The following is a 57,671-nucleotide window of genomic DNA, read 5'->3' on the forward strand; positions in this document are numbered from 1 at the left end:
GCATGCCATCGACGTTGCTGTACAAGCCACGCACCTGGCGCACGGTCCGGGCCAGGTTGGCCTGGGCACTTTGCAGCGCGACTTCGGCGTCGTTCGGGTCGAACTGCACCAGCACCTGGCCTTCACGCACCAGGTCGCCATCATCTGCACCGATGCTCACCACAGTGCCGGTGACCAGCGGCGTGATCTCCACCACGTTGCCGTTCACATAGGCGTCGTCGGTGCTTTCGCTCCAGCGGCCATACAGTTCATGCCAGCCCCACACACCCAGGCCCGCGAGAATGACGATCAGCGCCAGTGCCACCAACATCACCTTGCGCTTGCGTGGGTTGCCGCTGTCTTGTGTATGTTCGGATTGAGTCGTTTCGGCAGTCGCCATGACAAGTACCTCGAATCAGTGGGTCGGCGTGGCAGGGGTCGGCGTGGCCGCCGCCAGGGTCTGGGCTTCGAAACCACCGCCCAGGGCCTGCATCAGTTGAATCGACAAATCGATCTGCTCGGCATTCAGGTTCGCCAGTTGGCGCTGGGCCTGGAGCAATTGCTGCTCAATGCTCAGCACGTCCAGGTAATTACCGATGCCCGAGCCGTAGCGCTGGACCACGGTGTCGTAAGAGTTCTGTGCGATGTCGGTGGCATGTTGCTGGGCACCGATCTGGCGAGCGATGTCGCGCAACTGGTTGATGGTGTCGCTGACATCGCCAAGGGCCGTGACCAGGCTCTTGTTGTACTGCGCCACCGCCAAGTCGTAATCGGCGTCCCGGGCATCCAGATCCGCCCGCAGGCGGCCACCGTCGAAGATCGGCAACGACACGGTTGGCGCCACATTGAAGAAGCGGCTGGGCGAACCGAACATCGCATCGCCGAGCAATGACTGCACCCCTGCCGCCGCGCTCAGGTTGAGGTTGGGATAGAAGTTGGTCTTGCCGGCCTCGATGTTCTTGCTGGCCGCCTCGACCCGCCAGCGCGCCGCGACCAGGTCCGGACGACGGCCCAGCAACTCGGCCGGGAGGTTCGACGGCAAGGCGACCGCGCTGGCTTGCAGCACGTTGGGCCGGGCGATTTCATTGCCGCGATCCGGCCCCTTGCCCAGCAACACCGCCAGGGCGATCTTGGCGCTTTGCAGGCGTTTTTCTGCGTCGATCAAGGTCGCATCGGCGCTGGCTTCCAGGCTTTCGGTCTGCTGGAACTGGTACTCGCTGTCGATCCCGGCGCTGAGGCGGCGCTTGCCCAGGTCGAGCATCTGCCGGGTGCGCTTGAGGTCTTCGGCGGCCAGGTCATGAATGATGTGTGCCTGGCCCAGGTCGCTGTAGGCCCGGGCCACATCGGCGGCCAGGGTCAGTTGCGCGGCCTGGCGATCGATCTCGGCGGCGCGGGCCTGACCCAGTGCGGCTTCCCAGGCGGCACGCTGACCACCCCAGAGGTCGAAGTTGTAGTTGAAGTCCACACTCAGCGAACGCAGGGTGCTGTACGCCCCGCCCTGCCCTTGCGGATCCTGGTCACGGGCCAGACGCGAACGGCTGACGCTGCCACTGGCATCCAGGGTCGGCAGGCGCGCCGCATTGGCGGCATAGGCCGCGGCACTGGCCTGGTGGACCCGGGCGCTGGCGACCTGCATGTCCGGGCTGTCGCGCAGGGCTTCACGGATCAGGCCGTCGAGCTGCGGATCACCGAGGCTTTTCCACCAATCGTTTTTCGGCCACGCGGCTGGCGACAGCGTGACCCCGGTCAGGGACTGTCCAGCCTGTAGGCTCTTGGCCTCGAGGCTGACACCTTCGGTCTTCAGGCCGCTGTAGCTGGCACAACCGGCGAGGCTCATGGCCAACAGCACCAGACTCAAGCGGGTACGCAAGGTTTGACGTTTCATTTGTCCCCCAATCGCAACACGGTGATGGGATCACCGGCAGCGAGCAGTATTTTCTTGAGGATGTCTTCGAGGGTTTGCAGCTCCTCGCGGCTGATGGCGCCGGCCAACTGATTCATGGCGTCGGCACCAATGAACGGCAGGCGATCAGCCAGTGCCTGGCCGGCTTCGGTCAGCACCAACTGCACCTGGCGCCGGTCCTCTGCCGAGCGCTGGCGGACCAGGAAACCTTTCTGCTCCAGGCGATCGAGCATCCGTGTCATCGACCCGCTGTCCAGGGACAGGTAGCGACACAGCTCCACCGGTGTGTCGATGCCGTGCTGGGCCATGATGATCAACACCTTGAACTGGGCGGCGGTAATGCCGACGGGCTCCATGTGGGTGTCGATGATCCGGTCCTTGAGCAGCGCGGCGCGGCCGAGCAGCATGCCGAGGTGGCAATTGTGAAATTCGTCTGGGGTGAAATGCTTCATCTGAGCACCGTTTGCTGCCTAGGCAGTGAATGTATGTCGAGATATTACTGCTTAGGCAGCAAATGTCAAACAAATAGTTAGCTTGCTACGTACAAGCAGACAAAATGCAGACAAAACTGTGGGAGCGGGCTTGCTCGCGAATGCGGTAGATCAGTCAACTTATCTGTTGAATGACACACCGCATTCGCGAGCAAGCCCGCTCCCACAATGATTGGAAAGGACTTCAGAAATCGCGCTTGTAGAAGATATCCAGCGAACTGGCGACGCCGCTGGCGGCTTCGAGGTAAACCTTCTTGCTGAGCTTGTAGCGCAGGGCGATGGTGTTGGCCGGTTCGAACACGCCGACGCCGTAGCGCAGGCTGAGTTTTTCCGAGAGGTTGCCGCTGGCGACCACGCTGGTGGTGTTGCCGCTGCCTTGGGTGTCGAGCTGGAAGTCATCGATGCCCAGGTTATTGGCCAGGCTGCTGGTCACGCCCGAGCTGCCCATCAACCCCAGGCCCAGCGCCGCCTGGGCGAGCATGTTGTTGTCCTCGCCCGTGGTGCTCAGCGGCCGGCCCAGTACCAGGTAGGACAACGCCTGCTCCTGGCTCATGGCCGGCTCCGAGAAGATTTGCGTGGTCGGTTGCTCGGCGCTGCCGCTCAAACGGATGCCGGCGATCACGTCGTCGGTCTGGCGAATCGCTTCGATGTCCAGGTAGGGCTGGTCGATGGGCCCGGCGAACAGCAGCCGGGCCCGGCGCACCGTCAGCCGTTGCCCGTAGGCCCGATAGCGGCCGTCGTTGAGCCACAGTTCACCGCGGGTGTCCATGTTGTCGCCGATGTGCACCTGCCCTTGGACGTTGGCCGTCAGGCCGAAACCCGAGAACGCGAGTTTGTCCTGGCCGACGATCACGTCGATGTCCATCGCCATGGCTATCGGTGCCTTGCCCTCCTCGGTCTGGTGGCCGACGATCACCGTGTCATCCGACACCTTGACGGTGGACGGCGGCAGTTCGCGGACGGTGATCTCGCCCTTGGGCACCAGGACCTTGCCGGCAATGGAAAGCTGCTCGCCCTGCATCGTGATGTTCAAGTCCGGGGCGACATCGAGCACTGCGTACGGTTCGACGGTGACCGGCAGTTGCGAGCCCTTGAGCGCCAGATTCAGGGTCAGGGCTTCGCCCCAGCCGATGTTTCCAGTCAGGCTGCCTTGCCCGCGCTTGCCGCTTTTCCAGGCGCCGTCGAGCCGTACCGTTTCGCCGGCAATCATCGCCCGCACCTGCAGGGCTTCGAGGCTGATCGGCAGTTCCGGGCCGGAGACTTCGCCGTCACTGAGCGCCAGGTTGCCGTTGACCTGGGGTGCGAGCAAACCACCCGACAACGTCCCGCTGCCGTTCAAGTGACCGGTGAGGGTTTCCACCATCGGCACGAACGGCCGGGCCACGGACAGATCCAGACCGGTCAGGCGGAACGAGCCGCTCAAGGGCTTGCTGGCCGGCAGCGGATTGATCTGCGCCTGGAGCACCAGCTCGCCGAGCTTGGCGCCGACGAAATTCAGGTCGGTGTCGATGCGCTTGGGGGTCAAGCGGCTATTGAGCGTCAAGGTTTGGTAGGGGAAGTCCAGCCATTGCGCCTTCTCCCCCGACTTGTCACGGATGCGCAACGTACCGCCACTGGCGTCCACCAGGAGCCGGCCATTGGGGCCGCTCGCCGGCAGGTCCAGCTGCAGGTCCGCATTGAGCCGGCCCTGCCAGGCAAAATCCTTGGGCATCCACTGGGCCAGGCTTTCGATGGGGAACTGTTTGAGGTGATAGCGCAGCTTCGGCTCCGGCATCAGCCGCTGGTCTTCACCGCACAGGCTGGCATCAGAGGAACGCCAGCAGTGAGCGCCGACGTTGAGCGTGCCATCAACCAGGCGTTCCAGTTTCGCCGGGGCTTGCAGGCGCCAGGCTTGACCGCCGGCCTGTACCTCGCCACTGGCCAGGCGTCCGCGCCAATTGCCTTGGTCGAGGGCGCCGTCGAGCGCCAGGGTCGTGTCGAGCTGCGGCCCTTGCAAGTCCAGGTTGAGTGTTTGCCGTTTGATGTCGCCCTGCCCGCTGACGGTCAACACGCCCAGGGACGTTTCGCCGGCGCGGATGCCGCTGGCCTTGAGGTCGAGCTTGCCGCGCTGGGCACTGTCGAGGGTCGCGTCCAGGGTCAGGCTTTGCAGGCGATTGTCCTGCAGCGCCAATTGCGTGCCTTGCAGACCGAGCTTGCCTTGAGGCGCCTTGAGCGTGCCGGCGACATCGACCCGGCCAACGACCTGGCCGCGCAATTGCGGCCAGAGCTGGGCCAGGCGGGCGAGCTTGATGTCGATCTGGCCGATGAGTTTCTGTTGCAGGCTGCCGGTGCCGTTGATGCGGTTGTCCCCCAGGCGGATGTCCAGCGCGCTGAGGTTCCACTGCTCGCCGGCACCACTGGCCTTGGCCTGGAACAGCGCCGGTTGCCCCCGCAGCTTGCCCTTGAGATCCAGGTCCGCGTCGAGCTCGAGGCGGTCGTTCTTCATCGCGCCTTTGCTGCGCAACGGCCCGGCCAGGGTGCCGGGCAGCTCGCCGAGCCAGTACGCCGGGTTGATGGCCGACAGTTGCAGCGCCGTGTCCCAGGCAATGCCGTCGGCAAATTGCAGGCTCAGGTGTCCTTCGGCCTTGCCCTGCCCCGCGGCGAGCTTGAGTTGCGGCAGATGGATTTGCGCCAGGTTGCCGCTGAACGGGCTGTCCAGGCTGAAAGCCCCGGCGGGGCCGTCCAGCGCGGCCTGGAAATTGCCCAGGTAGTTGCCATCGGTGTACGAGACTTCGCCATTGAAGCCGCGCAACGTCACCTGCGGCTCGTCGATCAGCGGATACAGGCGATGCCAGGGGAAATCCAGCCAAGCGACTTTCGCCTCGGCGCTCAAGCCGTCGCGCCAGTCCACTTGTCCGCTGAGTTTCAGGCTCTGCTGATTGCCGGCGTCCAGATCCAGGCCGGCGATCCGTGCGCCATTGGCGTCCACGGTGCCTTGCAGCAGCAATGCCACTGGCCCTTTTTCGGCGGGCAACGTCGCCTTGCCAAGCAATTGATAGCCACTTTTCAGATCGCCTTCGCCGGTCAATTCCAACTGATTGAGCAACAGCGTGTCCGGCAGATCGGCGCTGGCCTTGAAACCGTCGGCGGTGATGCGCACCTTGGCCGGCAGGTTGTCCGCCAGCGGTTGCAGCTCACCGGTCAACTGGCCTTGCAGGTAGCCGCTACTGTCGGCCTTGAGGTTGAGGGTCTTGAGCAGGTTGCCGTCGACTTTCAGGTCCAGGGCCCAAGGGGTGGCACCCGGCGCTGGCAAGGTCAATCGGCCTTCGGCATTCAACGGCCAGTCGCCGCCGGGCTTGAGCAAGCCGGACAGCTTCAGACCCAGCTCGTCGCGCTGCAATTGCACCGAGTCGATCTGCAGGCCCTCGGCGGTCCAATGGGCAACCAATTGCAGGCCTTTGAGTTGCTCGCTGCCGTTGAACGACAGGCTGCCGACTTGCACATCGCCCAGTTCGATCGCGAGCGGCAAGTCCAGGTCCGGCAGGCTGATCGGGCCGCTGCTCGGCGCATCGGCCGAGGCGGGCAACTGCAAGGCGACCTGGTCGGCCTTGAGCTGTTCGATGCACAGGGTCATGCGCGCCAGGCACGACGGCGACCAGGCGAATATCAATCGATCCATCGCCACCCGACTGTCGCCCTGCTGCCATAGCAGGTGATCGGCGCTCCACTGCCCGCCCAGCCGGCCCTGGAAATTCTCCACGGTCAGCCCCGGCACCAGGCCGAGGGCCCAGCGGCTGCCAAATGCCGTGCCCAGCACCGCGCCCAAGGCCAGCACGAGCGCCAGCAGCCCCCCAACGAGGGCCAGTAGCGTTATCTTCACACCACGCTTCACAGCTCAGGCCCCATGGAAAAGTGCAACCGAATGCCGCCTTCATCGTCCATCGCATGGGCCAGGTCGAGGCGGATCGGCCCCACCGGCGACACCCAACGCACACCGACACCCACGCCGGTCTTCAGGCTCGGCAGCTCAAGGCTGTTGAAGGAGTTGCCCTGGTCGATGAACGTCGCCACTCGCCATTTTTCCGCGATGGAATACTGATACTCAAGGCTGCCGGCGACCATGTAGCGACCACCGATACGGTCGCCCTCGGAGTTTTCCGGCGACAGGCTCTGATAGTCGTAACCCCGCACGCTCTGGTCGCCACCGGCGAAAAAGCGCAGGGACGGCGGAATGGATTTGTAGCCATTGGTGGCGCTGCCGCCGATTTGCGCCCGCGCCAGCAAGCGATGCTTGTCGAACACTGTGGTCAGGCCCTTGACCATGGCGGTGCCGTATACAAGGTTATTGTCCGAGCCCAGCCCTTCCTTGGCGACCTTGGTGTCGAACTGCAAACGGTAACCGTGGTGCGGGTCGATGCGGTTGTCGCTGCGCAAATAGGAATAGCTCACGCCCGGCATCAACAGCGTGCTCAGGCCCGCATCGTCGCCGAGGCGGTACTCCTCGCGCTGCCATTTGAGCGACACCACCCGCTGCCAGCCGCTGGGCAACTTGCTGTGCCATTCCGGGCCTACGGTGAGCAGTTTGCTGAGGCTGTCGGTACCGGCCAGTTCTTCATATTGATAACCGCCGGCGTAGCGCATCTTGTCGGTCAGCGGCGGGTCCAGCGGCACGTCGTACCACAGGCCGACGTTTTGCCGGGGCGCCGACACTTCCGCTTCCCAGCCATAGCTGTGGCCCTGGGGGTTGACCCAGTGGCGCGTCCAGTTGGCTTTGGCCCGGGGGCCGACATCGGTGGAAAAGCCCAGGCCAAGGCCCATGGTGCGCGGCTTGCGCGTATCGAGCTTGACCGCCACTGGAATGACATTGTTGGTGGCGGCGGTGGGGGCCGCATCCACCCGAACACCTTCGAAATAGCCGCTCGATTGCAAGGCCTGGTTGAGTTCGGCAATCAGCTCGGAGTCATACGCCGTTCCGGCCTTGAACGGCACCATGCGTTGCAGCAGGTCTTCGTCGAACGGCGTATCGCCCTCGAAGCTCACCGGGCCCAAGGCATAGCGCGGGCCGCTGTCGTAGACCAGCTCGATGTCGGCGATGCCCGCCTGGGGGTCCACCAGGAGTTTCTGCTGGGTGAAACGCCCGCTGAAATAACCATAGCGCGAGGCCTGGTTCTGGATCACCCGCTTGGCGTCTTCGTAGCGACCATGGTTGAGCACCGCGTCGGGCTTCAGCGCGGCGTTGTCGGGCACGCGAAAAGCCTTGAGCGAAGCCGCCGGCCCATCGATGCGCACGGTGACGTTGCGCAGGTGCACCGGCTCGCCGGGGTCGATGATCAGCACCAGCCGTGGATCCTTGCCGCCCTTGACCGCGCTGTCGATCTGCGGCTGGTAGTAGCCCAGCGCCTGGGCGGCCTTGCGCGCCTGTTCCTCGGCACCGCGACTGAAGCGCAGCAAGGCCTCCTCGTCACGATCCCCCACGCCACCGATGTAGCCTTCGACGTTGGCCTTGAGTTCATCATTGGACGGCTGGACGCGTACTTCCAATTCACTGTTTGCCAGCGCCGCGCAGCTGAGGGACAGCAAAAGCGCGCCACCGGTCATTCTTCCTGGGAGGTTCATGGCGCGGATGCTATCACGAGCGTAGGTGCCTGATAGAGCCGGACATTTCCTAAAAGTTCGCCCGACTATGCCCTTGCGCTTTGCAGAATCTGCGGGTTGGCGTGGAAGAACACATGCTCGCGGATAGGTCCTACCGCAACTTCACCGATTTCCTCGTATCCCTGGCGTTTATAGAACTCAAGGTAGCGCGGATTGCCGGTGTCCAGCACCACCCCTTGGGAATGCTCGTCCACCGCACACCAGTTATGGACCGCCTCGAGCAACTGCTCGCCGAAATGCTTGCCCTGGAATTGTGGGTGCACCCCCAGCAGCGGCAATACATGGACCGCATCCGACGGCAGGCAGGCCAGCACCGCCGCGTGGTACTCCAGATAGCGCCGGGTGCAGCGAAAACCGGTGCTCAAGACCATGCGCAGGCGCCAGGCCCAGCTTTCGGTGATGCCCAGGCGCCGCTGCGGCGGGGCGATCAGGGCGATGCCAATCAGGCGGTCATTGACCAGCAGGCCGATGGCCGGCAGGTCCTGGAAAAAATGCTGCTTGACCAGCTCACGCACCGTGGCCCGTACCCGCTGTTCATAACCGGGACGCTCGGATTCGAACAGGTAGCTGAAGGTAGGCTCGTGGCGATAGGCCTGGTACAGCAACGAACGGGCTTCACGGGAGTAACCACTGTCGAGCATATGGACGTCGGCGATGGCGGTTTCAGGCATGGTGTTGGATCTCCTGGGGCGAGGCTCGATGAGGCCCTGCTCTTATGAGTACGAACCCGATAGGGTCGTGATCGTTCCTACATGCAAAGGACATTAGCAGCGCATTTGTCCTACTGCCACGCTGGCTCCCTTCCCACATGTCAGCTAGCATCGCAGTTTTGCCAGGACAGCCGACCATGAAGATCGTCTCCTTCAACATCAACGGGCTGCGCGCCCGCCCCCATCAGCTGGCGGCGCTGATCGAGAAGCACCAGCCGGATGTGATCGGGCTGCAGGAAACCAAGGTACACGACGAACAATTCCCCCTGGCCGAGGTGCAGGCCCTGGGTTACCACGTGCATTACCACGGGCAAAAAGGCCACTACGGCGTCGCCCTGCTCTCCCGCCAGGCGCCGCTGAGCCTGTACAAAGGCTTCGAAAGTGACGACGAGGACGCCCAGCGTCGCTTCATCTGGGGCACCTTCGCCGATGCTAACGGCATGCCGGTGACCATCATGAACGGTTACTTCCCCCAGGGTGAAAGCCGTGACCACCCGACCAAATTCCCGGCCAAGGAGCGTTTCTACAACGATTTGCAGCAACTGTTGGAAAGCCGCTTCAGCAACGACCAGCCGGTGGTGGTGATGGGCGACGTGAACATTTCCCCGGAGGACTGCGACATCGGCATCGGCCCGGACAACATGAAGCGCTGGCTGAAAACCGGCAAATGCAGCTTCCTGCCGGAAGAACGCGAATGGATGGCCCGCCTGAAGAACTGGGGCCTGGTGGACAGCTTCCGCCACCTGAACCCGGACGTCACCGACCGTTTCAGCTGGTTCGACTACCGCAGCCGCGGTTTCGAGGACGAGCCCAAGCGCGGCCTGCGCATCGACCTGATCCTCACCTCCCACGGCCTGCTGCCGCGGGTCAAGGACGCTGGCGTGGACTATGAGCTGCGGGGCATGGAAAAACCGTCGGACCATGCGCCGATCTGGTTGCAGTTGAGCTGATCGAGTCACACCCCTCTGTGGGAGCGAGTTTGCTCGCGATAGCGATCCCAGCTGTCACAGTTGATCTTGAATGTGCCGCCGCCATCGCGAGCAAGCTCGCTCCCATATCGGATTTCGGTGCTCCGTCGCACCCCTGTCACCTTTCAGTAACCTGACTGACTTAATCTTCCGGCACTTCCTCGGGTTCAGAAGGTGCCGGCATGCGGCTGTGTGGTGTGGTTTTCATGGGCCTCTGGCTGCCGTTCGTGGCATGGGCCGGCCACTTGCCCATTCCCGAACAGGGCCCAGCCTTGCGCCTCCAGGGCTCCAATACCATCGGCGCGGCGCTGGGGCCGGCTCTGGTCAGAGGTTTGATGGAAGATCAGGGCCTGCTCAGGGTCAGCAGCGAAATCACCGGGCGCGACAACGAACAGCGCATCGTCGGCCAGACCGCCGATGGCCGACGGGTGGAAGTCGACATCGCGGCCCACGGCTCCAGCACCGGTTTCACCGCCCTCAAGCAAGCCAGCGCCGACCTGGCGGCCTCTTCCCGGCCGATCAAGGACAGTGAACTGAAGGAATTGTCGTCCCTGGGCGACCTGAAAAGTCCTGCCGCCGAGCAGGTCATCGCCATTGATGGCCTAGCGATCATCCTCCATTCCTCCAACCCGCTGCGCCAACTCGATACCGTGCAACTGGCGCGGATATTCAGCGGCGAGGCGAAAACCTGGGAGGCCGTCGGCGGAACGGGCGGGCCGATTCATTTGTATGCACGGGATGAACAGTCCGGCACCTACGACACTTTCAAGGAACTGGTCCTCAGCCGACAGGGGAAACGGCTGGATCCTGCCGCGCGACGCTTCGAGTCCAGCGAACAGTTGTCCGACGCGGTCAGCCAGGACCCGCAAGGCATCGGTTTCATCGGTTTGCCCTATGTGCGCCAGGCCAAGGCAGTGGCCATTGTCGACGGCGCTTCCCAACCCATGCTGCCGCTCAACCACCTGATCGCCACCGAGGACTACCCACTCTCCCGGCGCCTGTTCTTCTATTTGCCCCCCTGGGGCACCAACCCGTGGGCCGAGGCATTGGTGGCGTTTACCCAAAGCGACAAAGGCCAGGCCATCGTCGCGGCCAACGGGTTTATTGCCCAGACCGTCCAGGCCATGGCCGTCACGCCGAATGCACTGATGCCCGAGGGCTACCAGGCCCTGAGCCGCCACGCCCAACGCTTGACCGTGAATTTCCGCTTCGAAGAAGGCAGCGCCAGCCTGGACAACAAGGCCCACCAGGACCTGAGCCGCGTGCTCGACTATATAAAGCAGCACGGCAAAGCCGACCGACGCGTGACCCTGGTAGGTTTTGGCGACGCCAAGGACGACCCGGCGCGGGCCGACCTGCTGTCCAAACTGCGAGCCATGGCAGTGCGCCGTGAACTGGTCAAATACGGCGTGGCGTTGCGGGAAGTGCGAGGATTCGGCGCCTTGATGCCGGTGGCGGCCAATAGCGAGGATGAAGGCAGGGTTCGGAATCGGCGGGTGGAGGTCTGGGTGTACTGAACCCGCCAAGCGGCGCAACACACTGTGGCGAGGGAGCTTGCTCCCGCTCGACTGCGCAGCAGTCGTAAAACCGGCTGGCGCGATGTTGCTGGAAAACCGCGTCAACCGGTTATGGGGCGGCTTCGCCCCCCAGCGGGAGCAAGCTCCCTCGCCACAAAAGCTCAGCGTTTGTCGCGCTGGCTTCGGCGTAGGACCAAGCTCCGTCGCCTTGCGCCATTGCCTACAACTACGCCAGAATCCGCCGGCTTGTGCGCCTTAGGGCCGGGCTTTACTGTTCTCCGGTCGCTGAAAATCAGCGATCGGGTTTGGTAGCCCGGGTAAAACTAAGGCGCACAGCTCCGGCATTTATTATGGCGGCTCTGCGCGGGGCGCCCTTGTGGCGCGCTGGGTTTGCCTTGGTACCCGGTCTACCAACCTGCGTATAGCCGCCACCTAATGTTTGGTAGCAAAAGGTTGCGGCTCCAATTACCAAGGAGTTTCATCCATGTTCAAGCCAACACCGAATCCACCGGATACCGATCCCACATCAAAAGCATTCGACAAAGCCGCCGACCGCGCCCTCGACTACTACCTCAAGCCCAAGACCACCAAAGCCGAGGCTGATCCCGGCCAACTCTTCACTGTCATCAACGGTGTCGACACCGAATCCCTGCTCGCCAACCTCAGCGAAACCCTGGCGTCGGCCAACGCCATGCTCAGCGACCTGGCCTTCGACCTGGAAGGCTCGAGGCACCATATTGCCCTGGGCATTCAGCAGTTGATCGAATTGAGTGGACAGCTGGCAAACCGCGCGCTGGACAACGTCGACGCGCGTCCGTCGACATAGCGCATTTCCCTGTGGGAGCGAGCTTGCTCGCGAAGGCGGTTTGTCAGCCAACACTTGATCGTCAGACAGATCGCTTTCGCGAGCAAGCTCGTTCCCACAAGGTTTCGAGGCGTTCGACGTTACGGCATAGTGGGTTAGCGCCCCGCCAACTCCATGATCATCCTCGACAGCAGATAAATCCTCGGCACCACGCTCTCGACTTCGGCGTATTCCTCCGGCGTATGGATATTCCCGCCGACGATGCCAAAACCATCCAGCGTCGGCGTGCCGACACCCGCCGAGAGGCTGGCATCCGCCGCGCCACCGCTGCCTTCCTCGGTGAGTTTGCGCCCCAGTTCGCCATAGATGCCTTGGGCCATGGCCATCAACCGGTCCGACTCCGCCGTCTGGGGCATCGGTGGCAGGCCGCGCTTGAGGCTGGTAGTGACCTCGGTATCGGCGATCAGCTTGTCCTGCGAGACCCGGGCCAGGTCTTTTTCGATGCGGTCGAATTCTTCCGGCACCGCCGCGCGCACATCAGCCTTGGCGCTCGCCTGGTCGGGAATCACGTTGGTCCGGTCACCAGCGTTGATCACCGTGAAGTTGATGGTGGTTTTCTTTTCCGCGTCGCCGAGCTTGCCCAGTTGCAAGATCTGGTGTGCGGCCTCCATCGCCGCATTGCGCCCCAGTTCCGGCGCGACGCCGGCGTGGGACGCTTTGCCCTTGACCTCCACCAGCGCCGTGGCACTGCCCTTGCGCCACACCACCAGGCCGTCGGCCGGGCGACCCGGTTCGAGGTTGAGGGTCACGTCATGGGCCTTGGCGGTTTTCTTGATCAGGTCGGTGGCGGCGTCCGAGCCGGTTTCTTCGCTGGCGTCGAGCAGGAAAGTAATCTGCGCATAGTTCTTGAAGTCCAGGTTCTTGAGCACCTTCAAGGCGTAGATCCCCGCGACGATGCCGCCCTTGTCGTCCATCACTCCCGGCCCGTAGGCGCGGCCATCCTTGATATGGAACGGGCGTTCGGCGGCCGAGCCCTCCTTGAACACCGTGTCCATGTGGGCCATCAGCAGGATTTTCGCTTTACCGGTGCCCTTGAGGGTCGCCAGGATGTGCTGGGTACCGTCCGAGTTCGGCACCTTCTCGATGGTCGCGCCCAATTTTTTCAGTTCGTCGATGGCAATGTCGCCGACCTGGGTCAGCCCCGGCACATACCCGGAGCCGGAGTCGATATTCACCAGCCGCTCCAGCAACTTCAGGGCCTCGCCCTTGTACTGCTGCGCATCGGTCAGGATTTGTTGATGGGGTTGGGCAAAGGCCATGGGGGTAAAGGCGCCAAGGGCCAGGCTCAGGCCGAGGCTGACGGCCAGACGGGAGCGAACAGCGGTCATCGTCATGATTTCATCCTTGTTCCGTATCGAGAGAATGCCATGGGCACCCTACCCGACAATGAACCAAGGCTCTAGGCAGCAAGAGGCCATCTCAGACAGAAACGGTCGACGCTTCCAACAGTGGTCGATGGCGGTGGCAAATGACCCGGTTGCGCCCGCTGGTCTTGGCTTCGTACAGCGCCTGGTCGGCATCGTTGAGCCAGAGGGTCGCGTCGGCATAAGCCGGGTTGAAGACCGCGACGCCAATACTCAGGCTCACTTTCAGCGCCGGGTCCCGCTCGTAGCTGAGGGTCGCGAAGCGTTCACGCAAACCGTCCATGGCCTGCACCGCGTTGTGTTGGGTCAGGTCCGGCAAAATCACGCCAAACTCGTCGCCACCATAACGCCCGACAATGTCGGCGGCGCGCAGGTTCTGCCTGAGCAGCTTGCCAAGCTGACGCAGCACGATGTCGCCGGCCCCGTGGCCATAGGTGTCATTGATGAGCTTGAAATGGTCGATGTCGATCAAAGCAATCGCGCCACGGGGCGTCCCGTCTGCTGGTTGGCGCACGCAACGCTGGAATTCCTCGTTGAGGCGATCTTTCCAGGCGCCATGGTTCAGCAACCCGGTCAGGCTGTCGGTACGACTCAGGGCCAGCAGTTCACGCTTTTGCCGGCCCAGGGTGTGGGCCTGGCGAAAGCAGATCCAACCCAGTGCCATCGGATACAAGCACAGCAGTGGCAAACACGCGTAGATCTGCGCCGGGCTGGTCATGGGCACGCTGGTCAGCGGGAAGATCACCGTGCCCACGGCGATGCCTGCCACCTGAGCCATCCCCCCAACGAGCAGGAAACGCAGGCCACCGATGGCGACGTTGTTCATCGCCATCATCGCCAGCGTCACGGCCGTGGGCAGCGGGTTGAATTGCATCGCCACGACCCAGAAGCCGCCGAGAAAGGCATCGATCAGCAGATTGCGGTGTTCGGCGTGGTAAGGCACCGCGCTGCGGCGGGCCCACCAATAAGACAGGTGCGGCCAGAGCAGGCCATTGAACAGCATGAAGCCCCAGACCCAGGGTGCAGGATCGAGGGGATAAAGTGCGGCGCTGACCAGCAGCAACCCCAGCGTCAGGCCCAGGGTGCGCGATACATAGAGCCTCCTGGCCAACGACAGTCCCTTTTTTCCCGGTTTTTGCATGGACGCCTCTGCACCGCGGGTTCCCGAGTCATCGGGATGGGGTTGCCTGGAGTCTATCAGGGCAGCATCAAATAGCCACCATTGATGCAGGGGTATTTATTCACATTCAAATGCGAGACTCTGCTGGGATTTTGGCTATATATGACAAGGAATCCGTAAACCTTCGGAAAGGAGGCCCCTGGGTAACGATGTTCCGGCTTCAAGCTTCATTTATCACCGACTGATCCTTCGATCATTCTGTCGCAGCCCATGGAGGGCAAAACATGCTGGTGTTGTGGGTAATTCTTGCTGTACTTATCGCCTGGAGCTGGTTGACCTATCCCGGCATCGGCCATGTGATCTACGACATGAACATGGCCTTGGAGGCACGCCTTTACCGGTTGCGCAAAATCACCGTGCCCATCAGCGAGATGACCGTGTCGACCTGGCAGGGCGGGCCTTATGAAGCGTCCGCCAGCATCCTGATGCTGCACGGCTACAGCGGCGACAAGAACCTCTGGCTGCGTGTCGCCCGGCATTTTGTCGGTGATTACCGGGTGGTGATCCCTGACCTCCCCGGCCATGGCGAAACCGGCTTCAAGGCCGGCGGCGGCTACGACATCCCGACCCAGGCCCGGCGGATCATCGAGTTGCTCGACGCCTGCGGCCTGGACAAGGTCCATGTGATCGGCAATTCCATGGGGGGGCATCTCGCCGCGTGGCTGGCGGCCACTTCGCCTGACCGCGTGCTGACCCTGGCGCTGCTCAATCCGGCCGGCGTCACCTCCCCCCAGCCCAGCGACATGGACCGCCAACTGGCCGCCGGTCGTAACCCGTCCCTGGTGCATTCGCGGGAGGAGTTCATGCCGTTCTACGCCATGACCATGGCCTCGCCGCCCTGGGTACCGGGCATGGTGATGGCGGCCGTGGCCGAGCGTTATGTACAACACCGTGAAGAGCTGGCGGAGATCTACGCCGACTTTCGCGCCAGCCCGTCGATGGAGCCCCACCTGGCCGACATTCGTGCCCCATCATTGCTGCTCTGGGGCCGCCAGGACCGGGTGATCGATGTCAGCAGCGTGCCGGTGTGGAGCAAGGGCATCGCCGACTTGCGCGTGGAAATCTGGGACGGGATCGGCCACCTGCCGATGATCGAGCAACCGGGGAAGACCGCTGCGCTGTACCGTGGTTTTCTCAAGGGGTTGGGCCAGTGACGGCGATGCATAAAACAACATGAACCCAAGGTGGGAGCGAGCTTGCTCGCGATAGCCGCGACACCTAGGCAAGCTGACCCACCGCCATCGCGAGCAAGCTCGCTCCCACAAGGATTCGCGGCGACTGAGGGGTATCGATTTCATGAACATCCTCTACGACGAACATCTCGACGGCTCCTTGCCGAAGGTGGACAAACAGGCCCTGCTGCAAGCCTTCCAGGCACAGATTCCCGACCTGGACATCCTGCACCAGGAGGAAGACCTCAAGCCCTACGAGTGTGATGGTTTGTCGGCCTATCGCACCACGCCCCTGCTGGTGGTCTTGCCCAGGCGAGTCGAGCAGGTGCAAGCGCTGCTCAAGCTCTGCCATGAACAGAACGTACCGGTGGTCGCCAGGGGCGCCGGGACCGGTCTGTCCGGCGGTGCCCTGCCCCTGGCCAGTGGCGTGTTGCTGGTGATGGCGAGATTCAATCAGATTCTGCACATCGACCCCGACGCCCGTACCGCACGGCTTCAGCCGGGTGTGCGCAACCTGGCGATCTCCCAGGCCGCAGCGCCGTTCGGGCTGTATTACGCACCAGACCCTTCGTCCCAGATCGCCTGTTCCATTGGTGGCAATGTCGCGGAAAATGCCGGCGGCGTGCACTGCCTCAAGTACGGCCTGACGGTGCACAACCTGTTGAGGCTGGAAATCCTCACCGTCGAAGGCGAACGCCTGACCCTGGGCAGCGAAGCCCTGGATTCGCCGGGCCTGGACCTGCTGGCACTGTTCACCGGCTCCGAAGGCTTGCTCGGGGTGATCACCGAAGTGACGGTCAAGCTGTTGCCCCGGCCCCAGGTCGCCAAGGTGCTGCTGGCCAGTTTCGATTCGGTGGACAAGGCCGGGCGGGCGGTGGCCGACATCATCGCCGCCGGCATCATTCCCGGTGGCCTGGAAATGATGGACAACCTGGCGATCCGCGCCGCCGAGGACTTCATCCACGCCGGCTATCCGGTGGACGCCGAAGCGATCCTGCTGTGCGAACTGGACGGGGTCGAGGCCGATGTCCATGACGACTGCGAACGGGTCCGTCAGGTGTTGGAGCAGGCCGGGGCCACCGAGGTGCGCCAGGCGCGGGACGAGGCCGAGCGGCTGCGGTTCTGGGCCGGGCGCAAGAACGCCTTCCCGGCGGTGGGGCGCCTGGCGCCGGATTATTACTGCATGGACGGCACCATCCCACGACGCGCCCTGCCCGAGGTGCTGCAACGCATCGCCAGTCTGGGCGCCGAGTATGGCCTGCGAGTCGCCAATGTGTTTCACGCCGGCGACGGCAACATGCACCCACTGATCCTGTTCGATGCCAACCAACCCGGCGAACTGGAGCGCGCCGAAACCCTGGGTGGGAAAATCCTCGAACTGTGTGTCCAGGTAGGCGGCAGCATCACCGGCGAGCACGGAGTTGGCCGGGAAAAAATCAATCAGATGTGCACACAGTTCAACAGCGACGAACTGAACCTGTTCCACGCGGTAAAAGCGGCGTTCGATCCCCAGGGCCTGCTCAACCCCGGCAAGAACATCCCGACCTTGCACCGCTGCGCCGAGTTCGGTGCCATGCACATTCATGGCGGGCAGTTGCCGTTTCCCGAACTGGAGCGTTTCTGATGAGCCACGAAGCCGACCAGGACGCCAGCGACCTGTTGCTCGAACAGGTCAATCGCGCACGGGCCAACGCCACGCCGTTGCGCATCCAGGGTTCGAACAGCAAGGCGTTCCTGGGGCGGGAAGTGGCCGGCGAAGTGCTGGACACTCGCGTGCACCGTGGCATCGTCCATTACGACCCCACCGAGCTGGTCATCACGGCGCGGGCCGGCACGCCGCTGCGGGAACTGCTCGCCGCCCTGGAGGCCGCCGGGCAACGCCTGCCCTGCGAACCGCCGGCGTTCGGCGACGACGCCACGGTCGGCGGCATGGTCGCCGCCGGACTGTCGGGGCCACGTCGCCCCTGGGCGGGTTCGGTGCGTGACTTCGTCCTGGGTACGCGCCTGATCAGCGGCCACGGCACATTGCTGCGTTTCGGCGGCGAGGTGATGAAGAATGTCGCCGGCTATGATCTCTCGCGCCTGCTGGCCAGCAGTTTCGGCTGCCTGGGAGTGATCACCGAAGTGTCCTTGAAGGTCCTGCCCAAGCCCCGTCACAGCCTGAGCATCCGCCTGGAACTGGGCAGCGCCGAAGCCTTGGAGACGCTCGCCGAATGGGGCCGCCAGCCCCTGCCCATCAGCGCCGCCAGCCATGACGGCGACTGCCTGCACCTGCGCCTGGAGGGGGGCGAAGGCTCGGTCAGTGCCGCTCATCAACGTTTTGGTGGCGAGGTGATCGACGATCGATACTGGACGGCACTGAATGAACATCGGTTGGCATTTTTCGACGAAGGCTTGCCGTTGTGGCGCCTGTCATTGCCCCACCACACCGGCCCCCTCACCCTGCCCGGCGCTCAACTGATCGATTGGGGTGGCGCGCAGCGCTGGTTGAAAACCGAGGCCGGCACGGTGCAAACCCTGGCCCATGAAGTGGGCGGCCATGCCACCTGCTATCGTCAGGGTGCCAGCGACACACCGTTCCAGCCACTGGCCCCGACGCTGCTGCGCTACCACCGGCAACTCAAGGCCCAGCTCGATCCCCTGGGACTGTTCAACCCTGGTCGAATGTACCTGGAGCTCTAGCATGCAGACTCGGTTCAGTGAGGAAAGCAAAAACCTGCCCCGCGCCGAAGAAGCCGAACGGATCCTGCGCAGTTGCGTGCATTGCGGCTTCTGCAATGCCACCTGCCCCACCTACCAATTGCTCGGCGATGAACTGGACGGCCCGCGAGGCCGCATCTACCTGATCAAGCAAGTGCTCGAAGGCCAGCCGGCGACAGCCAGCACCCAGTTGCACCTGGATCGCTGCCTGTCGTGTCGTAACTGCGAGACCACCTGCCCGTCCGGCGTGGATTACCACAACCTGCTGGATATCGGCCGGGCGGTGGTCGACCAAGCCGTACCGCGCCCCACCGGCCAACGCGCACTGCGCCTGGGGTTGCGCAGCCTGGCCGTCAGTCCCGAACGGTTCAAGGCCCTGCTGCGCCTTGGGGCGGTCTTCCGTCCGTTGCTGCCGACGAACCTGAGCGCCAAGTTGCCCCGCCCCGCTCCATCCCACAGCGACCGCCCACCCCTGCGCCATGGGCGCAGGGTATTGATGCTCGAAGGCTGCGTGCAACCAGGCCTGTCGCCCAACACCAACACCTCGGCAGCGCGAGTGCTGGATCGACTCGGCATCAGCGTGATCCCTTGTGTGCAGGCCGGCTGCTGCGGTGCGCTGGATTATCACCTCGATGCCCAGGCCACCGGACTGGACCGCGCCCGACAGAACATCGACGCCTGGTGGCCGCACCTGGAGCACGGCGCCGAAGCCATTGTCCAGACCGCCAGCGGTTGCGGTGCCTTCATCAAGGACTACGGGCACCTGCTGGAGCATGACCCGGCCTATGCCGCCAAGGCCAAGCAGGTAAGCGAACGAGCGCTGGACCTGGTGCAAGTGCTCGGCAACGAACCGCTGGAGCAGATCTGCGCGGCCAGGAACCAGCGCATCGCCGTCCATTGCCCGTGCACCTTGCAGCACGCGCAGAAACTCGGCGGCCGCATCGAAGCGCTGTTGACGCGGCTGGGTTTCAACCTCACCGAGGTGCCCGACGGCCATTTGTGTTGCGGTTCGGCCGGCACCTATTCGCTGACCCAGCCGGCCTTGGCGCGGCAGTTGCGCGACAACCGCCTCAATGCCCTGGAAAGCGGCCAACCGGAGATGATCGTCACGGCCAACATCGGCTGCCAGAACCACCTCGACGGGGCCGGTCGCACGCCCGTGCGGCACTGGATCGAGCTGGTGGATCAGTCCCTGGCAGAATGAAGTCCTGAAGATTCTTCGTTTGCCGGGGCCGGCGAAGGCTGCGATCTTTCGTTCAACTTTCCCACAGCCCTCGCCAGGAACTCTCACGATGAGCTTCGTCAGCCCCGACCTGATCCGCCAACGCTTCTCCAGAGCGATGTCCGACATGTACCGCGACGAGGTACCGCTGTATGGCGCCCTGATGAACCTGGTGGAACACACCAACGCCCAGGTGCTGGCCGAACAGCCGCAGCTGGCTGCACACCTGCGCAGCACCGGCGAGTTCAAGCGCCTGGACCTGGAACGCCACGGTGCGATCCGCGTCGGTACCGCCGCCGAGCTGGCGACCCTGGGGCGTCTGTTCGCGGTCATGGGCATGCAGCCGGTGGGCTATTACGACCTCACGCCCGCCGGAGTGCCGGTGCATTCCACAGCGTTTCGCGCCGTGCATGAAAGCGCGTTGCAGGTGAGTCCGTTCCGAGTGTTTACCTCGCTGCTGCGACTGGAACTGATCGAGAATGCCGAACTGCGGGCCTTTGCCGAGTCGGTGTTGGCCCAACGGCAGATCTTCACCCCCGGCGCCCTGGAGCTCATTGACCTGGCCGAGCGCCAAGGTGGCCTGACGCAAGCCCAGGCCGAGGACTTTGTCCTGCAGGCCCTGGAAACTTTTCGCTGGCATCACAGCGCCACCGTCACCGCCGAACAGTACCGGCAGCTGAGCGCCCAGCATCGCCTGATCGCCGACGTGGTGGCGTTCAAGGGCCCGCATATCAATCACCTGACGCCGCGCACCCTGGACATCGACATCGTCCAGGCACGGATGCCCGTGCATGGCATTACTCCCAAGGCCGTGATCGAAGGTCCACCCCGTCGCCAATGCCCGATCCTGCTGCGCCAGACCAGTTTCAAGGCACTCGACGAACCCGTCGCCTTCACCGACCAACCACAGGCCCAAGGCAGCCACAGCGCCCGCTTCGGCGAAATCGAACAACGCGGCGCCGCGCTCACGCCCAAGGGCCGCGCGCTCTACGACCAATTGCTGAACGCCGCACGCGATGCGCTGGGAGCGTTTCCCAACGAAGCCAACGCCGAACGCTACAACACGTTGATGGCCGAACATTTTGTCGCATTCCCGGACAACCACGATGAGTTGCGCCAACAGGCATTGGCGTATTTCCGTTATTTCCCGACGCCCAAGGGCCTCGCCGCCAAGGGCACCCTTGAGCCAGCAGCGTCCCTGGAACACTTGCTCGAACAGCAATACCTGCGCGCCGAGCCCTTGGTGTACGAAGACTTCCTGCCGGTCAGCGCCGCCGGCATCTTCCAGTCGAACCTCGGCGATGCCGCCCAGAGCCATTATGCCGGGCAGTCCAACCGCCAGGCCTTCGAAGCGGCGCTGGGGCGAGCGACCATTGATGAGCTCGGGCTGTACGCCCAGACGCAACAGCGCTCTATCGACGAGTCCAGGGCTGCGTTGGGCGTGTAAGAACAAGCCGAAGGATAAAACGGCAAGAAGTTGCCTGACAGGCGCGCAGCGGCGCGCCTTCCTCGGTGATTCTGCCCGGGTGGAGCGACATCCGGGTGGCTCGCGAATATCTGCAATGCACCGAGCAAGCGTTAGTGCGCTTTGTTGCCCAACAGAAAGGAATATTCGCCTCAGCTAAAATCAACTTATTGATATTTATGGTTTTTTTGAATTTGGCATAGCGCTTGATAACCGTCAGGCCACCTCGGGACGATTTCCGTCCCAGGCCCTATCGTTATCCAGGAAGGAGAGCATTCCTTGGCTACCCCCGCGTACATGTCCGTTACAGGCACCAAACAAGGTCTGATCACTGCCGGTGCGTTTACCGCCGACTCAGTGGGCAACACCTACCAAGAAGGTCACGAAGACCAGGTCATGGTGCAGGCTTTCGAGCATCAAGTGACCATCCCTCGCGATCCTCAGTCCGGTCAACCCACCGGCCAGCGCATACACAAACCCCTGATCATCACCAAGGTGTTCGACAAAGCTTCGCCACTGATGCTGGCCGCCCTGACGAGCGGCGAACGCCTGACCGAAGTCAAGATCCAGTGGTACCGCACTTCGGCCGCCGGGACTCAGGAGCACTACTACACCACGACACTGGAGGACGCGATCATCGTCGATATCAAGGACTACATGCCCAACTGCCAGGACCCGGAGAACACACATTTCACCCATTTGGAAGACGTGCACTTCACGTATCGCAAGATCACCTGGACCCATGAAGTCAGCGGCACCTCGGGTTCCGATGACTGGCGTGCACCGGCCGCCGGTTGAAATCGGAGGCAGCCGTTCACGCATCGGCCAGCAGTGGGACGATGTGCACTCAAATAATTGAAAGTTATTGATTCCGGACGGTGTTCGCCCAGTGCGACGGCCTCGGCAATCCATGCACTGGTAAAGAGCCTGACACTGGGCGAACAGACACAATAATAATGGAACTTTCAGAGTATGTCCGCGAGGCTGTTTAAATAATTGTTTATTATTGAAACTATGCCGGTTGTGTAGGAGCTGAATAGGAGCTGTCGCGCGCAACGAGGCTGCGATCTTTCATCTTTCGCTTGGGACTCAAGTGTTTGGGGAAAGACCGCAGCCTCGTTGCGCTCGACAGCTCCTACACGCATAGCTGTACAAACAGTTATACAAAACATGGGCAGGCGTAAAAGCTATCCGCACAGAAAAATTTAAGTGGCATTACAAAACTATTTTTAATACCGGCGGGCGTTAAGTACTTCAGCCACGCCGTCCGGTTTTTTGCGCATCGGTGTCCCCCGCTTCAGGGTCACCGTGTTGCTGTTTGCGCTTGGCCGGGTCATTGGGTCGCAAGGCATCGTTATCGCGTTCCACCTCGCCGGGCAATGCTGGCGCGTCCGGGTTAGGTGGGGTTCGATCGGGGTTGTGCTTCATGGCGAACTCCTTGGATCTTTCGGGATTCAGGCATCGGGGTCGGCGACTTCTTCAGCGACATTGGCATCGGGAGAGCGCTGGTGCAGTTGCTCGGCCTGGTTCTTCAAATCCTGCCAACGCGCCAGATCGATGGCGCCCCGGCCGAACAGGTCATCGGCCACCCGCATCAGCTCGGTGAAGTGGGCGTCGGGGGACTGCTGCCAGTAGGCCTTGTCTTCGAATAACTGCTGCCAGTCGGCCAGCGACGGAAGTTTGAGGTCATCGCTCATGGCGGGCTCCTGCAAGACATTCATCAGTTATGAGGGTCGACGTTCGCGGGGAGTTCCGGCGATTCTCAGTAGCCGGTCATTTCCAGGTAACCCGTGCCGCCCTGGTTACCACTGAGTCGTACCGGGCCTTCCCAATAGGGAATGCGCAGGTCCATCCAAGCGTTGGGATTGAGTGCCTGGGTGATGACGTCGAGTTGCTTGCCGGGAATCTTGATGGCCCAGCGTACCGGCATCGAACGCCCGGCGACCTTGGCAGTGTCCAATGGCACCAGGCTGATCTCCCCGGCATGCAGGGTTTGCGCCCGTCCCTGGGCATCGATCCAGGTGCCTGTGAGGTAAGGCGCGCCATCCTTGTGGCGCATGCGATAGAGCATCAGGTGCTCGCCATTGTCCAGGTGCAGGGAGAACCAGTCCCAGCCAGTCTGGTTGGCGGTCAGGGGCTGGCTGCTCCATTCGCGGTCGAGCCAAGCCGGACCGCTGACCGTGAAACGCTGACCGTCGATTTCCAATTCACCGCTGGCCTGGAAAAACGGTTGGCTGTAGTAGTACGACGCCTGCCCCTGTTCGGATTTCTGGCTGAAACCTTGATCGCCCTGCAGCACCAACGGGCGGCTCGACGTCAGCCGCAACGCATAGCTGAAGCGTCGGTCGTGCGCCTTCAATTGCATGTCCGCCAACGGCTCGGCCACAGCAGCCTGGCTGGTGAATTGCCAGTCGTCGATCCAGGCATCGAAAGGCACCGCCTTCACCCCGGCCTGCCCCACTCCGCCTCGGGCATAACGCTCGGCGGCATGGTGCACGGTGGCGGAAGTGACCGCCGCATGGCCGAGCCAGATCGTCTGGTTGCGCCAACCGCTGGCCTGGGGCACGGCATCCAAGGCGCTGCGAAACAGCGTCCATTGCACACCGAAATCCCGACCCTGGGCATCCTTGAGATTGGCAGTGACGTACCACCACTCGATACGGAAACCGTCATGAATGCCGTGGTCGGCCGGAAAACTGAACGCCCGCCCAGGCACGACGGGCGTGAACGCGACAGCCTGGTCGCCGAGGCCGGCAAAGCCCTTTTGTGGCGGCGCTGAGTCGTCACAACCGCTGAGCAACACCAGCAGCAACACGCCAATGTTAATCTTCATGGGCAAAGGTCCTCAGCAAATCCGCCGGCTGCGTACGGTACAACGCATACAGCGGCCAGGCCGATGCCAGGAGCGTGGCGAGCATCGCCAGGCCCAGCAACTGCACCAATTGCAACGGGAACACCCGCAACGGCAGGCGCCAGCCGAAGGCCTGCACATTGATCACCGCGTCCAGGCACCAGGCCAGGGCAATCCCCAACGGCAAGGCCAGGACCAGGGTCAGCAGCGCCAGCAACCAGGTCTGACCGAGGTTGAGCAACATCAATTGCCGACGCGTCACCCCCAGCGCCCACAGCGGCGCCAACTGGCCGAGACGACTCTGGCTCTGAGTCAGCAGGCTGATGAACAACGCCACCCCTGCCACCGCCAGGGTCAGGCTGTTAAGGGCGGCGGTGGCGGCGAAGGTGCGCTCGAACACCTGGGTCGACCAGCCCTTGAGTCGGGCCTGGTCGACGATGCGGCTGTCATCCAGGCTGAACCGGCCCTGCAACGCGGTCAGTAGCGCCGGGATCGCGGGCGGTTCGATGCGTAGGTTGAAACGGTTCGGCGTCAGCTGCGGCCAGTGCGCCAGCAAATGATCGGCATTGACCAGCACGTGGCCCTTGGGATTGCCGTAGTCGGCGTAGATACCGACGATGCGCAGTGCCCAGGGTCCCTGTGGCGTCGGCAGGGTCAACTGATCGCCGATCCTCACCTTGAGGCGCCGGGCCAGTTGTTCGCTGAGCATGAGGGTGTCGGCGACGGCCAGCTGCTCCCACGGCTTGTCTGCGGCCGATTCCAGTAGCGGCCAATGCTCGCGATAGTGCGGGTGATCGATGATGCCATGGATGTCCGTCGGCCAGCCCTGCAACGGGATCGAGACTTGCCAGAGGGGAACGACGGCAGTAATCGCCGGTTGTTGCTTGAGCCAGGTGTGCAGTTGCTCCGCCTGGGCCGGGGTTTGCGGGTTGATGTACAACTCGGCGGTCAGCCGTTGTTCGAGCCAGTTACTGAAGGTCTGGCGGAAACCGGCGGTCATGCTGCCGGCGCCGATGTTCGCCGCCATTGCCAGCAGCAAAGCCATCAGCGCCAGGCTCAGGGTCGGCAATTGCTGGCGGCAATCGGCGAGAAACCATTGCCCGAGCACCGAGCGGTTGCGGCGCAGCAGCTGCTTCAGCGCACTGCTGAGCAACACCGGCAAGGCCAGCGCCGCACCCAGCAACAGGGCGGTCATCAGGACAAAACCGCTGGCCAGGCTGTCGCCCCAGACCAACGCCGAGGCGGCAATCAACGCCGCCCCTGTCGCCACCCAACCCTGGCGTCGCAGCCAGCGCCCATGGGCCTGGTGCCAGGCCTGGGGATTGGCCAGTGCCAGCAAGGGCAAACGCGCCGCCCGCAACAGGCTGTCGGCCCCGGCCAGCAACGCGCCGAGCAGGCTCAGGCCGACACCGCTGAGCCACCACCCCAGGCTGAGGTTCAAATGCCCGGCCACTTCGGCACCGTACAACCCCCGCAGGCTCGCCGCGACATCGGGCAACAACAGGCCCGCCAGCCAGTAGCCGCTGAGTACCCCGGCGATCCCGCCCAGCAAGGCCAGCGCGCCCAGCTCAAGCGCCAGACTGGTGACCAGCACCCGCGCACTGACGCCACAGGCCCGCAGAGTCCGCAGCAGGCTGCGGCGCTGTTCGAGGGCCAGGCCGATGGCCGCGTGAACGATGAACAGCCCCACCACGAACGATAAAAACCCCAAGGCGTCGAGGTTCAGGTGAAAACTTTCGGTCAGGCGCGACAGGTTGTTTTCTTCATCGGCACGCGTCAATTGCAGCCGATCGCTGAAGGCCTCCGGCAGCGCGGCGTTGAACGTGATAGGCAACAACAACCTCGACAGCTGGTCCGGCAACCCGAGTACCGCTTGGGCAAAACCGATGTCCATCAACAGCACGCCCGGCGCCATGTCCACTTGGACATGCAGCGGCGGTAACGGTTGCCCATCGACTGTACGAGGCCGGTCGCCCTCACCCAGCCCCAAGGCCTGCAAGGTCTGCGGGGCGATCCAAGTGCGACCGGGGTCGGTAAAAAACTCGACCACCTCGCTCATGTCCCGCGCCTGCCCCGCCAGTGCCGCGCCGGGTGGCAGCGACACCGGGTCGATGCCCATCAGTTGCAGGCGCTGATCCTCGTGCCCCTTGAGCAGCACCCGGGCCTGCAATACCGGCGACACTGGCCAGCCCTGGCGCCGCAAATCGACAAACCATTGCTGAGGGAAGGTGCCGCCACCGGGGGCATTGAGGCTGGCCTGGGGTTGGCCGCCGATCAACTGGCTGGCCCGGGCGTAGCTGTCCCGGGCCTGACTGTTCAGCGCTTGCACGCCGGTAAGCAGGCTGGTGGCGAGCCAGAGGCCGGTCAGCACGCTGAAGAATTGCACCGGGTGTTGGCGCCAATGGCTGAGCAGGGCCTTGAGGGTCTGACGAAAGATCATCACCCCTGGGCCACCTGCGCCAACCGTCCGCCGTGCAACACCACGCGTTGGGCCAGGCGCGCCGCCACCCGGGGGCTGTGGGTCACCATCAGCAGACTGATGGGGCTGCCCTCCAGCAGTTCAAACAACAGTTGCAGCACTTCGTCGCTGGTGGCTTCGTCGAGGCTGCCGGTGGGTTCGTCGGCCAGCAACAAGGGCGGCCGCGAGGCCAGCGCCCGCCCCAGCGCCACCCGCTGTTGCTGGCCGCCGGAAAGCTGTTCAGGGTAACGCCGCAGCAACGCTGCAAGTCCGAGCCGCTGCACCAGATGGGCTTGCCAGGCCGCGTCATAGCGGCCGCACAGGCGCGCCTGGAACGCCAGGTTGTCTTCCACCGACAAGCTGCTGATGAGGTTGAACTGCTGGAACACCAGGCCGATTTCCGTGCGTCGCCAGTTCGCTAGCTGGCTTTCGCTCATGCCGTCGAGCCGATATTCGCCACTGCGGATGCTGCCGCGATCCACCTTGTCCAGCCCGGCGACCAGGTGCAGCAAGGTGCTCTTGCCACTGCCGGACTCCCCCATCAGCGCCAGACTGCTGCCGGGCGTCAGGGTCAGGTCGACGCCCTGCAGCACCGGCAACGGGCCTTGGGGCGTGGGGTAGCTTTTATAGACATCGCGGACTTCAAGCATGAACAGGCTCGATGAATGAACGTGAGGCTCAGGATAGCGGAATTAGCCGCAATGCCGGCCCAGGCGAGAGCTCGCGAAAGCGGCGTCATTCGATGAAGATGTTGGATGTGCCGGCCTCATACGAGCAAGCCCACTCCCAAAGAGCTCAGCGTATAGAGTCAATGCCCCACCGCCATTTCAACCTGGCCGGAATGCGGGGTCACGATGTTGTTCAGGTCGATATGTTTCCACGCCGGTTTCGCCCCCAGCCGCGCGTTGAAGCGGTAGTTGAAGGTGAAGTCGTCATCGGTCGGCTGACTCAGGGATTTTCCATAGGCCGATTCGACCCCGACCGGGTCGTAGCCCATCAACTGCAACAGCGTCGGGAAGATGTTGTAGTGGCTGGAGCGGTCCTTGTTCCGAGCCCAGGCGTCGCGCCAATCGAGGGTCTGCAATGAGCGGCCCTGGATCACCACCAACGGCACCAAGCCTTCTTCGGCCACCGGGTCGCCGCCGCAGTGGGTGTTAAGCCCGGGATTGCCGCGCTCGTGCAGATCCTGGCCGTGGTCGGAGGTGTAGATCAACACGGCATGGCTCAAATCGGCCCGCTGGAAGACTCGCTTGAAGAACTCGCCGACATTCCACAGCAGGGTGTTCTGGTAGGCATTGCGGTACAGCAGCCAGTCATCTTGCTGGCCATTGAACCCGTCGCGTCTGCCGGTGTCGGCCACTTCCTGGAACTGCCCGCGCGGCAAGGCCGGGCGGTAGTTCATGAAGTCGTCGGGGTATTTGTCGTGCACTGGAAAATGCGCCCCCACCTTGTTGATCACCACCAGTTCGGCCTGGTGGTCGCCCAACAGCTCGATCAACTTCGCCGCCGCCGCCATGTCGCGGTCGCGCACGCTGATCTGATCGAATTGGACGAATTCGTCGATGTCCTGTTTTTCCAGGTCGGTCATCAGATTCTGCAGATTGCCGCCAGTGCGCTGGGCATCGATGTAGACGGTGCGCAAGCCGGCCTGCTTGGCGTACTGCCAGATCGACGGCCGAGTGCTGTTGATGCGCATGTAGTCGGCGCGAGTACCGCCGTAGCGCAAGGTGACATTGGTGTCGGCGCTGCAGTTGGCGATGGAAGCCGCGTAGCCGAAATTGAAAATATCCACACCCTCGGGCGGTGTCTTCAGACCGCTGTGCACGCCAAATGGCGTGTTGATATCCAGGTAATTTCCGCCAATGCTTTCATCGATGATCAACACGATGTCCTGCTCGATCAAAGACGATCGCCGCGTCAGAGTGACCGGTTCCCGGGGACCGATGGTGCTGTGCAAGGACTCATAGGCGAAGAGATTCAAATAGGCCAACGGCGTGTACATCACCGGCAGGCCCCGCGCACCCTCGCCCGCCCGCACGAACAACACGCCACTGAGCAACACCACGCCCAGCACGGGCGCGAGCACCGGCAGATAACCGGGCACTCGCAACGCCCGCCGAGGCTTGAGGGCGATGCCGAACAACAGCAACAAGCCGCCGATCACCGCGTTGATGATCACCTCGCGATACTGATAGGCCGCTTCCTGGATGAACCCTCCGGAGTACACCAGCGAGACGAACTGGCTGTAGGTCAGGTAACTGTCCGTGACCTGGGTGTACACCTCGAAAAAAACAGCTGAAACAAACAGCGCCAAGGCAAACACATGCCTGACCATCGTCAGGCGTATGTAGGCGCACATCCACAGCGCCATCACCAACAGCACGAACATGGCGCCGAACAGCAAGGTTGCCAAGCCCAGGCCCAACGCATCGAGACGGTCGAGGTAATAGGCGTACCCCTTGAGCAGGTACAAAAACAGCAGCAACTCCTTGAGGTAGCGGGCCATGTTTTCCTCGACCGGATCGCGGTGTCTAAAGCACTTCGTTCCTGCACGTTAGCAGCCGATTTTCAAAGCGCAAGAAATGCCTCCCCTCACCCAAGCGTCAAAAAAAAGTTACCCCAAAAACGACACGAAAATAGGTAACAAAATATAAAAATCTATGGATAACGACCGTTTATCGCTTTGTTAAACGCTCTACACCCCCAGTAAAACAGCCACTTTGCTAGATCAGTCAATGACTTGATATCAAAAGGCCCGACTTCACTTGAATTGCCAACACTGACAACTGTCATTTTGCTGACACGCTTTTCTGAAGCTGCGCTATACCCCTCTAAACAGTTTCATCCGAGTTACATCATTCGGTCTGCGAGGCGCGCCAAAAATGGACGTGAGCGTATTTGGTACGGGGTATGTCGGGTTGATTCAGGCGGCCGCAATGGCCGACGTCGGACACCGCGTTTTGTGCATCGACATCGACCCGAACAAGATCCGGCAACTGCAACAAGCCGTACCCACCATCAGCGAGCCGGGGTTGTCCAATCTGCTCGAAGACAACATCAAGGCCGGACGCTTGTCGTTCAGTTCCCAGGCCAGCGACGCGGTCAATCACGGCGAGCTTATTTTCATCGCCGTCGGCACCCCCGCCGATGAAGACGGCTCGGCCGACCTGAGCCATGTGCTGGCCGTCACCCGGCAGATCGCCGACTTCATGGACAGCGACCGCACCCTGGTCATCAAGTCCACGGTGCCGGTGGGCACCGCCGATAAGGTGGCCGAATGCGCCCGCCAGGCGTTGGCCCGGCGCGGCCTGAAACAGCTGAACGTGCGCGTGGTGTCCAACCCCGAATTTCTCAAGGAAGGCAGCGCCCTGGCCGATTGCATGCGGCCGGACCGGATCATTGTCGGCACCGCCGACCCGGTGGCCCGCGACCAGATGACGGAGCTCTACGCGCCCTTTTGCCGCAACCACGAAAAACTGATGTTCATGGACAACCGCAGCGCCGAACTGACCAAGTACGCTGCCAATGCCATGCTCGCCACCCGCATCAGCTTCATGAACGAACTGGCCAACCTCACCGAACGGCTGGGCGCCGACATAGAAGCGGTACGCAAGGGCATCGGCTCGGACCCGCGCATCGGTTATCACTTCATCTACCCCGGCTGCGGTTTTGGCGGTTCGTGCTTTCCCAAGGACCTGCGGGCCCTGCTGCACACCGCCGAACAAAGCGGCATGCCGCTGCGCCTGCTGCGCAGCGTCACCGACGTCAACGACAGCCAGCGGCACATCCTCTTCGAGAAACTGGCGAAGCAATTCCCGGATGGCCTGGCCGGCAAATCGATTGCCATCTGGGGCCTGGCGTTCAAGCCCAACACCGATGACATGCGCGAAGCCCCCAGCCGCTACCTGATGGAAGCGCTGTGGCGCGAAGGCGCCCGGGTCCAGGCCTATGACCCGGAAGCCATGTCCGAATGCCGTCGCCTCTACGGCTATCGCAAGGACCTGAACCTCTGCGCGACCCGCGATGACACCCTGGAAGACGCCGACGCCCTGGTGATCTGCACCGAGTGGAAGAACTTTCGCGTGGTGGATTTCGACCTGCTGGCCAGCAAGTTGCGCGCCCGGGTGATCATCGATGGCCGCAACCTGTACAACCCCGAACACCTGGCCGCAGCCGGGCTGCTGTATCGCGGTATCGGGCTGCGCCACACCGTGCCCGGCACTCCGGCACCAGGGCCACAGGCGTGAACATCCTGGTCACCGGCGCAGCCGGTTTCATCGGCGCCCATGTCGTGTTGCGGCTGCTGCGCGACGGCCATCGGGTGTGCGGCCTGGACAACTTCAACGACTACTACGACCCGCAGCTCAAGCACGACCGCGTGGCCTGGGTGAACGACCAGGTCGGCACCTTCCCCTTGGCGCGGCTCGATCTGGCCGACGCAACGGCCATCGACGAATGGTTCCAGGCCCGGCGCCCGGACGTGGTGATTCACCTCGCGGCCCAAGCCGGCGTGCGCTACTCCCTGGAAAACCCGCAGGCCTATGTCGACAGCAACATCACCGGCTTCCTGAACATCCTGGAAAACTGCCGCCGGTATCCGGTCAAACACCTGATCTACGCCTCCTCAAGCTCGGTATACGGCGCCAATCCGCGCACGCCTTATTCAGTGCAGGACAACGTCGATCATCCGCTGTCGCTGTACGCGGCCAGCAAAAAATCCAATGAACTGATGGCCCACAGTTACAGCCACCTGTTCGGTATTCCCTGCACCGGCTTGCGGTTCTTTACGGTATACGGCCCTTGGGGCCGGCCGGACATGTCGCCGATCCAGTTTGCCCGCGCCATCACCGAAGACCGTGTGCTGCAGCTGTTCAACCACGGCGAGCACCAGCGGGATTTCACCTACATCGACGACATCGTCGAAAGCATCGCCCGCCTGATCGACCATGCGCCCCAGGTCACACCCTTGCTGGATCACGAACAACCGGGCCCGGCCACCAGCCGCGCGCCCTGGCGGATCTACAACATCGGCGGGCAACACCCGGTGGCGCTGCGCACCTATGTGGCGCTGCTGGAAAAACACCTGGGACGCACCGCCCGCGTCGAACTGCTGCCCCTGCAAGCGGGCGATGTGCTCAACACCTGCGCCGACGCCAGCGACCTGGCGCGGGCCACCGGCTTCAAGCCGGGCATCGAACTGGACGACGGCCTGGGCCGCTTCATCCAGTGGTTCCTCGAGTATTACCCACTGCCTGCCCACGCGCCGCTTGCGGCCCAATCTCAGCGGAGGAGTCTATGACCCGACATGAGCAAATCATTGCGATCAATGCCCCCGGGCGCGATAAACGTGTCGATCCCGAGCACCGCAGGCGCCTGGACGCGGCCATTCACCGCCAAGGCCGTGGTTGGTTGACCGGTCGCGACGGCGGCCGGCCCTGGACGGTCTCGCGCACCAATCGGGTGGTGGCCGGCCTCGGCGCACTGGCGATCCTGGTGGTGTTCTGCCCGCTGTTGCTGGGCCTGGCACTGTTGGTCAAGCTTTCCAGCCCGGGCCCGGTGCTGTTCATACAGAAACGCACCGGCTATCGCGGCCGGGTATTCGGCATGTACAAATTCCGCACCATGGTCGCCGACGCCGAAGCCCTCAAGGAATCGCTGCGCCACCTCAACAAACACGGCGCCGATGCCATCGATTTCAAGATCGACAACGACCCGCGCATCACGCCCATCGGCCGGTTCCTGCGCCGCAGCAGCCTCGACGAACTGCCGAACCTGATCAACGTAGTGACCGGCGACATGCGCCTGGTGGGCCCGCGGCCGACCTCGTTCAACGCCTATCGCTACAAGGACAACCATCTTGTGCGCCTGAGCATCTACCCCGGCATGACCGGCCTGTGGCAGATCTCCGGGCGCAGCAATATCGACTTCGACCAGCGCGTGGAATTGGACCTCAGCTATATCGCTGAACAAAGCCTGTGGCTGGACTTGAAGATCCTGATGCTTACCCCCTTCAAAGTTTTCAGCGGCCACGGAGCGAGTTAAATGGACGGTTCAACGAATATCCTGACCATAGCCAGCCCGAGCGAGACCAACCTGACCTCGACCGTGCTCGACCCTTCCCTGCGGACCCTGCTCTTGACGTCCGCCAACACCGGCACCGGTACCAGCACCAGCGCCATGGCACTGGCCGCTCAGCTAGCGCAGATGAGCAACGGTCGCGTCTTGCTGGTGGATGCCAGCCAGTCACCGCGCAACCTCAGCCAGCAACTGGCGTTGCACAAGGAGCGCGGCTTCACCGACCTGTTGTTCAACAGCCTCGCCCCGCCCCTGTTGCAGGACTGCGTGGTGCAGGCGTCCAGCCTGCCCTTCGACGTGCTGCCCCACGGTCGCCTGGGCCGCAATGCCGAGCGCTTGAGCCCCGAGCGCCTGCGCCCGCTGTTCAGGCAATTGGCGACGCAGTACCGCTTTGTGGTGATCGACGCCGACGCGGTGTATTCGGTCAGCGACACGCTGGTGCTCAGCACCCAGGTGGATGGCGTGGTGCTGGTGGTGCGCGGTGAAGACACCCGCTGGGAAGTGGCCCAGGCCGCCCGCCAGCGTCTGTCCCAAGCGGGCGCGAAAGTGGTCGGCAGCGTGTTCAACCGCCGCAAGTACTACATGCCCAAGTGGCTCTACAACAACCTGTAAGCCTGCAAAAGGATGACGAGATGAACGCCAGAATGCTTGTCCTGCTGTTGCTGCCGCTTGCCGGTTGCTCCAGCACCAGCGATACCCGCTCGATGCCGGTGCAGATACTCACGGCCGCACCGGCCAACGCCCAGGCCACCGACATGCCCAAGGTCGAACAGACCCTGCGGCCCCAGGACGTACTGGATGTGATCTTTCACATCAGCACCACCGGGCCCCAGGCCTATCGGGTGCAGGCGGGCGACCAGGTGGCGCTGAACTTCACCGCCGCCAGCCAGCTCAACGGCACGCAACAGGTGATGCCCGACGGCAGCATCGAACTGCCGGGGGCCAACACCTCGGTGAAAGTCGCCGGCCTGACCACCGACGAAGCCCGCCTGGCGGTCCAGCGTGCCTATGACCAGAAAAGTTTGTTCCAGCCCAACCGCAATCAGTTGACGGTGCTGGTGACCAGCCCGCTGTCCAGCGAGACGAACCTCAGGAACACCTTGACCCACCCGGGTACCGGCATGAGCCGGGAAATCACCGTGGGCCGGGATGGCTACGCGAGCTTCCCGGAAATCGGCTCCGTGCCCCTGCAGGGCATGACCGTCACACAGCTGGAAACGTTCCTCAACGAGCGATACGCCCAACTGCCCGGGCGCATGACCGTTGACGTGCTGCTCAAATCCACCGCCGGCAACGAGATCTATGTTCTCGGTGAGGTGGCACAGCCTGGTTCCTACCCGATCCGCCGGCCAATCTCCGTCCTCGAGGCCCTGACCCTGGCCCGTGGCACCAACGTCAAGGCCCGGCTCGACTCGGTGGTGATCATGCGCCGCAACGGCAACCAGGTCGAAGCCCGCCACTATGACGTGGAAAAAGCCCTGAGCGGTGACGCCTCGCAGATCGCCTATCTGCAGCCGGAAGACATGCTGTACGTGCCCAAGACCGGCCTGGCCAAAGCCGGTGAAATGGCGCGGCAACTGGCCGACGTGGTGCTGTTCCAGGGCGTTGGCGTCAGCTTGGGCTACCGCCTCGATAGCAAAGGCGACAACAGCAGCAGATCCAGTACCGACACTTCTGCAGCAGGTAATTGATCATGAATCCCAAGGAAAATTATTTGCACGAGTTCTTCAGGATCTTCTTCGCCAACAAGCAGTGGGTGAAGCGCGTCTTCCTGATCTTCGCCGTGATCGCCCTGGTGTTGCCGTTGATGCTCAAACAGAGCTTCGACATCACCGCCCAGGTGATCGTCCAGTCGAAAAAACTCTCCCAGGGCGACGCCACCACGTCGCTGAACCAGGAAAACGCCACCTTCATCCCGCCGTCCCTGGCGGACATGGAAACCGAGAGCAATATCCTGCGCTCACCGGCGTTGATCAGGCAGACCATCAGCGCTCTGCGCGACCAGGGCGACTACACCCCAAGCCCGGGCATTCTCAACAAATGGGTGAGCGAGCCGCTCAAGAAGTACATCACCCAGCCCCTGCGCGAGTACGTCATCAACCCGCTGCGCGATGGCCTGGGCCTGGAGGTCGATCCGGTGCGCGACACCGTGCTCGATACGCTGACCGACGAGGCCATCGAAAACCTGAAGATCGAGACCCTGCCCGGCTCCAACGTCATTTCCATCGTCTACAGTTTCGGCGACCCGGCCCAGGGCACCCGCTTCGTGGCGCAATTGCTGCAGAACTACCTCAGCAACCGCCAGGACCTGCAATCGATCGAACTGCCGCAGACCTTCTACGAGCAGAAGAAAGCCCAATACCAGACCCGCCTCGACGGCCTGGAAGGCACCCGGCTGGGGCTGTTGGAAAACATCGGTTCGTCCGATCCCAAGGAAGAAATCACCTTCCGCCTGAACGCCATCAACACCGAAGAACAGGCCCTGAACCTGTATCAGGATCGCCTGCTGCAAAGCCAACGCTGGCTCGATTACCTCAAGACCAGCCTGGCGGCGGCGAACAGCTCCCGGTTCAACGACTACACCTTCCCGTTCACCTTCACCACTACCGTGGACAACATTGCCTTCGAGGACCGGGAGATCAAACAACTGGGCGAGCAACTGACCAGCCAGGTCAGCCGCTACATGAATGACCTGGCGATCTTCCAGCCCAGCAGCGAACCGATGCTGCTGGCCCGGGAACAGATCGTCCGCACGCGCCAGCAGTTCCTGAAAGTGGTCAACAACCGGATCCAGGAACGCACCACCGATCTGGCAGTGGTCAGTTCGGTGATCAATCAGAAAGTCGAACGCATCGCCGCCTTCAAGGAGCGCATCCATCAGTTGCAGGAAACCCAAAGCAAGCTGCGGCAGATGGACACCGAAATCAATGCCTTGCACGCGGCCTTCTCCACCTACGCCCAGCGCTTCGCCGAAGCCAGCACCGCGCGCTCGCTGGACAACGATCTGTCCAACGCCCGGGTCCTGAGCCCGCCGTTCGAACCGACCGCCGCGGCCTTTCCCAAGCCGATGCTGATCATTGTCTTCGGCATGTTCAGCGGCCTGCTGCTGGCGATCGCCCTGGTCTATGTGCGTGAGTTCTTCGATCACCGCTTCAAGCACCCAGCGCAAATCACCCGGCAATTGGATGTGCCGGTGCTGCTGGTGATCAACGAACAGTCCCCCGAGCAGGTCAATCCGCACCGCAACTGGAGCCTGCCCAGCCTTGTCCATTGGGTGCGAAATTGAACGCGCCGTTCGACCCGCCCCGCCACAGCGGCCCCCTGTCGATCATTCATCTGCTCGACAGCGGTGGCTTCTATGGGGCCGAGCGGATGCTGCTCGATCATTGCCTGGCAACGCCCGGACAGCATCAGGTGCTGTTCCTGGCGGCGCCGCCGACGTTGATCACGCGTTTTCGCCAGGCCGGGGTCGATTGCCGTCACTGCGCCAGTTGGGCCGAGCTGTTGCAGCACCTGCGCCAGCGCCGGGACGAGCGACCGCTGATCAACACGCACAACTTCAAGGGGCTGTTGTTCGGCTGGTCGGCGGCCACGCTGCTGCGCCTGCCGTTGGTGATCACCCAGCATGGCTTCACGCCGCGCAGCCCCAAGCAGCGTTTCTACACCTGGCTGAGCCTGCAACTGTGCCGCACCGCCTCGGTCAAGCGAGTGGTCTGCGTGGCCGAAAGCATCGCCACGCTGCACCGCCGGGCCAGCGTACGAGCGGAGAAACTCGACGTGATCCCCAACGGCCTGCCAGCGGCCAGCACACCACTGGCCCACCGTACCGACCAGCAACGCTGGCGGGTCGGCTACGTCGGCCGACTGAGCAGCGAGAAAGGCCCGGACCTGTTCCTGGACGCCATGATCCCCCTGTGCCAGCGGCATTCGTCGCTGCACGCGGTGATGCTCGGCGACGGCCCGGAACGCCAGACGCTGCTCAAACGCATCACCGACGCCGGGCTGCCCACGCGCATCGAATTACCCGGCTACCAGACCGACATGAACGCCTGGTGGAGTCGCCTCGACGCGCTGGTGATCAGCTCGCGCACCGAAGGCACGCCGATGATTCTGCTCGAAGCCATGCAGGCCGGCGTGCCAGTGGTGGCGTTCGGTGTCGGCGGCATTCCCGACGTGTTGCAGGACCGCCATAACGGCCTGCTCGCGGCACCGGCCGACAGTGCGGACCTGGCGGCGCAGATCGAAACGCTGTTCAGCGAACCGCCCTTGGCGCGGATCCTCGCCGACAACGCACGCCGCACCCAACAGGATCGCTACGACCTGCGCACGCTGGCCGAACGCTGGTCGCAGCTTTACATCCGCACGGCACGGGAGGCTCGCTCATGATTGTCCCACTCTCGATCATCAGCCTGCTGGGCCTGGTGTGCCTGGCGTTGCTGGCCAGCCCTTATCCGTTCCTCGCCCCGGGCGCGGTGCTCGGCCTGGTCGGCGTCGCCGTGCTGTACCGCAAGCCCGGCTGGGGTTTGCTGGGCATTGCCGCGCTGGTGCCATTCGAAGGCCTGTTCAAGGACAGCGCGTTTTCCGGCAGCAAGTTCTTTGGCCTGGCGCTGATCCTGATCTTGATGCTGCAACTGGCCCTGCACCAGATTCCCGCGACACGCTTGCGCAGCAATATCTGGAAGCCTCTGATCGGCTTCATGGTGCTGTATGGCCTGAGCCTGTTGCTCTCGGAAAACATGGACCTGTCCCTGACCCACCTGCGAGAGCTGACGGTGGGGCTAATTCTATTCGTGATCACCCTGCTGATCGGTCGCGAACTGAATCTGGACCTGTTCGCCCGCCTGATGACGGTGAGCGTTTCCACCACGTGCGTGCTCGCGATGTTCTCGGCCCAGTATCAGGATCAGGGCCGCGCATCCGGCCTGCTGGAAGACCCCAACGTCTTTGCCCTGTTGATTGCGTTCACCGTACCGCTGGCCTTGTGGCTGGTACTGCGCAGTCCGAACCTGTTGCACCGATTGTTCTGGAGTGCGGGGTTCATTCTATTGCTCGGCGGCATGACCAAGACCGAGTCGCGCTCCGGACTGGTGGTGCTGTTGCTCAGCTTGGTGATCGGCTTGTACCACTATCGTGCGCAGCTGCCGCGCATCCGTCCGCGGCACCTGGGCTTCGCCATGCTTGGGCTGGCATTGTTGATTCCCCTGGCGGTCGCGGTGATGCCCGCCGGCTACGTGGCACGCATCCAGTCGTTGAGCATCCTCAGCGCCGGCGTCAATGCTCACAAGGACGAATCCCTGGGCCGCCGCGCCTCGTACATCCTGGTCGGCAGCCAGATGATCCGCGAGAACCCGATACTCGGGTCTGGGCCTGGAACCTTTCCCCTGCACTACGCCCCCACCGGCTATGCCAAGGCGTTCTCGGCCAACCGCAAGCTGGGGGACCTGTATCGCCGGGCCCATAACACCTACCTGGAAATCTTCAGCGAAATCGGCGTGCCGGGCGGGCTGATGTTCGTCGGCATGCTTGGCCTTGGCCTGTACAACCTGCTGCACGCCCGTCGGCTCTGGCTGCAGCGCCGCGACTGGGCACAGGCGGACCTGCTGACGCACCTGGGCATGAGTTTCCTGTCGCTGGGACTGTTCCTGATGTTTCTCAGTGCGCCAAACCACAAGTTGCTGTGGATCATGCTCGCCCTCACCAGCGTGTTGCGCTACGACGCCGAACAGGCCACGGCACAGGAGGCTCATCCATGAGTGGCGTCAGTATTGTGATCCCGATGTACAACGAGGCCCGACACATCGGCCGCACCCTGCAGGCGGCCCAGGAAGCAGCCCGCCAGGCGCAGTTGGAATGCGAGTTGATCGTGGTGGACAACGGCTCCGACGACCACGGCCCGCGCATTGCCAACGAGCTGGGCGCGCGAGTGCTGATCGTACCCGGCGTGCACATCGGCGCCCTGCGCAATCGCGGCGCCGCCGTCGCCAGGGGTGAATGGCTGGCGTTCATCGACGCCGACATCGAGATGCCGCCGGACTGGCTCAAGCTGTTGCTGGAACTCGAAGGCCACCAGGGCGATGTACTGGGCCTGGACCTGGACACGCCCCGGCAGGCACCGTGGTTCGCCGAAGCCTGGCAGCGCCGCAGTCAACGTTCGGGGTCACGCCTCTTGCATCGGGTGCAGTGGCTGCCCAGCGCCAACCTGTTGATGCGCCGCAGTTGGTTCGAACGGGTCGGCGGCTTCGACGAAACCCTGCGCACCGGTGAAGACAAGGATTTTTCCCTGCGCCTGCGCCAGGCCGAGGCGCAGTTGCTGTTGGTCAACGAAAGCGTGGCCCTGCACTGGGGCTACGAAGGCAGTTGGCGCGAGTGGATGAGCAAGGAGCTGTGGCGCCAGGGCAGTCATCTGCAATTGCTGCGCAGCCATGGCCCGAGCCTGCGCCTGCTGCGCTTCCCGGCCCTGTCCGTCGGCGCTTGGTGCTTGGACCTGCTGGCCTTGCTCGCGGTGTTCCAGGGGCAGTTGCACCTGGCGCTGATGCTGTTGCTGGTCACTGCGCTGCCCCCTCTGCTGCTGAGCCTGCGCCAGAGTCGGCGCGACCCGTGCCTGACCCTGCAATTGTGGGCTTTGCATGGGGTGCGCCTGCACCTGACCGGCGCCGCCTTGCTGCTCAACCTGTGTCATTGGAACGTCAGGAGACCTGCCCGTGGCTGAGTTCATTTATTGGTCGTGCCTGCTGCTGCCGGTGTACGCGTACCTCGGTTATCCCTTGATGCTGAGCCTGCTGGCGCCGCTGTTTCCGCTGCGGCACTACGGCAAGGCGCTGCCGATGGACGTGAGTATCGTCATTGCCGCCCACAACGAAGCGCGGCACATCGAGGCGAAGTTGCGGACCTTGCTGGCCCAGGACTATCGGGCCCATTCACTGCAAATCATCCTCGCCAGCGACGGCTCCACCGACGATACGGTGGTGTGCGCACGCAGAGTGATCGACCCGCGCATCACCGTGCTCGACCTGCCGCGCCAGGGCAAGGCCGCCGCCCTCAACACCGGTGTCGCCCACAGCCGCGGCGAGATCTTGGTGTTCACCGACGCCGACAACCAATGGGCCGTCGATACCCTCGGCCACCTGCTGGCGCCGCTGGGCGATCCGGAAGTCGGCGCCTGTGCCGGGCACATGGAAATCCCGGTGCCGGGCAAAGGCCTGAGCCTGGGCGACAGCCTGTATCGCCATTACGAAGGCTGGTTGCGGCGGGTGGAGAGCCGCACCGGTTGCATGGTCTCGGCCGACGGTGCCCTGCTGGCTTTGCGTCGGGCGCTGTTCCAGCCGATCCCGGCCCAGGTCAACGATGACTTTTTCCTCAGCACCTGCGCGCCGGCCGCTGGCAAGTCCATCGTCTACGTGCCAAGCGCCCGGGTGACCGACCAGGGCGTGGACGAAGCCGATAAACAGTTTCGCCGGCGCCAGCGGGTCACCGTTGGCGGGTTGCAAAGCCTGGCCCAGCGCCGGGAGCTGCTCAACCCGTTGCGTCATGGCCTCTATGCCATCGGACTGATCAGCCACAAGTTGATCCGCCGCCTGGCGCCGGTGTTGCTGTTGCCCCTATTGCTGAGCAATGCCTGGCTGTGGAACGACCATCCGTTCTATCGCCTGAGCCTGGTGGCGCAGTTGCTCGGCTACGCCATGGCACTGATCGGGTTGATGGACGCCGGCCACCGTTTGCCCCGGCCCTTTCGCCTGGCGGCGTTCGTGTTGGTGACACTGGCGGGTATGAGTATCGGGCTCTGGCAGTTCCTGCGGGGTCATCGCTACAGCCAATGGAACCCCGAGCAGAATCGCTAAGGAGAAGAGCCGATGTCGATCAAACAAGTCTTCAAGCGCACCGGCGGCTGGCTGTACCTGAACACGTCCCTGGGTCGCCACCCCCTGCGTGGCGCCGGCGTGATCCTGATGCTGCATCGTGTCCTGAACAACGACCGCGCCGCCGAATTGCCCCATCGCAACGAGCTGTGCGTGGGACCCGATGCGTTTGAACATTTGCTGATCTGGCTGCTACGGCATTTCGAGTGTGTGCCGCTGATGAGCTTGTTGCTGGCCGATCCTGAAAGCGTCCCGAACCGTCCGCGGGTGGCCCTGACCTTTGACGACGGCTGGCGCGACAACGCCATGAATGCCTTTCCTCTGCTGCGCCAATACCAGGTGCCGGCGAGCATTTTCCTGTCCACCGATTTCATCGGCAGTCGCCAGCACTTCTGGTGGGAGAGCATCGGCGAGACCCTTTGGGGTAGCCATGGCCAGGTGGCCCGGCATTCGTTGATCGAGCACTTGCAGCACGCCGGCCGCCCGTTGCCGGTGCTGCTCGATGATATCGACGACGAGCGTCGCAGCCTGGCGTTGCTGCATTACCTGCAAAGCCTCAAGAGCCTCGATCCACACACCTTGAGCGAACTCACCGACGCCTGCCCGCAGGGTTCCCAACCCCAGGCCCTGGACTGGTCCCAGGTGCGCATGCTCGAAGATTCCGGCCTGATCCGCTTCGGTCCCCATGGTGCCAGCCACGCGATTCTGACCGGGCTGGACGACCAGCGCCTGCACGAAGAACTGACGCGCAGTTGGACCGCCCTGGAAAACGGCTGCGCCCAGCCCTTGCCGGTGTATTGCTACCCCAACGGCGATCACGATGCCCGCGTGCGCCAACAGGTGGCGGCCCACGGTTTTAGCTTCGCCCTGGGCACCGAGGCGGGGCTGTATCGCCCCGACGGCGATCCGTTGAACTTGCCGCGCTTCGGCGTCAGTCAGCGCAATGCCCAACATCCTGAATTGCTAGCCTGGCGCATTCGCCGAGGGACACGCCCATGAGCCGTGCTCATTACCTCAAGCATCTGGCTCTGAGCATGGGCACGCGCCTGGCGATGATCGGCCTGCGTCTGCTGCGCAATGTCCTGCTGGCACGGATTCTCGGGCCCAGCGAACGCGGGTTGTTTGCTTTGCTCAGCACCCTGCCGGACCTGATCAGCGCCGCCACCAGCGGCGGCCTGAATTCCGCCGTGGGCTATCAGGCGGCGCAGCAGCGCTCGATGGGTCTTTTGCTCAGCCAGGTGCTGGTCTTCGGTTGCCTGTTGGCCGGGCTGCTGACCGTGCTGGTGGTGGCACTGGTGCGCGAGTTCGGCGGTGAACTGGACATCACTACACAACTGGGATTGCTCGCCTGGCTGCTGTTGCTGGCCGTGCCGCTGACCGTGCTCAAGAGTGGCCTGCTGACGCTGCACAACGCCTCCGGTGGCGTGGGCGCCTTCAATGCCTTGCGCCTGCTGGAATCCCTGGCGCCCCTGCTGTTGTTTATTGCGCTGTTCTGGCTGTGGAAAGACGCAGCCCTGGAAGCGGCGCTGATCAGTTGGCTGGCGGGCCTGAGCCTGGTGGTGCTGGCCGGTTGGGTCTGGCTGCGCCGGGATCAGGACATCACCCTGCAATGGGACCGCGCCGGCCAGAACGAGCTGCTGCGCTACGGCGCCCGCAGCCACCCGGACCTGTTGTTCCAACAAGTGATACTGCGCTCGGACTACCTGTTCATCGGCGCCCTGTTGGGCAGCACGGCCGTGGGTCACTACGCCATGGCCAGCGCCGCCGCCGAACTGCTGCTGATCGTGCCGGAAGCTGTCACCACGCCACTGATGAAACGCCTGCTGCAACAAGACAGTGACATGCAGCGCTTGACCCCCCTGGCGCTGCGCCTGACCGCCACGGTGATGCTCGGCGCTTGCCTGAGCATGGCGTTGATCGGCGAATGGCTGATCGTCACCCTGTTCGGTGTCGCTTACCAACCGGCTTACCCCGCCTTGCTGGCATTGCTACCAGGCCTGTTCGGGCTGTGCTACGCGAGCATCCTGCGCCTGGATCTGCTGGGCAAGGACCGACCCGGCACGGTGTCGTTGCTGATGGGCCTGGGCGCGCTGTTGAACCTGGCGTTGAACCTGATCCTGATCCCCCGCTACGGCATCGTCGGCGCTGCCGCCGCGTCGTCAATCGCCTACCTGGGCGTGACCCTGGCGCTGCTGGCGATGTACTGCCGCCTCAGTGGCGTGGCGCTGTGGCAGACCCTGATCATCCTGCCCAGCGATTTGCTGCCGATGCGCCAGATGCTGCTGGGGAAATCGGCATGAGCATCGCTGTCCGCCAAACCGCCATCGCGAGCAAGCTCGCTTCCACAGGGTGCGGGGTTGTCCTTGTGAAGGCGGTGGCTCAGCTTGCATCCAGGGTGAATGTGCCGCCCTCTGTGGGAGCGAGCTTGCTCGCGACGGGGCCGGCGCGGTGGCGGAGGAAGGTGGCTGCCGGCCTGTACCTCTGGGGCCTGGCCTTCTTGGCCCATGGCGCGGCCATGCAATGGACCGGCATCCGCGATGGCAGCCTGTACCTGCAGACCGACCGCCCGGACTACGTGACCGTGCGCTGGGTACCCGCCTGGCAGGCCGACGCCAACACAGAACACCTGTACCTGCTCGACGGCCAAGGGCGCCTGGTGGGTGAACGCCTGATCAAGGCCGTCCAGGAACGTGGCGAGCAGCAGTGGCCTTTGCTGCCAGGGGCCGCCAGCTATCGCCTGGAAATTCCCGGCTACAGTTTCCGCCGCTACACCGTCGAACACGACGCCCATACCCGGGCGCTGTTCGCCCCGGCCAAGGTGCATTTCAATGCCGAAACCCACGACGGCGATGAGTTGTATTTCAAGGTTGCCCCTGGCGAACAGGCCATGCTGGCGGGCAAGTTCCACGGCGGCGTGCGCAGCCTGCAAGCCCGGCGCGTCGCCGATGGCAAACAGGTGCAGTTGAACCTCAAGCCGTATCCGGCCTATGGGCAGTTCGATCAAGTGGCATTGCCCGTCGCCAATGTCGAGCAAACCTGGCGCCTGCAATTGCAGGGCAACGGCAAGGCGGCATTCTGGCTGGATGGCACGGCGAACCTGTTCGCCCAAGACCCAGGGCATTTGCAACCGCTGCGCCAGGACCCGGGGCAGGTGCGTCTGAAACTCTATGACGACGTCCTGGGGACAACCCCGAAGCTGGGAGTCTACCTGCCCTACGTCATGCCCCCGCCATCGGCCTACCCGGTGATCGAAGCCCTCAAGCCCCAGGCCGCCAGCTACTACAGCCTGGTCGACATCACCGCAGACAGGCCGGACCATGAAAATCAGTTTCGGCGCCTGTACCAGGACCGCTTCGGCATCACCCGGGACATCACTCTGCTGGCCGGTAGCGCGCGCAAGGCCGACCTGCGGGCCGACCGCGTCAGCAACAACGGTTTGCAAGCCTGGCTCATGGCGACCCGCGCCTTGGGCGGCAAAGGCATCCACTACCTCAGTTTCGCCGATGAGCCGAACCTCAACTACCCGGATTTCGCCAGCTACCAGCAGGTGTTCGAGAGCATGGCCAATCAGGTTCGCGCCATCCCCGCCAATGCCCGTGCCGGGGTGCGCATTGCCATACCGGCCAGCTCCCGGTTCACCAATGGTCCTTTGGCGGAAAACGCCGCTGAGCGGCGCGGGATCGATTGGGCGCGGCGCTTGCTGGCCAACTACGGCGACCAGATCGACGCCCTGGCCTGGCATGAATGGATGATCCGCGATCTGTTGGCGACCCGGGTTTATCGCAACAGCGTGCGCCGTGCAGCCGGCCTGGTGGGGCTGGACAGCAAGGGCCGGCCGAACAAGGCCTTGCTGCTGGACCAGACCAACATGTCCAGCGGCTCGAGCCTGAGCCCTTACGACCAGGAAACCCACTACGCCGCCCTGTGGTGGACGTCCGTGGTCATCAACGCCTCGGCCGACGGCTGGCTGGAGATGCTCAACTGGTTCATGCTCGCCGACGAACCTGAATACCCCAAAGGCATGGTGCGAGTGCTGGACAGCCAGCGCTTCGAACTCAAGCCGGTGGGTCTGGCCCAACAGTTCATCCAACAGCATTGGCTCGACCTGGTGCTACGCCTGGATAACGACGCCTTCGAAGTCGACGTGCTGGCCATGGCCACCGACGCCAGGCGCAGCCTGCTGGGCGTGAACAAAAGCACGCGCCCGCAACAGGTCAGCCTGGACGGTGGGCCCTGCCCCCAGGCGAAAGCCGAACTGGTGTATTTCGGCCCCGACAACCAAAGCCGTAGCGCCCCGTTCAACTGCGAGGCCGGGCAGATCCGTTTTCTCCTGCCAGGAGAAACCGTGTTTGCGCTGGGCTGGAGCGCCCTCTCTTTCCCCCAACCCGCCACCCGTCAGGAGGCACCATGAGCGTTCTGCAAGCATTACGTGATGGCATTCAGAAAAAAGGCCTGCGCGCCGTCCTCAAACAGCTGTTCAGGCGCTACGTGTTTTTCCACACCCGACTGGTGTGGCTGGAGCACGATGTGCGAACCCCACTCCCCCCGCATAACCTCAAGCCCTACCCGCCGATGCGCCTGGAGTTCATCACGGTCGACAATGCCGACGCGTTTGCCCGGCACTTCGGCAACCGCGTCCAAACCATGCGCGAGCTGGCGACCGAAGGCTACACAGGCTTGATGTACCTGGATGCTCAGGGCGACACCGTGGGTTTCGCCTGGGGCAGCACACGGGACTACTTCGACCGGCATTTCTATCGCTGCAACTTCCCGATCAAGCCTGGTGAGTACTTTCAGTTCGGTGGCGAGATGATCCGCGCCTACTGGGGCTCCAGTATGTCGGCGGACATGCAGGTGCAAATGTGGAAAATCATGGCGGACAAAGGTTGCGACACAATGGTCGATGTCTGCGATTTGCAAAACACCCCGGCGATCAAGATGCACCTGCGCATGGGCTTCCAGGAACGCGGCAAGATCACCCACGTGTATCGCCTGTTCGGTCGCTGGCGGTTTTTCCGCGACACCTTCTACCGCGGCTCGGTACTGGACGCCTTCCGTAAACCGGCGCCACCGCTTGCATCGACTGCGCCGGCCTGATGTCCATGGCGCTCTAACCACCCCATCGCGAGCAAGCTCGCGATGGGATCTTTTCCCAACCCGCCCCTCGCCAGGAGGCACCATGAACATTCTGCAGAAATTGCGTGATCGAATTCGGAAAAAAGGGCTGCGCACTGTTCTAAATCAGCTGTGCAAACACTACGTGTACTTCCACGAACAACTGGTGTGGATGGAGCGCGATCTGGTCAGCCCGATACCGCCCAATAACCTCAGGCCCTATACGCCGTTGCGCCGGGAACGCATCACCATCAGCAATGCCGATGCCTTCGCCACCTACTTTGGCGACCGCGTCGAGACCATGCGCGAACTGGCTGCCGAAGGCTACGCCGGGCTCATGTACCTGGACGACAAGGGCGACACCGTCGCTTTCATCTGGGGCAGTACACGGGACTATTTCGACCGCCATTTCTTTCGCTGCTGGTTTCCGGTGAAACCGGGCGAGTTCTTCGAGTTCGGCGGTGAGCTGTACCGCGCTTACTGGGGGACCCAATTATCGGTGGATATACAGCTGGATCTGTGGAAAGCCATGGCCAAGCAAGGTTGCGACAAAGTGGTCGATGTCTTCGAGCTGCGCAACATTCCAGCCGTCAAGCTACACCTGCGCATGGACTATCAGGAGCGCGGCCAGATCACCCATATGTATTGCTTGTTCGGCCGCTGGCGGTTCTTCCGTGACACGTTTTATACCGGCTCGGTCCTGGACTCTTTTCGTAAACCGGCCAAGCCGGTTGCATCCACAGCGGCGGCCTGACGTCCATGACAATCCGGTTCCAATGGTGTCGCTCCCTGGGCGCGGAGGACTTTCCTGTATCAGCTTATGAACAGCTGCGAACCCAGGTGGCCGACGCAACCCCGTTCAATACCCTGGCCTGGCTGCAAGCGGCGGAATTTGCCCTGTTGCCTGATCAGCAATTGCATGTGTTACTGGGCTGGCAGGACCAGGACTTGTCGCTATGCCTGCCCCTGGTTTCGGGATATGAGCGTATCGGCGGACTGCGGTTCCGGGTGTTGCATCACTTGGGTTACCCCTTGGCCGACCGCATCGCCCTGCTGGCGCGCCTGGACACCGAAGGTATGGGCCAGGCGCTGATGCAGATCCGTCAGCAACTGCCCCACGCGATGTTGCAACTCAATGAAGTGGTGGAGCCGGTCGGCGAGCAAAGTGTCTTGAGTGCCTGGATGGCAATGAGCTCGACCGGAGAGCGACGACTCAGTTGCCGGGTTCCGGTGCACCTGATCAGCGAAAGCGACCATCAGGAAATCTCTGGCGATCCACGCTACAAGTTGCGCCGGGCGCGCAAGCGGATCGCCGCTTGCGGTGCCGAAATCCGCCGTGTGACACCGGACGCCATCAGCATGGGGCAGCTGTTGCGAGCCCTGGCCGACGTCGAGGCCGCCAGTTGGAAAGGCGAGGAAGGTGTCGGCATCTTCGCCGACCCCAGGCGCCGGCAATGGATGAACCATGCCTTCACCGCCCTCGCCGCCCAAGGCCTGGTACGGGTGGTGATGCTGGAGCTGAACGGTGAATGCATCAGCTATCGCCTCGGCCTGCTGGACCAAGGCCGATTGTATGACTACAACCTCGCATTCCTGCCGCAGCACGCTGACCTGGGCAGCGGCCGGGTATTACTCGAAGAGTGGATTCGCTGGGGGCTGGACGAAAACTGGCGTTGGATCGATGCGTCACGGGTCAGTCTCGACAATTCCAGCCATCAATTGCACGAACGCATGACCGGACAACTGGAGCACTGGCGTTGGAGTTTTTATTCCTGGCAACTCGGTGGCCTGATCCTCGGGCTCGCCCTGCGACTCTGGAAAAGTCTTAAACCCTGGCTTCGTAAACACCCTCGCCAAAAAAACACGGCAACGGATTCATCCTCTACCCCCAAGGAACAGAAGATCTCACATGCCCCGCCAAGTGATCATCAACGCTGACGACTTCGGGTTGAGCCGCAGCGAAAACACGACAATCGTTCGAGCCTTCGAAGCAGGGCTGATCAGTTCCGCCACCATCATGGCCAATACGCCGGGCTTCGAACAGGCATGTATATTGGCCCAACAGCCCCGGCTCAAGGGACGCATCGGCCTGCATATCAATCTCAGCCATGGGCAGCCGTTGAGCCAGGCCATACAGTCGCGCCCGGCGTTTTGCGATGTGGACGGCCAGTTCAACTTCGGACTGTCACGTTATTGCCTGCACCTGGGCTCAAAGGACCTCGCCGCCATACAGGACGAACTCCAGGCACAATGGCAACGCTGCCTGGACCACGGATTGCGCCCAAGCCATCTCGACTCCCATCAACACGTACATAACATCTGGCCCATCGGAGCATTGGTGGCGCGCTTCGCTGCGCGGCAAGATGTGCCCATTCGCCTGACGCGCAACCTGGGCGCCAACCTGAATGTCCCCAAGCGAATCTTCAAGACCTTACTCAATCGCCGCCTGCGTCGCCTATGCGGCGCGACGGCCGACTATGTCTGCACGCCAGCCGACTTGCAGCACGCCGCCGCACCGGATCATGGTTTGCTGGAAGTGATTGTTCATCCCATGCAACTGAATGGGGATTTCGGCGACACCTACCTGGCACCTGGCTGCTCATTGACCCAGGTGCTGCATCAGCGCCTGGCGGGGGTGCCAAAGGTGGGGTATGGCAACACTGAGCGGACGGTTGAACTGGTTGAGCTTGAGAAGGCGTAATCCCCCCTGTCATGGAGGCTTGATCGTGGGGGATTTTCTAACGTCGAAAAGCGCACTTCAGACGAATGACAGTCGCAAATCCCTGCGCCGCTTTCGGAGAATCTGCTACAAGGCATCTTCGGTTTCGACTAGCGAATGGCATCGATGTCTTCACTCTTACTTTCTGGCCTGAAACGCCGCTGGTTGGTCTGGCTGTGCATGATCGCATTGGTGGTCGGCCTGCCGGTGGGCTGCGCTGTGTTGCAGCATAAGGAGCGGGAACTGGTCTTTCGCATCGAGCCGGGGACGGCGAGCTGGTTCAGTGGGCTGCCCAGCGGCGTGCAGGAGTTCGACCTCAAGCCAAAAAGCTTCAAGGCCGGGGAAAACATCCACGGCTGGTGGTGGCCGGCCGAACGCAAGAACGCGCCGGCCATCCTGTATTTACATGGTGTACGCTGGAATTTGACCGGCCAGTTGTTTCGTATCCAACAACTGCGGGCGCTGGGCTATTCGGTGCTGGCCATCGACTACCGGGGCTTTGGCAAAAGCCATGGAGAGCTGCCATCGGAAGCGAGTGTCTATGAAGATGCGCGCATCGCCTGGGAGCGTCTCGAAGTGCTGCAACCGGACCCAGGCCTGCGGCTGATCTATGGTCACTCCCTGGGCGGCGCCGTCGCGGTGGACCTCGCTGCGCAGCTCGGGCAGAAGGCGGCGAAGGATGGCAAAGCCCAGGCCCGGGGCCTGGTGATCGAATCCACGTTCACCTCCCTGGGCGATGTCGCCACCTCGATGGCGAATACATCCCTGCCGGTGCGCTGGTTGCTGTCGCAGAAGTTCGACTCCATCGACAAGATCGGTGAGATCAACATGCCGCTGCTGATTGTCCATGGCGCCGCCGACCGCTACGTGCCGCCACACTTCAGTGAGCAACTGTTCAACGCCGCCCGGGAACCCAAGCGTCTGCTGCTGGTACCCGGGGGAACACATAACAACAGCATGAGCCTGGCGGGCAAAAACTACCGGCAGGCGTTGGATGCCCTGATGAAAAGCACCCCCACCCCCATGGCCGGAAACGCCACCACCGGTCCGGCCAAAGCGGGCTGAGCCACGGAAATATCCACGTCCCTCTTGTGAGAAGCGGTGGGTCAGTTATGGAAATGTTGGGTGTGCCGCCGCCATCGCGAGCAAGCTCGCTCCCACAGTTGAGAACACCTCGAAAAAATGTGGGAGCGAGCTTGCTCGCGATAGCGGAGGATCAGGCGACGATGAACCGTCAGGGTCCCGCGCCAAACCGGTCACGGCTGTTGGTCAGGTGCAGCCACATGGCGGCGCGGGCGGCGTCCGGGTCCTGGCGCTTGATCGCGTTGAAGATCGCCTCGTGCTCAAGGTTGGCCAACTGCGCCAGCTTGCTTAGATCGGCCTGGCCGCGCTCGGCCACGTTCACGCGGGTCCTGGGAATCATCGCACTGCCCAGGTGCTGCATGATTTCGACAAAGCAGGCGTTGTCGGTGGCTTCGGCGATGAGCAGATGGAAACGCCGGTCGGCTTCGACACAGCTGTCGTTGTTGTTGGACAACCGCTGATAGTCATCCAGCGCCTGGCGCATCTGCTGCAACTGGTGGTCGCTGCGGCGCTGGGCCGCCAAGGCGACGGCCTGGGTCTCCAGGCCCAGGCGCAGTTCCAGGATCGCCCGCACTCCCGCGGCGGTGTCGACATTCAGGCGCAACCCTGGCTCGCCGGTTTGCGCCAGCACGAAGGTGCCGATGCCATGGCGGGTCTCTACCAGCCCCGAAGCCTGCAACTTGGAAATCGCCTCGCGCACCACCGTCCGGCTGACGCCATGGGCCTGCACGATGGCACCTTCCGACGGCAGCTTCTCACCCGGTTTCAACTGCCCCAGCAAAATGCTCTGGCTCAGCTTCGTCACCAGGTCGTGGGCCAGGTTGTGGGTACGCTTGCGCAGGGGCGCGTCGGTATCTTGCGGCATCGCCGGGGTTCCTTGAATACAGGCTGACTGATCGTATCACCAGCGGGCGTCGGAAATCTCATCATCAAGCCATCAACTTGTATGACAACACTCAAGATCAGCCCATCTCAGCAAAGATAGCCGGTTCAAAAAACGGCTTCGCGCAAGCCGGACAGACGCTGGATAAAATCGTAATCACGGATAAAGCCCAACAAATACGGCATAAAAACGCCTCTCACCTAATCCAATGATGCTGAAAAACTGCTTGTCATCCAAAAAAATCAAGTTGTATGATGTCTATCAACATCGGCACTTGCACGATGCCCGCATAAAAATAACGAGTGGGAGAAAAACCAGTGAACACATCCAGCCTCAAGGCGAATGCCGGCGCGGATCCGGTGCTGCTGTCGGCTATCGCCAAGGTCAAGCGCCACATCCTGCCGCTGTTCGTCATCATGTTTATCGTCAACTACATCGACCGCGTGAACATCGGCTTCGTGCGTGCCCACATGGAGCACGACCTGGGTATCGGTGCTGCGGCCTATGGCTTTGGTGCCGGTCTGTTCTTCATCGGCTACGCGCTGTTCGAAGTACCGTCCAACATCTTGCTGCAACGAATCGGCGCCCGCATCTGGCTGACCCGCATCATGCTCACCTGGGGCCTGGTGGCGGCGGCCATGGCCTTCATCCAGAACGAAACCCACTTCTACATCCTGCGCTTTTTGCTGGGCGTGGCCGAAGCCGGGTTCTTCCCTGGGGTGATCTACTATTTCACCCGCTGGCTGCCCGGCGTCGAGCGTGGCAAAGCCATCGCCATCTTCCTCAGCGGTTCGGCCATTGCGTCGCTGATCTCCGGCCCGCTGTCGGGGCTGCTGCTGCAAATCAACGGCCTGGGCATGCACGGCTGGCAGTGGATGTACTTCATCGAAGGGATGTTTTCCGTCTGCCTGTGTGTCTTCGTCTGGTTCTGGCTGGACTCCAAGCCCCATGACGCCAAATGGCTGAGCCGTGAAGAACAGGATGTGCTGGTCAAGGCCATCGACGATGAACAGCGGGCGCGGGAAGCCGCCTCGCCGATCAAACTGTCCATCGGCCAGTTGCTCAAGGACCGCCAGATCATCCTGTTTTGCCTGATCTACTTCTTCATTCAATTGACGATCTATGCCGCCACGTTCTGGCTGCCGAGCATCATCAAGAAAATGGGCGAACTGAGCGACATTCAGGTCGGGCTGTTCAATTCGATCCCGTGGTTGCTGTCGATCGTCGGCATGTACGCCTTCGCCTCGCTGTCGGCCAAGTGGAAATTCCAGCAGGCCTGGGTCGCCACCGCCCTGTTGATCGCGGCGGCGGGGATGTTCATGTCCACCACAGGCGGACCGATTTTCGCCTTCGTCGCCATCTGCTTCGCGGCCCTGGGCTTCAAATCGGCGTCGTCGTTGTTCTGGCCCATTCCCCAGGCTTACCTGGACGCGCGGATCGCCGCCGGGGTGATTGCCTTGATCAATTCGGTGGGCAACCTCGGCGGGTTCGTCGCCCCGACCACGTTCGGCCTGCTGGAAGAGCACACCGGCTCCATCCAGGGCGGCCTCTATGGCCTGGCGGCCACCTCGATCATTGCCGCGATCATCGTGTTTGCCGCACGCAACACGCCCAAGCCCAAAGCCGTGACGACGCCGGTCGATCCGGCTGCCAGCCACGTCTGATCATTCGATTGTCCAAGGATTAGTACAGATGAGCCTTCCAGAAACCAGCAAAGCCCCGATCATCACCAGCATGCAGGTCGTGCCCGTGGCCGGCCATGACGGCATGCTGCTGAACCTCAGCGGCGCCCATGGCCCGTTCTTCACTCGCAACATCGTCATTCTCAAGGACAACGCCGGCCACACCGGCGTCGGCGAAGTGCCCGGCGGCGAGCGCATTCGCCAGACCCTCGAGGACGCCCGCTCGCTAGTGGTCGGCAGCCCCATCGGCACGTACCAGAAGATCCTCAACACGGTGCGCCACGCCTTCGCCGACCGCGATGCCGGCGGCCGTGGCCTGCAGACCTTCGACCTGCGCATCACCATCCACGCGGTCACTGGCCTGGAAGCGGCGTTGCTGGATCTACTCGGCCAACACCTGGACGTACCGGTCGCCGCCCTGCTCGGCGAAGGCCAGCAGCGCGACGAAGTGAAGATGCTCGGCTATTTGTTTTATGTCGGTGATCGCCAGCAGACCGACCTGGCCTATCGCAGCGAACCGGATGCCGACAACGACTGGTTCCGCGTGCGCCACGAAAAGGCCCTGGACGCCGACGCCGTGGTCCGCCTGGCCGAAGCGGCCCAGGCCCGCTATGGCTTCCAGGACTTCAAGCTCAAGGGCGGCGTGCTCCAAGGCGACGCAGAAATCGAAGCGGTCACGGCCCTGGCCGAACGCTTTCCCCAGGCCCGCATCACCCTGGACCCGAACGGCGCCTGGTCACTCAAGGAAGCGATCCGTTTGTGCCGCGACCAACACAACGTGCTGGCCTATGCCGAAGACCCTTGCGGTGCCGAGAACGGCTATTCGGGGCGCGAGGTCATGGCCGAGTTCCGCCGCGCCACGGGCCTCAAGACGGCGACCAACATGATCGCCACCGACTGGCGCGAGATGGGCCACGCCATCACCTTGCAGTCCGTGGACATTCCCCTGGCCGACCCGCACTTCTGGACCATGCAGGGTTCCGTGCGGGTAGCGCAGATGTGCAATGAGTGGGGCCTGACCTGGGGCTCGCACTCCAACAACCACTTCGACATTTCCCTGGCAATGTTCACCCACGTGGCCGCCGCGGCACCGGGCGACATCACCGCCATCGACACCCACTGGATCTGGCAGGACGGCCAGCGCCTGACCAAGGCGCCCTTGCAGATACAGGGTGGCTGCGTACAGGTGCCGAAAAAACCGGGGTTGGGGATCGAGCTGGACCTCGACCAACTGGCCAAGGCCCATGAGTTGTACAAAGGCATGGGCCTGGGGGCGCGGGACGATGCGGTGGCGATGCAGTTCCTGATTCCGGGCTGGACGTTCAATAACAAGCAGCCGTGCCTGGTTCGCTGAAGGAATCACAAAACTCCTTCCGGTGAGCACATCCATGTGGGAGCGGGCTTGCTCGCGAAAGCGGTCTGACCGTCAACATCTATGCTGACTGTCAGGCCCTTTTCGCGAGCAAGCCCGCTCCCACATTGGAACTGTGGTGATCTTTGATTCTATGACCGCCACAGTTGTCCTTTATGTAGAACCTAACCCTCCGGCCGCATGATCAACACCGCCAACGGCGGCAGGTTCAGTTCCAGCGACAGGGCCTGGCCATGGCTGGGCACTTCTTCGGTGGAGGCGCCGCCGCCGTTGCCGTAGTTGGAACCGGCGTAGGTGTCGGCGTCGCTGTTGAGCAACTCCACCCAACGCCCGGCGAACGGCACGCCGACCCGGTAGGCCTCACGCGGCACCGGGGTGAAGTTGGCGACTACCAGCACCGGCTTGCCCTCCTTGCTCCAGCGCAGCCAGGCGTAGACGCTGTTCACCGCATCGTCGCCAATCAGCCACTGGAAGCCCTGCGGCGCGTCATCCTGGTCATGCAGCGCCGGCTCTTCGCGGTACAGCCGGTTCAGATCGCTCACCAGTTTCTGCACGCCCCGGTGCTCAGGGTATTGCAGCAGGTACCAATCCAACTGCTGGTCGTGGTTCCACTCCCGCCATTGGCCGAACTCACACCCCATGAACAACAGCTTCTTGCCGGGATGGCCCCACATGAAGCTGAGGTAGGCCCTCAGGTTGGCGAATTTCTGCCAGCGGTCACCGGGCATCTTGTCGATCAGCGAGCGTTTGCCATGGACCACTTCGTCGTGGGAAATCGGCAGTACAAAGCGTTCGGACCAGGCATACACCAGACCGAAGCTCAGTTCGTTGTGGTGATGGGCGCGGTACACCGGATCTTGCTGGATGTAGTGCAGCGAATCGTGCATCCAGCCCATGTTCCACTTGTAGGCAAAACCCAGGCCGCCCTGCTGGGTACTCTGGCTGACCCCCGGCCACGCGGTGGACTCTTCGGCGATGACCAGCGCGCCGGGAGTTTCCAGCGCCACCACATCGTTGAGGTGCCGCAGGAAATCGATGGCCTCGAGGTTTTCCCGACCGCCGTGACGGTTGGGCACCCACTCGCCGGCCTTGCGCGAATAGTCGCGGTACAACATCGAGGCCACGGCATCCACCCGCAGGCCGTCGACGTGGAAATGCTTGAGCCAGTGCAACGCCGAAGCCAGCATGAAGCCGTGCACTTCGGTGCGGCCCAGGTTGTAGATCAGCGTGTCCCAATCCTGGTGGAAACCCTCCAGCGGGTTGCCGTATTCGTACAGCGCGGTACCATCGAACTGGGCCAGGCCGTGGGTATCGGTGGGGAAATGCGCCGGCACCCAGTCGAGGATGACGCCGATATCGGCCTGGTGGCAGGCGTTGACGAACGCGGCGAAATCGTCGGGCGATCCGAAGCGTGCCGTTGGCGCGAATTGCGACAGCGGCTGATAGCCCCAGGAGCCGCCGAACGGGTGTTCCATGATCGGCATCAGCTCGATGTGAGTGAAACCCAAATCCTTGACATAGGGAATCAGCCGCTCGGCCATTTCATGCCAGTTGTATTGCCGGGCCACCTCGCCCGCCTCGTCGATTTCGCACTGCCAAGAGCCGGCGTGCAACTCATAGATCGACAATGGCGCGCCCGGTAGCTGGCGTTCGCGACGACTCTGCATCCACTCGTCGTCCTGCCACTCGATCTTCAAGGGCGAAGCGACTTTCGAGGCGGTGTCCGGTGGCATTTGCGTGGCCAGCGCCACCGGGTCGGCCTTGAGGGGCAGAATGCCGTGGGCGCCGAGGATTTCATATTTGTAACCTTCACCGGGGCCAAGCCTCGGGATGAAGATCTCCCACACGCCGGATGGATAACGGATGCGCATCGGATGCCGACGTCCGTCCCAGACGTTGAAATCCCCTACTACCGAAACCCGTCGTGCATTCGGCGCCCACACGGCGAAGCGCACGCCCTGGACACCGTCGACGGTGGTCAGCTGTGCACCGAGGCAGGAACTAAGGTCGCGGTGATTGCCCTCGGCGAACAGGTAAAGGTCCATCTCCCCCAGCAGTGGGCCGAAGCTGTAAGGGTCTTCGGCAACCTGCTCGCCGCCGGCCCAACGGGTGCGCAGCAAGTACGCTTGGGCGCGATCGAAATGGCCGGCGAACAATCCCGGGGTTTCGGTGGGTTGCAGTTCCCCCAACTCATCGCCGCCCTCCCGGGCCAGCACATGCACGCTCAGCGCGCCAGGCAGGTAGGCGCGGATGAACTGACCGCCAGCACCGTCGCCATGTGGCCCCAGGATGGAAAACGGATCGTGATGTTCGGCGCGCACCAGCGCGTCGATGTCATGGGGGGCCGGCAGCAAGGATTCCTTGACCTGGCCCTGGGGTTCTTTATTCGAGACGCTCATGATTCTCTCCACTAAATCGGTCCGGCTAAGTCGGAAAAGGGTTGCAGCCCACTCAACAACCCGACCAGACCGTGCAACGGCACGGGCAGCCAGGCGGGGCGATTCTCGGCTTCATAGGCCACTTCATAGGCCGCCTTCTCCAGGCCGAACAACGCCAGCGCGGCGTCTTCGCCTTCAGCATCCTTCCACTCATGGGCAAGACTAGCTGCCGCCAGCCGATATGCCTCGACAAATGCCTGGCGGGCTTCTTTCAAATAACGCTCGGCAACCCGTTGCCGCGCCGCATCGGCATCGGCCGTGCTGTCGACGGTATGCAAGTGGATCGCCATGGCCGCCGCATAATCGAAGGAACGCAACACGCCGCTGACGTCCTTGTAGGGGCTGTGCTTGCCCCGTCGTTCATGCAATGGCCGCGCCGGCTCACCTTCGAAGTCGATCAGGTAGGCGTCGCCCTTGATCACCAATACTTGCCCCAGATGCAGGTCGCCATGGACGCGGATACGCAAGCCACCGACGGCCTTGCCGGCCAACGTCTGGACATGGGCCAGAACGGTTTTCTTGTGCTCCAACAAGCGTGCGACCATGGCCTGGTCCGCAGGGTTCAATTGGCCTTGGTTCTGCTTGAGCAGACGCAAGGCGTTTTCCACCTGGCCGGACACGTCCTTGCCGATGGCCTGGGCTTCCTTGGCGTTGGTGGCCTGCGGCGCGAAGTCCGGATCGTCGGTGGTCTGGGCCAGCACCTGGTGCATTTCCCCCAGGCGCTGGCCGAGCATGCCGGCGAAATCCTTCAATTCACCCAGGGCGTTGTAATGCTGCTCCTGCTCGGAGACGGCGTCCGCCAACTCATCGCGCAAGGCGCGTTCGAGGTTGTTCTGGGTCCATTCCCAGGCGTCGCCCTGATTGCTCAGGTAGCCCTGGGCGATCATCAGCAAGGCATCTTCGCCTTCGGCATCGCGGCGAACCACCGAACCCAGCAACGGTGAAATATTGCTGAAACCCGCGGCGGTCAGGTAGGCGCTCATTTCCAGTTCCGGGTGTACGCCCGAGGCCACCTTGCGGATCAGCTTGAGTACCAGACTCCCCCCCACCACCACCGAACTGTTGGACTGCTCAGCGGACAGATAGCGTACTTCCGGCTCGTCTCCCAGGTTCAACGCAGCCAGGCCTTCGGTCGGTTCGAAACGCAACTCACCTTCGGCGAACGGCAGCACCGTGGCGGTCTGCATGCTGTGCAGCACGGCGCGCACGAAGCTTTCCAGGCTGAATGCATCGGTGATCAACCCCACCTGACGCACCCGACGTACCCGCGACAAGGCCAGTTGCTGCGGCAACGCCGCCCCGACCTGGTCTTCGGCGAGCAAGCCGAACGGCAATTGATAACGCAGGGTCTGGCCGCCACTGGTGACATCGATTTCACTGAGCAGCACGGGCTGCTGCGGATCGCCGAAGCGCACGCCATAGACAATGTCGACCTTCTCGATCGCACTGTCCTTGCCGGCGAACCAGCGCCGGTTCTGCAACCAGCTCGGCAGGATGGTTTGCTCCAGCGTGGTGCGCGACGGCGCTTCGAGTAATTCTTCCAGGCGTTTTTTCAGCACCAGGGTGGTGAAGTCCGGCAGGCTCTGGGCCGGCTCCACATGCCAGCTCGGCATCTGGTTTTCCGCCGCCAGGGCGAACCAATAGAAACCGTACGGCGCCAGGGTCAGCAGGAAGTTCAACTGGCCAATGGGTGGGAAAGCGTTGCCGCCGAGCATCTCCACCGGAACCATGCCGGCGTAGACCGACAAGTCCAGCTCGGCGGCCTGGGCGCTGCGGGACACGTTGGCCACGCACAGGATGATTTCGTGCTTGCCGTCGGGGCCGGTGTATTCGCGGGTGTAGGCCAGGATCCGGCGGTTGCTGGGCGAGAGCATTTTCAGCGTGCCCCGGCCAAAGGCCTTGGACTGCTTGCGCACCGCCAGCATCCGGCGGGTCCAGTTGAGCAACGAATGCGGGTCGCCGGCCTGGG

General features: G+C 62.9%; 46 protein-coding genes (2 of these 46 cut by a window edge). 29 read left to right on the plus strand and 17 right to left on the minus strand.

Features of this window, described 5'->3' with window-relative positions:
* From BT125_RS03785 to BT125_RS03810, 6 genes are all read right to left on the minus strand, one after another.
* Nucleotides 1-379: the 5' portion of an HlyD/EmrA/EmrK family protein gene (locus BT125_RS03785; protein ID WP_072405230.1), read on the minus strand. The gene continues 821 nt to the left of window position 1, outside the view; only the first 379 of its 1,200 coding nucleotides appear in the window; it begins with the start codon at nt 377-379; the stop codon falls past the left edge of the window.
* A 15-nt stretch (nt 380-394) separates the two neighbouring features.
* Complete coding sequence (locus BT125_RS03790) at nt 395-1,864, minus strand: efflux transporter outer membrane subunit (protein WP_072405231.1); 1,470 nt, start codon at nt 1,862-1,864, stop codon at nt 395-397.
* A complete protein-coding gene (locus tag BT125_RS03795) occupies nt 1,861-2,334 on the minus strand; it encodes a MarR family winged helix-turn-helix transcriptional regulator (RefSeq protein WP_072405232.1) in 474 nt (157 codons plus the stop codon). Before BT125_RS03795 ends, BT125_RS03790 begins: the two co-directional genes overlap by 4 nt.
* A gap of 223 nt (nt 2,335-2,557) precedes the next feature.
* On the minus strand, nt 2,558-6,244 hold the full coding sequence (locus BT125_RS03800) for a translocation/assembly module TamB domain-containing protein (protein ID WP_072405233.1): 3,687 nt from the start codon (nt 6,242-6,244) through the stop codon (nt 2,558-2,560).
* Entirely contained in the window at nt 6,241-7,968 is a 1,728-nt protein-coding gene (locus BT125_RS03805) for an autotransporter assembly complex protein TamA (RefSeq protein WP_072405234.1), read from the minus strand. Before BT125_RS03805 ends, BT125_RS03800 begins: the two co-directional genes overlap by 4 nt.
* A gap of 65 nt (nt 7,969-8,033) precedes the next feature.
* Complete coding sequence (locus tag BT125_RS03810; RefSeq protein ID WP_072405235.1) at nt 8,034-8,678, minus strand: GNAT family N-acetyltransferase; 645 nt, start codon at nt 8,676-8,678, stop codon at nt 8,034-8,036.
* Nucleotides 8,679-8,854: 176 nt separating this feature from the next.
* Here BT125_RS03810 and xthA point away from each other — a divergent pair, with 176 nt between their 5' ends.
* From xthA to BT125_RS03830, 3 genes are all read left to right on the plus strand, one after another.
* Complete coding sequence (gene xthA / locus BT125_RS03820) at nt 8,855-9,667, plus strand: exodeoxyribonuclease III (RefSeq protein ID WP_072405237.1); 813 nt, start codon at nt 8,855-8,857, stop codon at nt 9,665-9,667.
* Between the two features lie 200 nt (nt 9,668-9,867).
* Nucleotides 9,868-11,202 (plus strand): substrate-binding domain-containing protein, encoded by a 1,335-nt coding sequence (locus tag BT125_RS03825; protein ID WP_072405238.1) that lies wholly within the window; start codon nt 9,868-9,870, stop codon nt 11,200-11,202.
* A gap of 484 nt (nt 11,203-11,686) precedes the next feature.
* The gene (locus BT125_RS03830; RefSeq protein WP_072405239.1) at nt 11,687-12,028 is read left to right on the plus strand and encodes a DUF6124 family protein; all 342 of its coding nucleotides are present in this window, start codon (nt 11,687-11,689) and stop codon (nt 12,026-12,028) included.
* A 134-nt stretch (nt 12,029-12,162) separates the two neighbouring features.
* Here the strand turns inward: BT125_RS03830 and BT125_RS03835 are convergent, their stop codons facing one another.
* Complete coding sequence (locus BT125_RS03835) at nt 12,163-13,401, minus strand: M20/M25/M40 family metallo-hydrolase (RefSeq protein ID WP_072405240.1); 1,239 nt, start codon at nt 13,399-13,401, stop codon at nt 12,163-12,165.
* 85 nt (nt 13,402-13,486) lie between these two features.
* Nucleotides 13,487-14,572: a diguanylate cyclase gene (locus BT125_RS03840; protein WP_072405241.1), complete on the minus strand. Its 1,086-nt coding sequence runs from the start codon at nt 14,570-14,572 to the stop codon at nt 13,487-13,489.
* Nucleotides 14,573-14,835: 263 nt separating this feature from the next.
* Here BT125_RS03840 and BT125_RS03845 point away from each other — a divergent pair, with 263 nt between their 5' ends.
* The 6 genes from BT125_RS03845 to BT125_RS03870 all read left to right on the plus strand — a co-directional run bounded on the left by BT125_RS03845 (nt 14,836) and on the right by BT125_RS03870 (nt 21,968).
* Entirely contained in the window at nt 14,836-15,765 is a 930-nt protein-coding gene (locus tag BT125_RS03845; RefSeq protein WP_072405242.1) for an alpha/beta fold hydrolase, read from the plus strand.
* A 142-nt stretch (nt 15,766-15,907) separates the two neighbouring features.
* Nucleotides 15,908-17,407 (plus strand): glycolate oxidase subunit GlcD, encoded by a 1,500-nt coding sequence (glcD, locus tag BT125_RS03850; protein WP_072405243.1) that lies wholly within the window; start codon nt 15,908-15,910, stop codon nt 17,405-17,407.
* Nucleotides 17,407-18,465 (plus strand): glycolate oxidase subunit GlcE, encoded by a 1,059-nt coding sequence (glcE, locus tag BT125_RS03855; RefSeq protein ID WP_072405244.1) that lies wholly within the window; start codon nt 17,407-17,409, stop codon nt 18,463-18,465. The genes glcD and glcE overlap by 1 nt, the downstream gene beginning before the upstream one ends.
* 1 nt (nt 18,466) lies before the next feature.
* The gene (glcF, locus tag BT125_RS03860) at nt 18,467-19,687 is read left to right on the plus strand and encodes a glycolate oxidase subunit GlcF (protein ID WP_072405245.1); all 1,221 of its coding nucleotides are present in this window, start codon (nt 18,467-18,469) and stop codon (nt 19,685-19,687) included.
* Nucleotides 19,688-19,775: 88 nt separating this feature from the next.
* Nucleotides 19,776-21,152: a 2-oxoadipate dioxygenase/decarboxylase HglS gene (locus tag BT125_RS03865; RefSeq protein ID WP_072405246.1), complete on the plus strand. Its 1,377-nt coding sequence runs from the start codon at nt 19,776-19,778 to the stop codon at nt 21,150-21,152.
* Nucleotides 21,153-21,449: 297 nt separating this feature from the next.
* Nucleotides 21,450-21,968 (plus strand): Hcp family type VI secretion system effector, encoded by a 519-nt coding sequence (locus BT125_RS03870; protein ID WP_072405247.1) that lies wholly within the window; start codon nt 21,450-21,452, stop codon nt 21,966-21,968.
* 456 nt (nt 21,969-22,424) lie between these two features.
* Here BT125_RS03870 and BT125_RS29405 read toward each other — a convergent pair whose 3' ends face one another.
* The 6 genes from BT125_RS29405 to BT125_RS03895 all read right to left on the minus strand — a co-directional run bounded on the left by BT125_RS29405 (nt 22,425) and on the right by BT125_RS03895 (nt 28,985).
* A complete protein-coding gene (locus BT125_RS29405; RefSeq protein WP_170866801.1) occupies nt 22,425-22,598 on the minus strand; it encodes a hypothetical protein in 174 nt (57 codons plus the stop codon).
* A gap of 26 nt (nt 22,599-22,624) precedes the next feature.
* A complete protein-coding gene (locus tag BT125_RS03875; protein ID WP_072405248.1) occupies nt 22,625-22,867 on the minus strand; it encodes a hypothetical protein in 243 nt (80 codons plus the stop codon).
* A 65-nt stretch (nt 22,868-22,932) separates the two neighbouring features.
* The gene (locus BT125_RS03880; protein WP_072405249.1) at nt 22,933-24,003 is read right to left on the minus strand and encodes a lipocalin-like domain-containing protein; all 1,071 of its coding nucleotides are present in this window, start codon (nt 24,001-24,003) and stop codon (nt 22,933-22,935) included.
* Nucleotides 23,993-26,461, minus strand: a complete 2,469-nt coding sequence (locus tag BT125_RS03885; RefSeq protein WP_083564442.1) for an ABC transporter permease — start codon at nt 26,459-26,461, stop codon at nt 23,993-23,995. Before BT125_RS03885 ends, BT125_RS03880 begins: the two co-directional genes overlap by 11 nt.
* Nucleotides 26,461-27,129: an ABC transporter ATP-binding protein gene (locus BT125_RS03890; protein ID WP_072405251.1), complete on the minus strand. Its 669-nt coding sequence runs from the start codon at nt 27,127-27,129 to the stop codon at nt 26,461-26,463. Before BT125_RS03890 ends, BT125_RS03885 begins: the two co-directional genes overlap by 1 nt.
* A gap of 158 nt (nt 27,130-27,287) precedes the next feature.
* On the minus strand, nt 27,288-28,985 hold the full coding sequence (locus tag BT125_RS03895) for a sulfatase-like hydrolase/transferase (RefSeq protein WP_072405252.1): 1,698 nt from the start codon (nt 28,983-28,985) through the stop codon (nt 27,288-27,290).
* 376 nt (nt 28,986-29,361) lie between these two features.
* On the opposite strand from BT125_RS03895, the gene BT125_RS03900 reads away from it, so the two are divergent.
* From BT125_RS03900 to BT125_RS03985, 18 genes are all read left to right on the plus strand, one after another.
* Nucleotides 29,362-30,726: a UDP-glucose dehydrogenase family protein gene (locus BT125_RS03900; RefSeq protein ID WP_072405253.1), complete on the plus strand. Its 1,365-nt coding sequence runs from the start codon at nt 29,362-29,364 to the stop codon at nt 30,724-30,726.
* The gene (locus tag BT125_RS03905; protein ID WP_072405254.1) at nt 30,723-31,778 is read left to right on the plus strand and encodes an NAD-dependent epimerase; all 1,056 of its coding nucleotides are present in this window, start codon (nt 30,723-30,725) and stop codon (nt 31,776-31,778) included. Before BT125_RS03900 ends, BT125_RS03905 begins: the two co-directional genes overlap by 4 nt.
* Nucleotides 31,775-32,521, plus strand: coding sequence for a sugar transferase (locus BT125_RS03910; protein WP_072405255.1), 747 nt, complete (start codon nt 31,775-31,777; stop codon nt 32,519-32,521). Before BT125_RS03905 ends, BT125_RS03910 begins: the two co-directional genes overlap by 4 nt.
* Nucleotides 32,522-33,166 (plus strand): CpsD/CapB family tyrosine-protein kinase, encoded by a 645-nt coding sequence (locus tag BT125_RS03915; RefSeq protein WP_072405256.1) that lies wholly within the window; start codon nt 32,522-32,524, stop codon nt 33,164-33,166.
* Nucleotides 33,167-33,186: 20 nt separating this feature from the next.
* Nucleotides 33,187-34,245: a polysaccharide biosynthesis/export family protein gene (locus BT125_RS03920; RefSeq protein WP_072405257.1), complete on the plus strand. Its 1,059-nt coding sequence runs from the start codon at nt 33,187-33,189 to the stop codon at nt 34,243-34,245.
* Between the two features lie 2 nt (nt 34,246-34,247).
* Nucleotides 34,248-35,840 carry a GumC family protein gene (locus BT125_RS03925; RefSeq protein ID WP_072405258.1) on the plus strand — a complete coding sequence of 531 codons (1,593 nt, stop codon included), beginning with the start codon at nt 34,248-34,250 and terminating at the stop codon, nt 35,838-35,840.
* Nucleotides 35,837-36,940: a glycosyltransferase family 4 protein gene (locus tag BT125_RS03930; RefSeq protein ID WP_072405259.1), complete on the plus strand. Its 1,104-nt coding sequence runs from the start codon at nt 35,837-35,839 to the stop codon at nt 36,938-36,940. Before BT125_RS03925 ends, BT125_RS03930 begins: the two co-directional genes overlap by 4 nt.
* Complete coding sequence (locus BT125_RS03935; RefSeq protein WP_072405260.1) at nt 36,937-38,307, plus strand: O-antigen ligase family protein; 1,371 nt, start codon at nt 36,937-36,939, stop codon at nt 38,305-38,307. Before BT125_RS03930 ends, BT125_RS03935 begins: the two co-directional genes overlap by 4 nt.
* Nucleotides 38,304-39,263, plus strand: a complete 960-nt coding sequence (locus BT125_RS03940; protein ID WP_072405261.1) for a glycosyltransferase — start codon at nt 38,304-38,306, stop codon at nt 39,261-39,263. Before BT125_RS03935 ends, BT125_RS03940 begins: the two co-directional genes overlap by 4 nt.
* Complete coding sequence (locus BT125_RS03945) at nt 39,256-40,392, plus strand: glycosyltransferase family 2 protein (RefSeq protein ID WP_072405262.1); 1,137 nt, start codon at nt 39,256-39,258, stop codon at nt 40,390-40,392. Before BT125_RS03940 ends, BT125_RS03945 begins: the two co-directional genes overlap by 8 nt.
* A 12-nt stretch (nt 40,393-40,404) precedes the next feature.
* Nucleotides 40,405-41,409: a polysaccharide deacetylase family protein gene (locus BT125_RS03950; protein ID WP_072405263.1), complete on the plus strand. Its 1,005-nt coding sequence runs from the start codon at nt 40,405-40,407 to the stop codon at nt 41,407-41,409.
* Nucleotides 41,406-42,710 (plus strand): lipopolysaccharide biosynthesis protein, encoded by a 1,305-nt coding sequence (locus BT125_RS03955; protein ID WP_072405264.1) that lies wholly within the window; start codon nt 41,406-41,408, stop codon nt 42,708-42,710. The genes BT125_RS03950 and BT125_RS03955 overlap by 4 nt, the downstream gene beginning before the upstream one ends.
* Before the next feature lie 215 nt (nt 42,711-42,925).
* Nucleotides 42,926-44,821, plus strand: a complete 1,896-nt coding sequence (locus tag BT125_RS03960) for a hypothetical protein (protein WP_072405389.1) — start codon at nt 42,926-42,928, stop codon at nt 44,819-44,821.
* Nucleotides 44,818-45,507 carry a GNAT family N-acetyltransferase gene (locus BT125_RS03965; RefSeq protein WP_072405265.1) on the plus strand — a complete coding sequence of 230 codons (690 nt, stop codon included), beginning with the start codon at nt 44,818-44,820 and terminating at the stop codon, nt 45,505-45,507. The genes BT125_RS03960 and BT125_RS03965 overlap by 4 nt, the downstream gene beginning before the upstream one ends.
* An 82-nt stretch (nt 45,508-45,589) precedes the next feature.
* On the plus strand, nt 45,590-46,279 hold the full coding sequence (locus BT125_RS03970; RefSeq protein WP_072405266.1) for an N-acetyltransferase: 690 nt from the start codon (nt 45,590-45,592) through the stop codon (nt 46,277-46,279).
* A 5-nt stretch (nt 46,280-46,284) separates the two neighbouring features.
* Nucleotides 46,285-47,463 (plus strand): GNAT family N-acetyltransferase, encoded by a 1,179-nt coding sequence (locus tag BT125_RS03975; RefSeq protein ID WP_072405267.1) that lies wholly within the window; start codon nt 46,285-46,287, stop codon nt 47,461-47,463.
* Nucleotides 47,435-48,226, plus strand: a complete 792-nt coding sequence (locus BT125_RS03980; protein ID WP_072405268.1) for a ChbG/HpnK family deacetylase — start codon at nt 47,435-47,437, stop codon at nt 48,224-48,226. The genes BT125_RS03975 and BT125_RS03980 overlap by 29 nt, the downstream gene beginning before the upstream one ends.
* A gap of 144 nt (nt 48,227-48,370) precedes the next feature.
* Nucleotides 48,371-49,309 carry an alpha/beta hydrolase gene (locus BT125_RS03985; RefSeq protein WP_072405390.1) on the plus strand — a complete coding sequence of 313 codons (939 nt, stop codon included), beginning with the start codon at nt 48,371-48,373 and terminating at the stop codon, nt 49,307-49,309.
* Between the two features lie 169 nt (nt 49,310-49,478).
* Here the strand turns inward: BT125_RS03985 and BT125_RS03990 are convergent, their stop codons facing one another.
* A complete protein-coding gene (locus BT125_RS03990) occupies nt 49,479-50,192 on the minus strand; it encodes a FadR/GntR family transcriptional regulator (protein WP_072405269.1) in 714 nt (237 codons plus the stop codon).
* A gap of 335 nt (nt 50,193-50,527) precedes the next feature.
* Here BT125_RS03990 and BT125_RS03995 point away from each other — a divergent pair, with 335 nt between their 5' ends.
* Together BT125_RS03995 and gudD are read left to right on the plus strand one after the other, a co-directional pair.
* Nucleotides 50,528-51,874 (plus strand): MFS transporter, encoded by a 1,347-nt coding sequence (locus BT125_RS03995; RefSeq protein WP_072405270.1) that lies wholly within the window; start codon nt 50,528-50,530, stop codon nt 51,872-51,874.
* A 28-nt stretch (nt 51,875-51,902) separates the two neighbouring features.
* On the plus strand, nt 51,903-53,246 hold the full coding sequence (gene gudD / locus BT125_RS04000) for a glucarate dehydratase (protein ID WP_072405271.1): 1,344 nt from the start codon (nt 51,903-51,905) through the stop codon (nt 53,244-53,246).
* A gap of 182 nt (nt 53,247-53,428) precedes the next feature.
* Here the strand turns inward: gudD and glgB are convergent, their stop codons facing one another.
* Together glgB and treS are read right to left on the minus strand one after the other, a co-directional pair.
* Nucleotides 53,429-55,663, minus strand: coding sequence for a 1,4-alpha-glucan branching protein GlgB (glgB, locus tag BT125_RS04005; RefSeq protein ID WP_072405272.1), 2,235 nt, complete (start codon nt 55,661-55,663; stop codon nt 53,429-53,431).
* A gap of 11 nt (nt 55,664-55,674) precedes the next feature.
* Nucleotides 55,675-57,671: the 3' portion of a maltose alpha-D-glucosyltransferase gene (gene treS / locus BT125_RS04010; RefSeq protein ID WP_072405273.1), read on the minus strand. 1,348 nt of this gene lie beyond the right edge of the window; only the last 1,997 of its 3,345 coding nucleotides appear in the window; its start codon lies beyond the right edge, outside the window — the gene reads right to left on this strand; it ends in the stop codon at nt 55,675-55,677.

This window comes from Pseudomonas sp. NFACC04-2 (assembly GCF_900119265.1).
Taxonomy (GTDB): domain Bacteria; phylum Pseudomonadota; class Gammaproteobacteria; order Pseudomonadales; family Pseudomonadaceae; genus Aquipseudomonas; species Aquipseudomonas fluorescens_AA.

What these genes read in the sequence shown, in the direction of transcription:
- BT125_RS03790 (WP_072405231.1), bottom strand. Translation starts at nt 1,864, where the DNA reads ATGAAACGTCAAACCTTGCGTACCCGCTTGAGTCTGGTGCTGTTGGCC.
- BT125_RS03795 (WP_072405232.1), bottom strand. Translation starts at nt 2,334, where the DNA reads ATGAAGCATTTCACCCCAGACGAATTTCACAATTGCCACCTCGGCATG.
- BT125_RS03805 (WP_072405234.1), bottom strand. Translation starts at nt 7,968, where the DNA reads ATGAACCTCCCAGGAAGAATGACCGGTGGCGCGCTTTTGCTGTCCCTC.
- BT125_RS03810 (WP_072405235.1), bottom strand. Translation starts at nt 8,678, where the DNA reads ATGCCTGAAACCGCCATCGCCGACGTCCATATGCTCGACAGTGGTTAC.
- xthA (WP_072405237.1), top strand. Translation starts at nt 8,855, where the DNA reads ATGAAGATCGTCTCCTTCAACATCAACGGGCTGCGCGCCCGCCCCCAT.
- BT125_RS03825 (WP_072405238.1), top strand. Translation starts at nt 9,868, where the DNA reads ATGCGGCTGTGTGGTGTGGTTTTCATGGGCCTCTGGCTGCCGTTCGTG.
- BT125_RS03830 (WP_072405239.1), top strand. Translation starts at nt 11,687, where the DNA reads ATGTTCAAGCCAACACCGAATCCACCGGATACCGATCCCACATCAAAA.
- BT125_RS03835 (WP_072405240.1), bottom strand. Translation starts at nt 13,401, where the DNA reads ATGACGATGACCGCTGTTCGCTCCCGTCTGGCCGTCAGCCTCGGCCTG.
- BT125_RS03840 (WP_072405241.1), bottom strand. Translation starts at nt 14,572, where the DNA reads ATGCAAAAACCGGGAAAAAAGGGACTGTCGTTGGCCAGGAGGCTCTAT.
- BT125_RS03845 (WP_072405242.1), top strand. Translation starts at nt 14,836, where the DNA reads ATGCTGGTGTTGTGGGTAATTCTTGCTGTACTTATCGCCTGGAGCTGG.
- glcD (WP_072405243.1), top strand. Translation starts at nt 15,908, where the DNA reads ATGAACATCCTCTACGACGAACATCTCGACGGCTCCTTGCCGAAGGTG.
- glcE (WP_072405244.1), top strand. Translation starts at nt 17,407, where the DNA reads ATGAGCCACGAAGCCGACCAGGACGCCAGCGACCTGTTGCTCGAACAG.
- glcF (WP_072405245.1), top strand. Translation starts at nt 18,467, where the DNA reads ATGCAGACTCGGTTCAGTGAGGAAAGCAAAAACCTGCCCCGCGCCGAA.
- BT125_RS03865 (WP_072405246.1), top strand. Translation starts at nt 19,776, where the DNA reads ATGAGCTTCGTCAGCCCCGACCTGATCCGCCAACGCTTCTCCAGAGCG.
- BT125_RS29405 (WP_170866801.1), bottom strand. Translation starts at nt 22,598, where the DNA reads ATGAAGCACAACCCCGATCGAACCCCACCTAACCCGGACGCGCCAGCA.
- BT125_RS03875 (WP_072405248.1), bottom strand. Translation starts at nt 22,867, where the DNA reads ATGAGCGATGACCTCAAACTTCCGTCGCTGGCCGACTGGCAGCAGTTA.
- BT125_RS03880 (WP_072405249.1), bottom strand. Translation starts at nt 24,003, where the DNA reads ATGAAGATTAACATTGGCGTGTTGCTGCTGGTGTTGCTCAGCGGTTGT.
- BT125_RS03885 (WP_083564442.1), bottom strand. Translation starts at nt 26,461, where the DNA reads ATGATCTTTCGTCAGACCCTCAAGGCCCTGCTCAGCCATTGGCGCCAA.
- BT125_RS03890 (WP_072405251.1), bottom strand. Translation starts at nt 27,129, where the DNA reads ATGCTTGAAGTCCGCGATGTCTATAAAAGCTACCCCACGCCCCAAGGC.
- BT125_RS03895 (WP_072405252.1), bottom strand. Translation starts at nt 28,985, where the DNA reads ATGGCCCGCTACCTCAAGGAGTTGCTGCTGTTTTTGTACCTGCTCAAG.
- BT125_RS03900 (WP_072405253.1), top strand. Translation starts at nt 29,362, where the DNA reads ATGGACGTGAGCGTATTTGGTACGGGGTATGTCGGGTTGATTCAGGCG.
- BT125_RS03910 (WP_072405255.1), top strand. Translation starts at nt 31,775, where the DNA reads ATGACCCGACATGAGCAAATCATTGCGATCAATGCCCCCGGGCGCGAT.
- BT125_RS03915 (WP_072405256.1), top strand. Translation starts at nt 32,522, where the DNA reads ATGGACGGTTCAACGAATATCCTGACCATAGCCAGCCCGAGCGAGACC.
- BT125_RS03920 (WP_072405257.1), top strand. Translation starts at nt 33,187, where the DNA reads ATGAACGCCAGAATGCTTGTCCTGCTGTTGCTGCCGCTTGCCGGTTGC.
- BT125_RS03925 (WP_072405258.1), top strand. Translation starts at nt 34,248, where the DNA reads ATGAATCCCAAGGAAAATTATTTGCACGAGTTCTTCAGGATCTTCTTC.
- BT125_RS03935 (WP_072405260.1), top strand. Translation starts at nt 36,937, where the DNA reads ATGATTGTCCCACTCTCGATCATCAGCCTGCTGGGCCTGGTGTGCCTG.
- BT125_RS03940 (WP_072405261.1), top strand. Translation starts at nt 38,304, where the DNA reads ATGAGTGGCGTCAGTATTGTGATCCCGATGTACAACGAGGCCCGACAC.
- BT125_RS03950 (WP_072405263.1), top strand. Translation starts at nt 40,405, where the DNA reads ATGTCGATCAAACAAGTCTTCAAGCGCACCGGCGGCTGGCTGTACCTG.
- BT125_RS03955 (WP_072405264.1), top strand. Translation starts at nt 41,406, where the DNA reads ATGAGCCGTGCTCATTACCTCAAGCATCTGGCTCTGAGCATGGGCACG.
- BT125_RS03960 (WP_072405389.1), top strand. Translation starts at nt 42,926, where the DNA reads ATGCAATGGACCGGCATCCGCGATGGCAGCCTGTACCTGCAGACCGAC.
- BT125_RS03965 (WP_072405265.1), top strand. Translation starts at nt 44,818, where the DNA reads ATGAGCGTTCTGCAAGCATTACGTGATGGCATTCAGAAAAAAGGCCTG.
- BT125_RS03970 (WP_072405266.1), top strand. Translation starts at nt 45,590, where the DNA reads ATGAACATTCTGCAGAAATTGCGTGATCGAATTCGGAAAAAAGGGCTG.
- BT125_RS03975 (WP_072405267.1), top strand. Translation starts at nt 46,285, where the DNA reads ATGACAATCCGGTTCCAATGGTGTCGCTCCCTGGGCGCGGAGGACTTT.
- BT125_RS03980 (WP_072405268.1), top strand. Translation starts at nt 47,435, where the DNA reads ATGCCCCGCCAAGTGATCATCAACGCTGACGACTTCGGGTTGAGCCGC.
- BT125_RS03985 (WP_072405390.1), top strand. Translation starts at nt 48,371, where the DNA reads ATGTCTTCACTCTTACTTTCTGGCCTGAAACGCCGCTGGTTGGTCTGG.
- BT125_RS03990 (WP_072405269.1), bottom strand. Translation starts at nt 50,192, where the DNA reads ATGCCGCAAGATACCGACGCGCCCCTGCGCAAGCGTACCCACAACCTG.
- gudD (WP_072405271.1), top strand. Translation starts at nt 51,903, where the DNA reads ATGAGCCTTCCAGAAACCAGCAAAGCCCCGATCATCACCAGCATGCAG.
- glgB (WP_072405272.1), bottom strand. Translation starts at nt 55,663, where the DNA reads ATGAGCGTCTCGAATAAAGAACCCCAGGGCCAGGTCAAGGAATCCTTG.